The sequence below is a fragment of the Burkholderia crassaminum genome, assembly GCF_964265005.1.
GTDB lineage: Bacteria > Pseudomonadota > Gammaproteobacteria > Burkholderiales > Burkholderiaceae > Burkholderia.
This window is the reverse complement of sequence record NZ_OZ183800.1, coordinates 1537263-1591994: the sequence shown is the minus strand read 5'-3', so window position 1 is coordinate 1591994 and position 54732 is coordinate 1537263. Positions and strand designations below refer to the sequence as shown.

Sequence of the window (54732 nt, the reverse complement as noted above, 5' to 3'; positions counted from 1 at the left end):
AATTGCCCCGTGAAATTGGTCGCGCCGTCCGTGCCCGTCGTGGGTGCGCCGAATTCGGTGAGAACGATGGCCTTCGCGCCATCGCCTGCCGTATTCATCTGATCGCGCAAGCTCGTTCCGGTGTAACTCGAAAACGAGTTGCCGCTACTCGACGGCCACGCATACGACGGCGACGGGAAGTTATGCCACATCATGTTGAATGCATTCGAGTATTGCGGAAACGTGGTATTGAGCGTCGTGCTAGGGCATTGGTCCTGAGCCGATTGCCAGTCGTCGGAGTAACAGTACGGGTGATGAGCCAGCCCATCGAAATACCCATGTGCACCACTCGCGTACATTACGGCCAGCCAGTCGCGCGGATCCCACTGAGTAGGCGCGGGATAACTCGGATTGGTCGAATTGACGAGCCCGACCACACCGTTCGACGGCAGCGTGCCGTTCGTGTTGTTCGGATACGTCGTACATGCCGCGCTTCCTCCGGCATACACATAGGCTCCGGGATTCGCCTGCTTGATCGCCGGGTAGGCGCTTTTCAGGATTTGCGTATACAGCACCGGATCGTGAGGCATGAAATCGATGCCGCAGTTCGGCTCATTCCAGATTTCCCATGCATCGACCTGTCCACCGTAGCTGTCGCTACCGTAATGCTTGGCCGCGGCACGGGCAAAATTGGTGTAAAAGATTGGGTCCGGTGCGCACAGCCAGGACGAAACTCCATTCGCTTGCTGATAGCTGCTCGAGCACTTCGAACTGGCCGCCCACGGTGGAGTCAGTAATATCAGGCCCAGTACCCGCAGGCCATTGTTGCGGGCCGCTCGGATGATCGTGTCCGTCACTCCCCAGTTCAATCCGCTGCTGGTCCCGGGATTGGAGTCGTTGACGTCAATCGTGGTTTGCGACGGTTGAATCCGCGCCCAGTTGATATCGATCCGGACCCAGCGAGCGTTTGTCGCCGCGAGACCGGCCATGTAGTTGTTGATGGCTTGCGTCGGATCGTTGGCGTTCCGGTTGATGATGTCGTTGATTTCACTGCCCAGGTTGATTGCAGGCACCGGCGTATTGGTTTGGCCGATCGCGGGGTGGCCAGCCAACAGCGCCACGAAAAACACGGCCCACACCAATCCGGCCGAAGCCGAACTCGGGCGGTTACATCGGTACGCGGATAGTGCGCCACCTACCACATTCGAGAGGCGGCTAATTGCTTTGACGATCATTGAGGCACCCCATGCGTTTTCATCAAGGCGTCTGTTTGTTTGCCGCCGAGTTCACCGGCAAGAGAACGGAGCGCCCAATGCAATAGCCGCCCAAGTCATCGTTTCGACTGCGGCAATATCGATTGCGGCTCGATAAAACGATAATCCTGCCCCAACGAGCGCAACCTTTTTCGATTTTCCAGGATCGGTCGACGGCAACCGTGCGTTACCGCACTCATCCATACGGCGGGGGTTGCCGGAAAACATACTGCAACGCCGGCCGCACCGGACAAAGAAGGACGTGCATGGCGACAAGCGGACATGCAAAAAAACGTCCCGCCGCAGGCAATACATGCCGGCGGCGGGACGTCGGGGCGACTACGTCGATGCGGAGCGTCAGGCGCCGATGCGCTGCTCGATCTTCTTCATCGTGTCGGTCATCTCGGCCGGCAGGCGCAGTTTCAGCATGTCGAACAGCGCCGCATGCAGCTTCAGCTCCTCACGCCATTCGTCGGCGTTCATCGACGTTACCGCATCGAACTGCTCGCGCGAGAAATCGAGGCCGTCCCAGTGCAGGTCCTCATACGCCGGCGACACACCGAACGCATGCTCACCGCCACCACCCGTGCCTTCGAGGCGATCGAGCATCCACTTCAGCACGCGCATGTTCTCGCCGAAGCCCGGCCACACGAACTTGCCGTTCGCATCCTTGCGGAACCAGTTCACGCAGTAGATCTTCGGCAGTTTTGCGCCCGCGCCTTCGAGCTGCTTGCCGAGCTTCAGCCAGTGCGCGAAATAGTCGCTGACGTTGTAGCCGCAGAACGGCAGCATCGCGAACGGATCGCGGCGCACGATGCCCTGCTGGCCGACCGCCGCGGCGGTCGTCTCCGAGCCCATCGTCGCGGCCATGTACACGCCTTCGACCCAGTCGCGCGCCTCGGTCACGAGCGGCACGGTCGTCGAACGGCGGCCGCCGAAAATGAACGCATCGATCGGCACGCCGGCCGGGTTCTCCCAGTCACCATCGATCGACGGACACTGCGCGGCCGGCGCCGTGAAGCGCGAATTCGGATGCGCCGCCTTGCGGCCCGTCTCCTTCCCGATCTCCGGTGTCCACGGGTTGCCCTGCCAGTCGGTCAGCTTCGCGGGCGGCGTGTCGGTCAGCCCTTCCCACCACACGTCGCCGTCTTCCGTCAGCGCGACGTTCGTGAAGATCACGTTTTCGGTGAGCGTCGAAATGGCGTTCGGGTTGGTCTTCACGCCGGTGCCCGGTGCAACGCCGAAGAAGCCGGCTTCCGGGTTGATCGCATACAGTCGGCCGTCGCGGCCCGGCTTCAGCCACGCGATGTCGTCGCCGATCGTCGTGACCTTCCAGCCGTTGAAGCCCTGAGGCGGAATCAGCATCGCGAAGTTCGTCTTGCCGCACGCGGACGGGAATGCGGCAGCGACGTGATACTTCTTGCCGGCCGGCGACGTCACGCCGAGGATCAGCATGTGCTCGGCGAGCCAGCCCTGGTCGCGCCCCATCGTCGACGCGATACGCAGCGCGAAACACTTCTTGCCGAGCAGCGCGTTGCCGCCGTAACCCGAACCGAAGCTCCAGATCTCGCGCGTCTCGGGAAAGTGCACGATGTACTTGACCGGGTTGCACGGCCACGGCACGTCCTGCTGGCCGGCTTCGAGCGGATGGCCGACGCTGTGCACGCACGGCACGAATTCGCCGTCCTCGCCGAGCACGTCGTACACCTCGCGGCCCATGCGCGTCATGATCCGCATGTTCACGGCAACGTACGGGCTGTCGGACAGTTCGACGCCGACGTGCGCAATCGGCGAGCCGAGCGGGCCCATCGAAAACGGCACGACGTACAGCGTGCGGCCGCGCATCGAGCCGCGGAACAGGCCGTTGAGCGTCTCGCGCATTTCGGCGGGCGCGATCCAGTTGTTGGTCGGGCCGACGTCGTCGCGCGATGCCGCGCAGATGAACGTGCGATCCTCGACGCGCGCGACGTCGGACGGATCGGATTGCGCGAGATACGAGTTCGGGCGCTTCGCCGGGTTCAGGCGCTTGAGCGTGCCCTGGTCGACCATCGCCTGGCACAGCGCGTCGTTTTCTTCCTGCGAGCCGTCACACCACACGACGCGCTCGGGCTCCGTGAGCGCCGCGATACGCGACACCCAGTCGATCAGCTTGCGATGTTTGACGAAGGCCGGCGGAGCGATCAGCGGGCCGTGTGTGGCTTCGGCCAGATTGTTTTGCGACATGAAAATGTCTCCAGATTATTGGGCGGGGATGGGGAATGCGGGGTGAACCCGCCAGATGGGGAATGCGATCGGAGCGCAGGACGCAGCAACGCGCAGCGCGGTACACGCGAGCTGTGCGCGTGTCGATGCCGCGATGCGGGCGAGAGGATGTGATGTCTCGTTAGAAGATGCGAACGCGAGTTTCGCCATGCATGCAACCTGCCTTACAACTTCCATGCCGGCCAGCATACCATCGCCGATATTGCTCGGGCGTTGCGTTGCAACAAGAAACAACTGTGACGACGTGCAGGCACATGCGTTGCCGGCAAGTCATGTCGACGGCGTCGACGCGCCCGCTTTCGGGGGCGAAACGGCCGGAACGGCCGTCCGGCAATGGTTTCGGGGAAGCGGTCAATTCGGCTCGCCGGACGCACGCATGACGATCGCGCATGCGCATCCGGCGAATTCGTATTTTCGCTACTCAGGCAAACCCTGAATTAGGTTGCGTACACAAACATCCGACGAGAACGTGCGGCAAGCCCACCCGCTCAAAACGGCGCGCCCGGCAATCCGGGGTAATACGCGCCTGCCGCCATCCCACCGTCGACGGCCAGCTCGGCGCCGTTGCAGTACGACGCTTCGTCGCTCGCGAGGAACAGCGTCGCGCGTGCGATTTCGTCGGGCAGGCCCACGCGTTGCAGCGGCACGTTCGCGTAATGCTTGTTGATCTCCTCGAGCGGCGCACCGGTCGGGTTCGACATTGCGGTGTTCACGCCGCCCGGATGGATCGAATTCACACGCACGCCCTGATGGCCGAGCTCGAGCGCCGCGACCTTCGTCAGCCCGCGCACGCCCCACTTGCTCGACACGTACGCGGCCAGTGCGTTCACGCCGCGCAGCCCGTCCACCGACGAGATGTTGACGATCGACCCGCTCTTCTGCGCGATCATGTGCGGCGCGATCGTCCGGATCCCGACGAACGTGCCGACGAGGTTGATCGACACCGCGCGCTCGAAATCGCGTTTCGACAACTCGGTGATGCCGCCGAACGTCAGCACGGCCGCATTGTTGACCAGCACGTCGATACGGCCGAACTGCTCGATCGCCGCTTCGGTCACGCGCACCCAGCTCGCTTCGTCGGCGACGTCGAGCCGCATGAAGCGTGCCGCGTCGCCGAGCTCGCGCGCGAGCGCTTCGCCTTCCGCGTCGAGCACGTCGCCGATCACGACGCGCGCCCCTTCTGCGACGAACAGCCTGCACGTCGCCGCGCCCATGCCTCGCGCACCGCCCGTGACGATCGCTACCTTTCCTTCCAGTCGACCCATGTCGTCCTCTCTTCGATTCCGGTTTGCCGGTCAAAGCGCGCATGCGTGCGTGCGCTTGCCGGATCATGATCTGCGCGCGGCCAGCGCCGCGCGCCTCCCGCCATCACCCCCAGTAAGCCTGCCCGCCGTCGAGCGGCAGCGTCGCGCCCGTCAGATACGCCGCGTCGCGGCTCGCCAGAAATACGATCGCGCGCCCGATGTCCTGCTCGCAGTCGCCTACGCGGCCGAGCGGAATCGTGCGGAAGAACGCGGCGGCTTCCTGCGGATTCGCGTCGACCCAGCCTTTCAGGCCCGGCGACAACGCGTGCGGCGCGACCGCGTTCACGCGGATACCGTCCACGCCCCATTCACACGCAGCCGCGCGCGTGAGCGCACGAATCGCCTCCTTGGTCGCCGCGTACGCGCCGTAGCCGGACGCGTCCCAGCGCACCGCGGCCGACGAAGCGAAATTGACGATCACGCCGTCGCCCTTCAGATGCGGATGGCACGCGCGCATCATGCGCAGCGTCGCGATCGGCCCCGATTCGAGCCCCGCCAGGAAATCCGCATCGGTCACGTCGAGCAGGCGGCCGAGCGGCACGACCTGTGCGTTGTTGATCAGGATCTGCACACCGCCGAAGCGCGCAACGACGCTGTCGACGCACTGCTCGATCTGCGCGGCGTCCATCACGTCGCACACGAACGGCTCGGCCGCGCCGCCGCGCGCGCGGATCGCCTCGCAGGTCGCGAGCAGCTTGTCGCGGGTACGACCGACCACCGCGACGTGCGCGCCCTCCGCCGCGAGCGCATGCGCGACGCCCTGGCCCACGCCCTGCCCCGCGCCCGTCACGAGCGCGACCTTGCCCTTCAGGATGCCCATGCGCCCCCCTTAAGCGACGATCGCCGGATGCGCCTGCACGGGCCCGCCGAGCAGTTCGCGGTACGACGGCGGCTGCTTGCCGTCGAGATCGGCGATGCCGTACTGCAATGCGGCTTCCGCACCGACGAGCACCTGCCCCGACAGCGCCATGCGCTGCGGATCGCCATGGATCGCGTGAATCACGCGGCCCGTGAATTCGGGGCTTTCCGCAACGAGCGAGAATTCCTTGTACAGATCCGGGTGTTCGTCCCACACGCGCGTCGTGCGCTCGGTGCGCAGCGGGCCCATCCAGATCGACACGGCGGCGACGTCGAACGGCTTCAGGTCGACAGCCATGTCCTTCGCGAACTTGTCAACACCGGATTTCTGCGCGCCGTAGGCCGCGCCGTGCATGTAACAGCTCGCGCCGAACGACGACGTGAACGCGATCAGCCCGCTGCGACGCTTCGCCATCAGCGCCGCCGCGTGCCAGCTCGCGACATACGCCGAGCGCAGCCCGACATCGAGGATGTTGACGAGGTCGAGCGACTTCTCCCAGAACGGGCCCGGCAGGATCAGTTGATCGTGCAGGTAGGTCGCGTTGTTGACGAGAATGTCGAGCCGGCCGCTTTCGCGTTCGACGCGCTCGAACAGCGCCTTCACCTGCGCGTCGTCCGCGTGGTCGCACGCCACCGCGATCCCGCGGCCGCCGAGCGCGTCGATCTCGCGTGCGGTCTCGTGGATCGTGCCGGGCAGCGGCGCATCGCCTTCGTTCTGCGAGCGGCCCGTCACGTAGACGGTCATGCCGGCCGCGCCGAGCGCGCGCGCGATGCCCTTGCCCGCGCCGCGCGATGCGCCAGTCACGACGGCGACCGGCGCCTCGTGGTTCTGTGTCATGTTCGATGTCTCCTGTGGAATGTGCGCCACGTGCGTGGCGCTGGCGTGCGTCAGGCGGCCGGCGGCTGCGCACCGGCGAACAGCACGCCCGGCGCATCGCCTTCGTAACGGGCCGACAGCGTCGACGTGACGACGCAGCGCGTGCCCGCGATCTTCCATTCGCCGTCGACCTTCCGGTATTCGTCGTCGTAGTACGCGCCGAGCTGCGTGAGCGTTCGCGCGTTCGTGTCGATCATCTGGTAGTGCAGGCCCCACGTGCCGCGCGCATGCGTGTCGTCGAGCACGTCGATCTCGGGATTCACGCCGTGGTGCATCTCGACGATGTGCGGATGGCAGCCGAGTTGCGCGAATACGTCGACGAGCGCGTCGCGCGTGTCGAACGTGCCGATCCGGCCATAGTCGATGTGCACGTGGCCAGGCGCGAAGCAGTCGCGCATCCCTTGCGGATCCTTGCGGTCGCAGCACGTGAAGTAGCGCGCCTTCAGGCGGCGGATCGCGTCGGCGTCCTCGAGCCGGCGCACACGCGCCTCCAGCGATTCGATGAGGGTCATCCTGTCTCCTTGTTCGGTGCCGGCGCGGTTCGAAGGCCGCGTCGATGCCACGTTACCGCTGCGCGACGCATCGGCCATCACCCGTTCGGATTAAACCGGTGGTTCATGCATGAGGGTTTCGTCCGAACAGACGATGTGATGCAGGCGGCTTCGTTCCTACCATCGAACGACACCACCACGAGACCCGGCGATGGACGACACGACCCGCACGCTCCATGAATATGAGCAGATCCGACAGTTGAAGTACCGGTATTTCCGCGCGGTCGATACGCACGACTGGGCACTGCTCGCGGATTGCCTGACCGAAGACTGCGAGGCGCGGTTGTATGGCGGCCGCTATGCGTACGACGGCCGCGACGCGTTCGTGTCGAGCCTGCGCGAGCTGATCGGCAAGCCGACCTTCCTGACGATGCATCACGGCCATCACCCGGAACTCACGCTGGTGTCCGCCGATCACGCGTGCGGCGTGTGGTTTCTCGAGGACCATGCGATCAATCTCGAGGACAACTACCTGCTGCACGGCACTGCGTTCTACGACGACCAGTACGTGAAGCGCGACGGCGTGTGGCGCATTCACGCGACGCGCCACGAGCGGCTGTTCGAAACCGTCACGTCGCCGATCCCGCCGTCGTTCACGCTGACCGCGAACCGGTTCGCGCCGGACGCACACCAGGCAGCCGGATCGACTGAAACCGCTTCCTGAACCCCGGCGGCACCGCCGCCGATCCCGTCATTCCCCCTGGAGCCGGAGCAATGGAGAAAGTCATTTACGTATTGTGGCGCGACGCAAAAGCTGCGCCCGATCAGTGGAGCCGCACGGTGCGCGCGCAACTCGCCGACAAGCTGCTGTCGCTCGGTGCGCACGGCGTGCAGGTGAACGTTGCCGATGCGGATGTCGCGCCGGCCGCCGGCCTGAAGCAGACCAACACGCACCCAGGCATCGACGGGATCGTCGCAGTGTGGGTCGATAGCGCAAACGCGATGTTCCGCCAGCCGTTCGACGACGCGGTGCGCGCGGTCGTCCCGCACATGGCCGCGTATCTCGTCACCGAGTCGCAGCCGATTCCGAATACGCGCTTTCCGGCGCAGCCGGGCGAGCGCACCACGGGCTTCTCGCAACTCGCGTTCCTGAAGCGGCCGCCGCGCCTCACGCACGAGGCATGGCTCGACGTATGGCACGGGCATCACACGCGCGTCGCGATCGATACGCAGGACAACTTCCTGTACGTGCAGAACGTCGTCGTGCGCGCGCTCACGCATGCGGCGCCCGGTTATGACGCGATCGTCGAGGAATGCTTTCCCGCCGCGGCGATGACCGATCCGCATGCGTTTTTCGATGCGGTTGGCGATGATGAAAAATTCCAGCGCAACGTGGCCGAGATGATGGACAGCTGCGGACGCTTCATCGACTTCGACAAGATCGATGTGGTACCGACGAGTCAGTATGTGGTGAAGGCGGTGCGGGGGTAGGTTCGGGGGATCGCGTGGTGCGATCGCTTTTATCCGGAATGGCTGCTGAGCCGGTGGAGCGCAGATGCGCTTCGCCGGCTTGTTTGTTGCCGATTCGCGGATTTCCGTGGAGAGCATTGCTCAACCTGGAGCGGTCCTTGCGGGGCGCAAGGATATGTCATTCGGTATTGCTGCGCAGGCGTTCCCTGCCCCCGTCGACTCACTCGAACTTGCCGAAATCCACGTCTTCCTTGACGAACTTCCCCGTCGACAGGAGTGCGCTTTCGATGTCCGCGACGATGGACGAATTGTCGATCGTCGCCGTCACGAACAATCCCCAGATATCGTCGTCAATTTCATAGTGACCCCGAGCATAAGTCCAATAGCTGAAGTAGCGATCCTGGGACAAGGCGATCACGGGTTCATCAAGGCCATCCGGGTGCGGAACCCGGACAGCGTGGAGCGCATCCTGCAGGATCGCGGCGATGCTCGGGAAATCGACCGCGCGATGGTCATCAAGTATCTCGACCAGCCGATCACTGCCCTGAAATACCGGTCGAACACTGAATCGAATCAGGTTTGCCATGGCTCGTTTTCTGTTGTCGTGGTCCGGAATCGAATGACTGCCTGCCGCCGGTTACGAAGGCGGACACGCCGAGGGAGCATTGGTCGCGTCAATGTCAGCATACTTGCTGACGCTCAACGGCCGTTCACGACGACGCGTGATGTGTCAGCCGCGTGCGACCATTATCTTGTTTTCGTGCTGGATCCCGCCAAGCTCAAAGTACGTTATTCCTTCCTGCGTCATTCCCCGGGAATGGTAGAAAGAGATCGCCTTCGCATTTTGCGAGTTGACGCAGAGCCAGAATGAACGGTTTCCGGTTCTTTCCTCTGCAATGCCGCTCGCATGAGTCAGCAGTGCCGATCCGATTCCACGACCGGAAAAAGACGCCTGGACGTAGAGCGTTTCAATCTCGACGGGAACGTCTGCAAGCTGCGCGCCCAGGCGGATGACGATATATCCGGCAAGATTTCCGTCTGCCTCGGCAACCAGCAGAACGGTGTCAGGATCGTTCACCAGAGTCAGGATGCGTTCAGTCGTAAAGGTCGTCAGCACATACTGCGCAATGACCTCGGACACCCCCGCCGCTGCATAGGTATGCACCCACACGTGCGCGCCGAGCACGGCAATACGCGCGGCGTCTTCCTGCCTCGCGGTTCTGATCGACAACATTGCGTTCATCTCGTTCCTTGTGCGGAAAATTACCGAGCGCCGGGCCGGCGCCGATTTTCCGATTGGCCGTTCCTTATGGCAAAAGTCTTCATGTTCGATTTTCAACCTTTAACGGCGGTATCGGCTATACCGCGCCGGCCGGACAGGCGGATTCTTCATTGGCCGGTTTCAAGCTGACGAGCGGTAGCAGGCGTCGCGCGCGCTGTCGTTGCGGCCGTGCCGGACGGATGCTTATATCAAATCGAGCGTACGCGTGGATACCCGAGAATCTACACTGACAGCCCAGCTTCCACGATATGGATCATGCATGGAATCGCCCGCCCCCTTCAGTGGTTCAAAGATCGCACTCTTCAAGGACCGGGAAATCCTCGTCTATCGACGTGACGACAAACCCGACATACCGTTTCCGGGCCTGTGGGACCTGCCCGGCGGAGGCCGGGAAGGCAACGAGACGCCCGAAGCGTGCGTATTGCGTGAACTCCATGAGGAATTCGGACTGACGATACCGAGCAGCCGGATAGGTTGGTCCCGGGTCTATCCGTCGAACCGACCGGACCGCCTGCCACACTGGTTCTTCGCCAGTTGGCTGAGCGATGCGGAAATCGCCGTGATCCGTTTCGGCAACGAAGGCCAGGAATGGACACTGATGGATGTCGATGCGTATCTTCGACTCACCGACGCGATCACGCATTTGCAGGCGCGCGTGACGGATTATCTGAGTCGTTGACGGCGCACGATTTGCGGCGATTTGCGTTTGTCCGTCGAATGTCGCCTGCGGGTCAACTCCTGCTCGATGCGTTCGGCCGAAGCGGGTCGAAGCGACCATGCCCGTTTCCCGCAGCAAACGCTCGACGTCATCTGCCGATCTCCCGCCCCGTTACAGGCCGCCCGCATGGACGAACCGGACTCGACTACGACTAGCGCCGCCCCGCTGTCGCTGCGTACACGAACGCCGAAATTGCCTCCACCACACCGTCCGCCAGCGGCAGATCCGGGTTCGAATAAGCAGCGAGGTTTTCCTGCCGCGCCGGCGTGCGAACTGTCTTGAGCGCGTGATTGGCGTCGGCGATCAGCGCCATTTCGGCGCGCGGATTGGCCTGCTTCAGCAGTTCCGCGTCCCGTACGGCAACCTGGATATCCCGCGATCCCTGCACGATGAGCACGGGCTTCATGTAACCGGCCAGGAGCGCTGCCGGATCCAGGGTCAACTCGCTCATCAGGAAGCGCTGGACTTGCGGCCTGAACAACTGCATGAGTGCCGGGTCGATCCTGGCTGCATCTACACGCTCCCCGGCTTCCAGGGAATCGAGGATCGACATTGCATTGGCCAGGATCGGGGCATTTGCCGGGTTCGACTGCAGTTGTTGCCTCAATACGGGCCCTAGCGGGCGTCCCGCCGTCGATACCAGGATCAGGCCGTCGATGTCGGCCATTTGCCGTGCAGCCGACAACGCTACCAGTCCGCCCTCGCTATGCCCCAACAGCCATACCCGGGAAGCCCGCGTCCGCGCGCGGATAGCGGCGACCCACGAATGGACGTCGGCCGCGTACTCGTCGATCGTGACGTCATCGGCATCCGGTATCGCCGACGCACTGCCGTACATGCCGCGCTTGTCGATGCGAACCGACGCGATACCCGCATCGTGCAGCCCTTCCGCGAGCAATCGGTAGGTCGACGCCTGAAGCCAGTTGGGCGCGTTGCCATTCCTGTCGGTCGGGCCCGAGCCCGGCACGATCAACACCACCGGGGCATCGCCGGAAGCCGGAGACAACAGCGTGCCTTTCAACGGGCCGGCCGGGCCCGGCGCTTCGATTTCCGTCTGCATGGTTTGTAAGCACCTCTCGAATGAAGAACGAAAGCCATTGCGATGCTTGTGAACGTTGCTGTCGCCATCGGCCTCGGCAGTGCGTGAAACCCTCGACGTTATCGAGGGATGGCAACGACGTCCCGGCACCACGGCGATCTGCTGTCAGCGATGGAAGCGGCTCGTTCTAGCCGCTACACCTGGTCGACGCCTGCGCGATGGGGTTGGACGAGGCCGCCCCTGCCTTCCCGTCAGTCACCCGTGAATCGGCGCGGCTGATTCTACTGTCAGCGATGGAAGCGGCTCGTTCTAGCCGCTGCACCTGGTCGACGCCTGTCCGATGGGGTTGGCCGAGGCCGCGCCCTTCCTTCCCATCAGTCACCCGTGAATCGGCGCGGCTGATACGTCTTTCCGTTCCAGGTAAAGCGCGCGGATTTGCCCGACCCGGCCTTTCCCTTGGGGCGCACAAGGAGATCGTAGTGCCCGTTGGTCATGTGAGGACTGAACGACAGCACGTAATGGACCTCCGTCGTGTTTTCCGCATCGCAGGCATCCTGCCGTGCGTCCCCCGGATCTTTGCCTTTTCCTACCTTCTCCGCTACGCACTCCGCAGCCCCGTCCTTGTCATAGGTCGACCAATCGGTAGTTGCGGTGAAGATGGGCATCACGCGTGCATCGGCATAGCGATACAGGCTCAGTATCCCGGTCGAGTCGCTATGTGCAGTCGACGTGTAGTTATTGTTGAAGCGAACGCCAAAGGCGGTTTCCTGCGCGCTGACTCGGTAGGGAATGACGTCCATCGTCAGGAACACATTCCATAACATCGGTGACGTATCGACACGCTCGCTCCGATCACTCGCGAGCAGGTGGAACCCTTGCCCGTCGCGGGTCAGGACACCAGTCCACAACTCCGCGTCGACGTTATCGGTCGGGCGCTGGACCAAGGCGGCCACGACCCACAGCGGCCCTGAAGCCGATGGACCATGCGCCCATGGTGAAAGCGCGACACCCTTGACACTGTCTGCCGGGGCCGGAGCCGTGCCCATCAGCGTACGCAACGCAGCTTGCTGCTGATCGTTGTCGGTCACGTCGCTCGCGGCAAACGTGCAGTGTGCGACCAACGCCAGGACGAGCGCCAACACCGTTTGCACGTAAAAGTTGAGTTTCCTGCTTTTTCGGGCGCCTGAAGATCGTCGCCCAAAGGATGAACCTTCTCCGCGCTTTTCCTGCGTACCGATCAACATTGCCTGTGTTCTCCTCGTAGATCCTCTTTCCAGCCAGTTGCAAGCAAACCTCGTCGCGTCAACGTCTCTGCGCCTGATTCGATGGGCTTTGACCACTCGAGCACATGACGGATACGTCGAACCGCATCTCGGGGAACTGCGTGGGGCTACGCCGCACATCAACCAGCCTTGACGTGCAGCATTCCCCGCTTTCCGAAGCTACCCCGATCCAGGCTGACGCCAAGCCGCCGCAGCGATTCAGCTCATGGCGCCTTGGCCAAAGCCAGAATGGCCATCACCGCGTCGTCCTCGATTCCCTTGATATCCGACGGGAACCGGTTTCTTTGCGGTATCAACACGATGAGCCCCTCGATCTGTGCCGTAACCAGTGCGGCTCGCCTGGCGAGCGCCGCTTGTGACAGCGCCGGGTTCACGGCTTCGATGAATCCGGCGATCACGTTCCGTTGAAACCCGTATCCCTCTTCGAGCATTTTCCGCGCGAACTCCTGAGTCTGGGCCAGTGCCCAGAAGTTCACGAACAGGCTTTGCGTCTGAGGCTGCTTGCCGTCTTCAAGCAACATCCTGACCACTTTCTCCAGGCGGCCCTCGGGTGTCAGCGACGTGTCCGCGCGGACACTGTCGTATGTGTTGGCGTAGGCCTCCCTTGTCGCGGAAAGGATGGCCTCGAAGATGTCTTCGCGCGTGGGAAAGTAATGCTGCAGGTTCGACAGCGCCAGGCCCGCCTTTGCCGCGACCTTCCGCATGGTCAGCCCACCGTAGCCTTCGACGACGAAGATCTCGATCGCACTGGCCATGATTTTGTTCACCGTGTTCTTGCCGCGTTCGGTCAAGACGCGTTCGTTATCGAGAGCCGCCTTCTTCAAGAATTCCTCCTGCTGCCCGACGAGCGAATGCCCGGGCGATGGTGCCGACGACGCGTCAGCGCCGTTCATGCCCGGTCGAATACCGACCGCGCCGTGCCCGCCCGATACACGGCGAGCGGGGATATAGGTTGGTTGACCGGATTGTGCAAAGCATCGATACCTGACATTGGGTCGTGCCGGTCGACTCGAATCTGCCGTCGGCTTCCAGGCACCGGCTCCACCGTGGGCGCCGAAGTGCCGAACCTGACGGCGACATTCTACTCAGGTTTGGGAATCCGGGGAGACGAGACGGCGTCCATCGGCGGGCGTACACAGGACCTGTCCGGTGCCGGTCTGCAAGAGAAATCCTTGTTCATCTTCCACTTGCTTGAGCACCCCGCTGCAACACTTCCGCCGTGGCGACAAGCGCGCGCCTCATCTCTTTCACGAGACTGACGATCCACGACGCCGGCTGCTTGGCGGCTGAGCTCGATGGCCGCAACCGGGTTCCGCAGTCGACGTTGCGCGTTCATTGCCAAAGTTGCACAAATAGGTCACGTGACATATTATCGTCGATACGCACCGGCGACGGCATACGCGGGCGATTGCCCGGCGTGACTCGAGTCGAGCTCCAGCGGGTCGCTTTCCCCTCTGGAAGTCGCACGGAAGTTGACGAGTGCGGGACTGGCGGCATTTCCGGCGATTGAGTACGCAACCCATTGTTCCGACCGTTGACGTCTTCCAGACCTTGATTATTAGGATTACTTCGTGCTTGTTCGAATCGATCGACATGCCGGCAGGGCCGGGAACCGCTTTTTCCTGCCACACACTGGCCATACACGAGCGGAAAATTTTGATGCCGACTAATGCCTTTATCGATGGATTTCATCACGAGATCCAGAACCGCGCCTTCGCGTTGCGTGCCATTGGAAGACTTGCGGGGCGCCTCGACGGTGATCCCCGTCAGCGACTTTGGGCAGCCTATCTGAAACTGGAAGTGTTCAATGCGCAGATTTACCACGCTGCGGCAACTCGTTGGGGAGTGGATGCTTCGCCCAGGTTGACGACGCGGGTAAAGGCATGGGTCGTGAGTTCGGTCCCGAGGTGCCTGCTGAAACCTTTCCTGAAGTACGTGTGCGCGCAGACTATCGTCTACTGCGAAACGTTGCGGCGGCTTCGGGACATCGGCCCCTCCGATGCGCGCGCCTTTCTCGATTACATGGTCGATCAGGAGGCGTTCCAGATCGACATGATGAAGCGCTCATTGAACGGAGACGATGCCGTGCTGGCAAGCCGCATCGACGCGTTCATTCACCAGCACGAGATAATCGCTTCGGATACCGAAATCAATAACCAGCACCAGCGGGCGTAAGCCCTTGTAACCCGGGAAACCCGCCGCTGCCCCCTCGCAGTCATTCATCGAGCGGCGGCCGGATCTCCCCACCTGCGAGCATCGCCATGGCACTCGATCAAACACCCCTGCTTCAGGCCAGGTCGTTCTGGCAGCAAGCCTACGGAGACTATTCGCCCAATCCCTCGCTGACCGGGGATCTCAAGGTCGACGTCGCCATCATCGGGGGCGGCTTCACCGGGCTGAACACGGCGTTTCAATTCAAGAAGGACAATCCCAACGCTCGAGTCGTCGTGCTGGAGGCCGCCATCGTGGGATTCGGTGCCAGCGGCCGCAATGCCGGGTTCAGCACGAAGATGTTCGGCCTCGAGCCGGAAATGGTCCTGCTGCGCTGGGGCAAGCAAAAGACGATCGAGGCCCATCACTACCTGAAGCTCGCCGTGGCGCACACCCGGCACCTGATCGACGAACATGGTTTTCAGTCCGACTACTGCCATGGCGGCCTGGTTCGCGCGAGCTATACGAAGCAGCAATTGGGCCGAATGCAGAAGACGTTTGAATTGTTCCAGCAGCTGGGCATCGACGCGGACATGGTGTGGCGCAGCGCGCACCAGTTCCAGCAGGACTTCCATTCGGAACGTTTCGCCGGTGGCATCTACGAGTCGGACACCGGGTATCTGAACCCCTGCAAGCAGGTCCGGTCGCTGAAGGCCCTGGCGATGTCGAGCGGGGTCTCGATCTACGAGCTGACACCCGTCACGAATCTGGAACGAACGCCGTTGTCGGTACGCATCGCGACGCCGCACGGCCGGATCGAGGCAGACAGGATCGTCGTTGCGACGAATGCCTATTCTCGCCAGGTTCCCGGCTCGCCGAAGCTGAAAGCGCGTCAATATCCGCTCTGGACGTATCAGGTCGTCACCGAACCCCTGAGCGATGCGCAATGGGACAGCATCGGCTGGAAGGCGCGACAGTCGTTCGGGGACAATCGGCAGATGCTGCACTATTTCCGGCCGACGGCCGATGGCCGCATTCTCATGGGAGGCGGGGACGCGATCAGCTACACGACGGACGCCATGGAAGAGGTTCCCGCCCCCGCGGCCTGGCGGCATTGCGAGGAACACCTGAAATGGATCTACCCGCAGCTGCGGGACACGCGCATCGACTATCGATGGGGCGGCCCGGTTTCGGTGACGATGGACATGGTTCCAGAGATCGGTTTCATCGACGACGAACGCATCATCTACTCGGGCGGATGTTTCGGTCATGGCGTCGCCCTGACGCACCTCAACGGCCGGACGATCGCGGATCTGCTGAGCGGGAAGCAAACGACCTTGACCGACTTCTGGATCGTGAACCGGAAATCGATGTCGATGAAGAGCGACACCCTGTCGTTCCTGTTCGGCAGGGTGGCCCGTCAAGCGCTGAAGACCTGGGACCGGTGGGAAGAACGAGGGTTGACGAAGTAACGGCGGAGGGTTGCGCGTTCCCGTCGTAGCCGGCGCCGGGTTCACGTCGCGCTTCCCGCCCGCGCTAAAGGCTCCGTCGTCGGGCCGCGCACCGGCTATTCTCCCCGGCGCTCCGCACCATTGCGTAACGCAACTGTTTCTCGATCCCCCTTTCCACTCGCAGCGCCCTCCACTCCCCGGCTTCTCGCCCCTTTGCCACATACGTGACAAAACGTCTATAATTAGACAATTCATCGACCGGCACGCTGAAGCATGCGAACCCGAGCGCGCCTCGATTCCCCGGCCCCACCTGCCCGGAGCGACATGAGCGCCATGAGCGACTACCCCGTTTTCGACACGCTTTGCGATCTGCTGAACACGTCCGGCGCGCGGTTCCGCGTGCTGGCGCATCCGGCCGAAGGCAAATCCGACGCGATCGCCGCGCTGCGCGGCACACGCCCCGAACAGGGCGCGAAGGCGATGCTGTGCACGTTCAAGGATGGCGGCAACGCCACCGCGCTCGCGGTGATTCCCGGCCACCTGAAGATCGATTTCCGCAAAGTCGCCGACGCGGTCGGCCGCCGCAAGGCCACACTCGCATCGCCCGACCTCGCGGCCACCGTCACCCGCTGCGTGATGGGCGCCGTGCCGCCGTTCGTGTTCGACGCCAGCGTGACGCTCGTGGTCGATCCCGCCCTGGTCGAACGCAACACCGAGATCGCTTTCAACGCGGGCCGCCTCGACCGCTCCGTCGTGCTCGACGCGGCCGACTACGTGCGGATCGCGCAGCCGCTGCTCGCCGACATCACGCGGCCGCACGCGGCGGACGGCGAGTAACACGCCGGTTGCCTCTTTCCCGAAGCCGTCGCATCGATCCGAAACCTGAACGCGAAACCACCATGACCACCACCCGGAACAAGGCGCTGTCCGAGCAGGCCTCGCTGATCGAACAAGTGCAGCGCATTGCCGAAGGGCTCGGCGCGATGTTCGCGCCGTTCACCGAGGTCGTGGTCCACGACCTGCGCACGCCGAAGCACGCGATCCTCGCGATCCACAACAACCTGTCGGGGCGCGCAGTCGGCGATCCCGCGACCGAGCTCGGCCTCGCCCGCATCGCGGACGACGATTTCCCGCAAGTGCTCGCGAACTACCCGAACCGTTTCGCCGACGGCCGTACCGCGAAGAGCACGTCGATCGGCATCAAGGATTCGACCGGCCGCTACGTGGCCGCGCTGTGCCTGAACGCCGACGTCACGTTGTTCCGCGGCTTCCAGGGCATGCTGAACCAGTTCTGCAGCACGGACGGCGAAGCCGTCGCGGAAACGCTCGACCCGGCCGGCGCGGACGCGATCCGGCAGCGCATCGACGCATTCGCGATGCGCCTCGCGACGACGCCGCGCGAGCTGAAGACCGACCAGCGCCGTGAGCTGATGCAGACGCTGAAGGCCGACGGCTTTCTCGAAGTGCGCCGCGCGATGGAAATCGTGTCGCAGCATCTCGGCGTCTCGCGCGCGACCGTCTACAACGATGCGAAATGATTCCGGATTCCGGCGCGCCGTGCGCGCTGCTTCCCTGTTGACTGACCTTTCCGACCCCGAGCGATCATGAACTCTCCGACTCTCCCCACGTACGACGACGTTGCCGCCGCCGCGGCCCGGCTCGAAGGCCATGCGCACCGCACACCGGTGATGACGTCGCGGACGATCGACGAAGCGCTCGGCGCGCAGGTGTTCTTCAAGTGCGAGAACCTGCAGCGCATGGGTGCATTCAAGTTCCGCGGCGCGTTCAACGCGCTGTCGCGCTTCGACGCGGAGCAGCGCCGCCACGGCGTCGTCGCGTTCTCGTCCGGCAATCATGCGCAGGCGATCGCGCTGTCGGCGCGCATGCTCGGCATTCCCGCGACGATCGTGATGCCGCAGGATGCGCCGGCCGCGAAAATGGCCGCGACGCGCGGCTACGGCGGCAAGGTCGTGACCTACGACCGCTACACCGAGGATCGCGAGCAGATCGGGCGCGATCTCGCAGCGCAGCACGGGCTCACGCTGATCCCGCCCTACGACCACCCGGACGTGATCGCCGGCCAGGGCACGGCGGCCAAGGAACTGTTCGACGAAGTCGGCCCGCTCGACGCGGTATTCACGCCGCTCGGTGGCGGCGGGTTGCTGTCGGGCACCGCGCTCGCCACGCGCGCGCTGTCGCCGCACGCGACGCTGTACGGCGTCGAGCCGGAAGCCGGCAACGACGGCCAGCAATCGTTCCGTTCCGGCGCGATCGTGCATATCGACACGCCGCGCACGATCGCCGACGGCGCGCAGACGCAGCACCTCGGCAACCTGACGTTCCCGATCATCCGCAGCGACGTCGACGACATCCTCACCGCGACGGACGCGGAACTGGTCGACTGCATGCGTTTCTTCGCGACGCGTATGAAGATTGTGGTCGAGCCGACCGGCTGTCTGTCGCTCGCCGCCGTGCGACGGATGAAGGATGCGCTGCAGGGCAAGCGCGTGGGCGTGGTGATCAGCGGCGGCAACGTCGATCTCGAGAACTTCTGCGCACTGGTGTCGGCGCCGGAATGAACGCCGCGGCGCGCGTGAACTTTCCGTCATCCGCGCCGCCTTCACGCCTTCACGCCTTCACGCCTTCACGCCTTCACGCCTACACACCTTCACGCCGCGTTAAGTTTCGCGCCCTAGACTGATTAGGTTGTCCCGCAGTCAGTCGCACAGCCAGTCGTGAAGGAGCCACCATGAAAACGCACGCGATCGCCGCCGCCGCCCTGGCGGCTGCATCCCTTTCGGCGTTCGCTCAACCGGGCGTGACGTCATCCGGTTTTCCCGCCGCGTCGCCGCACGACGCGATCGCGCAAGCGGTGCACCGCTCGCCCGCCGCGTTGCCGCACGCCGGCTTCGTGCTCGCGAAGATCGATCAGAACAATACGCCACCCGATCGCGGCGGCGACCCGAGCGGCCGCACGCACTCCGGCACGCACATGTGACGGCGTGCCGCCGGGCGCTGCTGCCGCGCCCGGCCCTCAGAATGCCGGCAACGACGGATCGCGTGCAGCGAGAATGTCGTCGGTGCGCCGCTGCAGCGCGCCGTCGATCGTCTCCGGTTGCGGAATCAGCCAGTAGCGCCCGGCATGGATGCCGTCGAACACCCGCTCGGCGAATGCGTCGGGCGTGAGCCCGTGCGCGTTCAGCATCGAGCGCATCGTGTCGACGAAACCGCGCACCTCGGGCCGGTCGTGCGCCGCGCCGAACGGGTCGTTGAAGATGCCCGAGTGCACGGGGCCCGGCGCAAGCAACGACACGCCGACCGGCGCGCCGAGCATCTTCAGTTCTCCGTACAGCGATTCGGTCAGCGCGACCACCGCGAATTTCGTCGCCGAATAAGGCGACATCAGCGGGCTCGGCAGGAACCCGCCGACCGACGCGGTATTCACGATGCGCGCCGGCACGTTGCGTTCGAGCATCCGCGGCACGAAGCTGCGAATCCCGTTCAGCACGCCGTGCACGTTGATCGCGAAGCTGCGCTCGAAGCGTTCCGGCGTGATTTCCCAGCTGAAGCCGGTCGCCATCACACCCGCGTTGTTGAACAGCAGGTCGACGCCGCCGAAGCGCTGCCAGGCGGCTTCCGCCAGTGCGTCGACGGCTTCCGGCCGGCTGACGTCGGTCGGCACGCACAGGACTTCGGTGTCGAGCGTCGCGGCGAATGCGTCGAGCTTCGCCGGGTCGAGATCGGCCAGCACGACGCGCATGCCGAGCCCGGCAGCATGGCGTGCGAGCCCGCTGCCGATGCCGCTGGCTGCGCCGGTGATCACGGCGGTGCCGCCGTCGAAGCGAATCGAATTCGTCATATCAATCAAAGTCCTGTCGGGTCGATGTGGGGATGCGCATACGCGGGAATCACCGGCGGCGGCAGCACCGTGCGGCCGTCGAGCGAACGCACCGCGAGCTGCTGCGCGAGCGGGAAATGCAGGCTGTGCGTGACGAGGCCCGTGCGTTCGCGTGCCGGCAGGCTGCACAGCGCGAGCGCGGTTTCGGCGAGATACGCGACATCCTCGGTCGGATAGCCTTCGGGGATGTAGCGCGCGGCGCCCGGCGTGCGGATCGCCGTGCTCGGCGCGACGAGATTCACTGCGATGCCGTCGGCTTCGAGCTCGGCCGCGAGCCCTTGCGTGAAGCGCGACAATGCCGCCTTCACCGCCGCATAGACGGTCGCGCCGCCCGCACGCGAGAAATCGTCGAACGGCCGCAGCGGCGGCAGCGCCGTCACCGAACCGACGTTCACGATCCAGCCCGCGCCGCGCGCACGCATCAGCGGGATCGCGGCCTGCGCCAGCGCGAACGGAATCCGCAGATAGTGCTCGATCGTCGTGTCGAACATCGTCATCGGCATCGCGTCGACGCACGCATAGTCGGCCACGCCCGCGTTGTTGACGAGGATGTCGAGGCCGCCGGCCGCCTGCGCCGCGCGCCCGACGAGCGCATCGCGCTCGGCCGCGTTCGACAGGTCGGCCGCGAGCGCGATCGCGCGGCCGCCGGCCTGCTCGATCAGCGCGACCGTTTCGGCGAGCGTGCCGGCAGTCGCGGCCGATTGCGTGAGGCTGCGTGCCGTCACGACGACGGTCGCGCCTTCGGATGCCAGGCGCTGCGCAATCGCACGGCCAATGCCGCGGCTTGCGCCCGTTACGAGCGCGCACTTGCCGGCGAGCACGCCGGTTCGGGTATCGGTCATCGTTGTCTCCTGTGATGGGCGTGCGGGCGGCTCAGTCGGCGATATCCGCAACATGAAGCACCAGCTTCGTTTTCGCCTCGCCCGTTTGAACGAGATCGAGTGCGCGGGCCGCCTGTTCGAGCGGAAAACGGTCGAAACGCGGTACGCGCAAGGCGCGCCGCTCGAGTTGCGCCGCGATCCGGCCGAGCGTGCCGCCGCTCGGCATCCGGCTGTAGGTCATCGCGGTGCGCAGGCCGCGCCGGGCGGCTTCGGCGGCCGTCGCGGCCAGCCGCTGCGCATCGCCGGGCGCGAGCGTCATGATGTTCACCAGCGTGCCGCCCGGTGCCAGCAGGTCGAGCGCGTCGGGCAGCGTGTCGCCGCCGACCGCGTCGAGCACGAGGTCGACCCCGCCGGGCGCCCACGCGTGCAGCGCCGCGGCGATGTCCTGCGCGCGATAGTCGATGCTTGCAGCCGCGCCCAGCGATTCGACCGTCGCGCGGTTGCGCGCCGAACACGTCGCCGCGACGCGCGCGCCGGCCTGCACCGCGAGCTGGATCGCGAACGTGCCGACCGCGCCCGCGCCGCCGTGCACCAGCACGGTCTGGCCGGCCCGCAGCCCGCCGTCGTCGAACAGGCCGGCCCACGCGGCGAGCGCAGGCGTCGGCACGGTGGCGGCTTCCGCCAGGCTCACCGCATCGGGCACGCGCACGACCGAGTCGTGGCGCACCGCCACGTATTCCGCATACGCACCCCAGCGCCCCGCGCCGACGTCGGTCTGCGCGAACACGCGCATGCCGGGCGCGAAACCGTCGACGCCGTCGCCGACGGCTTCGACCACGCCCGCCGCATCGAAGCCGATCACGAACGGAAACGTGTATTGCATGAATGCGCCAAGGTAGCCTTCGCGGCATTTCCAGTCGGCGGGATTGATGCCCGCAAAGGCAACGCGGATCAGCACGTCGCCGGGGCCCGGCGTCGGTGCCGGCACGTCGGCCATCCGTAAAGCGTCGGAATGACCGGCGCGGTCGATCAACAGGGCTCGCATCTTCGTGTCTCCAGGGGGGTTGTCAGCTTGATGGGCGCGACGCGTCACGCCGCCGTATCGGCCAGCAGGCTCGACGCGAGCGGACAGAACGCATGCGAGATCGCATCGACCGTCCAGTCGGGGCTTTCGGCATCGAACCGGCGATCGACCCAGCCCCAGTGATACGGATGCATCAGGTATTCGCCGAGCAGATCGCCGACGTGCGCGAATTCCTGCTGCCACACGTGCGTCCATGCGCCGGGCGTCGCGATCCGGCTCAGGCGCCAGTTGCGGATGCCGGGCATGAACGCGGGCATGCGCAGCAGTTCGCGTTCGAGCGCGGCGACCTGCGCTGCGCCGGCCTGCGGCCGCACGCGCAGCATCAGCGTGCGCCACACGCCGTCGCGCAGTGTCGGTTCGCGCAGGCCGCCGCCGATCGCGCGGCACACGGCGCCGTCGATGCGCGCGATGCCCGGCAGTTGCGCGAGCGCGGCGAAATCCGCCGCGCCGTCGGCCGCCGGATCGTCGCGCAGCACGTCGAGCGTGTAGTCGCCCGCCCCCCAGCTGCCGTCCAGATTGCGCGCCAGCGCCACGCGTTTCGCACCGGCCAGCGCGTGCGCGGCCTCGTGCAACGCGCGTTCGATTCCACCTGCGTCGCGATCCGCCGATACGAACACCTGCGCCGTGTCATGCCGCATGATCGACCTCCGTCAGCGCGGGCAACGGCGCATCGGCGTCCGTCATCACATGGCGGCGGCGCACGTCGCACAGCGCGTCGACAGCCATCCAGAAACCGACCACGTCGGCATCCGTCAGCGCACGCATCCGGTAGTAGGCCGGCGCATCCGCCACGTGCCAGGTCAGCCACAGCGTGCTCGGCTGCCCCGGCACCGCGACGGGCGGCGACACCCAGCGGCCTGCCGCCCTCAGCCCGCGCGCCGCGTGGCCCGGCAGGTAACGGTCGCGCAGCAGCGCAAGCACGTCGGGAATGCGCTCGGGCGCGAGCGTGATTTCGTCTACGATCTGGATCATTCGCGTGTCGTCCGTGGTCGTTCGTGACAGGGATGCGCGGCCGGCCTACGCCGTTCCGGCGAGGCCGCGGGCGGCCGGTGTGGGTAGCATTGTTGTGCGGCGACGGTCCGCAGACCCCTACCGGCCCGCTCACCTGCCCCTGTCGCAACGATCAGATCGGGAAACTCATGAAACAGCGCGCCATGCCGGCCCGCGGCCGCATCCTGCCGGGTCTCGGCGCGCGCCTGCTGAGCGAACTCACGCGCAGCGGCGCGCCGCCGGCCGACCGCGATGCGCCGCCACCTCTACCCGCGACGACGCCGGGCGATTTCGTCGCGCTGTACCGCGACGCGATCGAGCGGCTCGAGGCGCAGGTCGCGCGCGGCGACGGCCACCCGCCGATGCGCAAGCGCGAAGTCGACCTGATGTGCCGCTGCCTGCTGAGCTGTGCGACGCTCGCCGACGCGATCCGCTGTGCGGCCGAGTTCTGCGAAATGCTCCAGCCGCGCGCCGGGCACCTGACGCTCGCGGTGCGCGACGGGCGCGCGCTGTTCCGGATGGATTCGCTGCGGCGTGCGCGCAGCCCGGCCGCGTGCCTCGTCGACCTGACGGGGCTGTTCTGCTACCTGCAGCTGTTCGGCTGGCTGATCGGGCAGCCGTTGCGGCCGGCCGACGTGTGGCTCGGCCATCCACGCCGCGACGACGCGATGCCGCTGCTCGGGCTGTTCAATGCGCCGGTCGAAGTCGGCCGCAAGACCTACGGCTTCGCATTCGATGCAACGCAGCTCGCGTGCCGCGTGATCCGGCAGCCGGCCGAGCTCGACGCGTTTCTCGTCGATTTTCCGTTTCGCCTGATCGATGCGGCACCGGCCGTGGTGTCGTGGACGCAGCAGGTGCGCGGTTTCCTCGATGCGGCGCTTGCGCACGAACAGACGTTGCCGGCGCTCGCCGAGCTGGCCGCGTGGCTCGGTGTCAGCGAGGCGACGTTGCGGCGGCGGCTGGCGGCCGAGCACACCGGTTATCACGTGCTGCGGGAGCAGTGTCTCGCCGAAGCCGCGCAACGCTGCCTGTGCGAGACGGACTGGCCGGTCGCGCGGATTGCCACGCATCTCGGGTTCGGCGGCGAGGAGGCGTTTCGCCGCGCGTTCGTGCGGTGGACGGGTGTCGCGCCGAGCCGGTTCAGGCGCGATCGCAAAGTTGCAAACCACCCCGTTTCGTCAGATATGAAATGCAGCACCGATGCATGAAAGAAAGGATTTAGAAAGTTTTCACCCGGTAATGACGTTTTTTCGCATCCCTGCGCGACCGGACAATTGACGCGCCGAAGCGCACGCCATTACCCTTGCGCGCTGATGGTTCCCGGAGACGGGATCAAAAGGGAACGCAGGAGAGGCCGTGCCTCGAATCTGCGGCTGCCCCCGCAACTGTGAGCGGCGAATCCGTGCCACTGCATGCCACTGGGAAACCGGGAAGGCCGGCACGAATGACGACCCGCGAGCCAGGAGACCTGCCATCGACCCGAGGTCCAAGCAGCCGCACCGGGCGGGGTGTCCCGGAGCGCCAAGCACCGCCGTTGGCGGTCGCCCGTTGCATGGACGGCCCGACCTCAGGATCCGCCCGATGTCCACTGTTACCGCATCCGCTTCCGCACCGGAAGCGTCGCGCCGGCACGCCGCCGGCCTGCACGGCCCGCCCGCTCGCGCGTGCCGTTCCCTATCGATGGCGTCCGCCGGCATGCGCCGCGCCGACGCCCGCGACAACGGCCTGCACGGCCCGCTCGCGCGATAACCCGATCACCGATAACAAGACCGGTGCTGCCCGCCGCCCGCTCACGATCGACGCATGCGCAGCCCGATGACAACGACAGCCTCATGAAGATTCGACACCTCCTTGCCACGTCCGCCGCGACCGCGCTCCTCTCGCCCCTCGCCCACGCCGCCGGCGACACCGCGATTTCGCAACCGGCCCCGTCCGCCGAAGGCGCCGACCTGCCGACGATCAACGTGACCGACACGCGGCGGCTGCCCGAGTCGTTCGACCAGCGCTACGCGACGACCCAGGTGCTCACGCGCACCGATCTCGACCGGCTGTCGCCGAGCGAGCCGAGCATCACGCAGGCGCTTGCGACGCTGCCCGGCGTGACCGTCTCGCAGAACGGTGGCCCCGGTTCGTCCGCGTCGGTCAGCATCCGGGGCTCATCGGCCAGCCAGGTCGCGGTGTTCATCGACGGCATCCGGATCGGCTCGCCGACCACCGGCATCGCGCCGTGGGCCGACCTGCCGACCGAAGCGTTCGAACGTGTGGAAGTGATTTCGGGGCCGGCCGCCGCGTCGTTCGGCGCCAATGCGATGGGCGGCGTCGTGCAGCTCTTCACGCGCCGCGCCGCCAACCAGCCGAACCAGACGACCGTGTCGTTCGGCGGCGGGTCGAACAAGACGTTCGACACGCAGCTCCGCACGTCGGGCACGGTGCCGTCGACCGGGCCGCTCGCCGCGCTCGGCGGGCTCACCTACTCGCTCGGCCTGCACTCGTACAACACGGACGGCATCGACTCGACGCGTCCCGTGCTGCCGTACCATGAGGCCGGCCGCAACCCGTACCACGCGCAGGATCTCGATGCGCGCCTCGGCTACGCGCGCGACAACTGGTCGATCTCGACGTTCGCGCTGTATCACCGTTCCGATCTGTCCTACGACAACAGCGGCTATGCGAACCGCCAGCTCGATCATCAACTGACGACCGGCATCGCGTTCCACCTCGACATCACGCCCGACACACAGTTCGACCAGTCGTTCGGTTATGCGAACGATCGCCAGTTCCTCTATGCGAGCGATCCGACCATCCCGACCGACCAGATCAATTCGCAGCGCATCAGCACGTCGACGTCGTTGACGCATCAGGAGCGCGGGTTCCATCTGTTCGGGCTGCCGCTGTCGGGCGAGACCAAGCTCGCGTACGACTTCACGCGTGAGCAGGCATTCCTGCCGGTCGATATTCCCGGTGGCGTACCGACGCGCAACGATTCCGCGTTCTCGCTGCATCAGTCGGCGACGCTCGGCAGCGTGACGATGTTCCTCGCGGGGCGCCATGAAATCATCGCCGGGCAGTCGGTGAATACGGGTAACGCGGCGCTGTCCTGGGCGATCACGCCGGTCTACACGGCACGCGTTTCGTACGGCAATGCGTTCCGGCTGCCTACCTTCAACGACCTGTACTACCCCGGCTACGGCAACCCGAATCTCAACCCCGAACGCAACACGTCGGTCGAGGCCGCGGTCGATGCGAACACGTCGTACGGAACGTTTACGGCCGCGATCTACGATACGCGGGTCACGAACCTGATCGCGTACAACCCGGCGACCTTCTCGCCGATGAACATCGGTCGCGCGCATATTCGCGGCATCGACCTGTCGTACAAGGGGACGATCGGCCGCTCGACGCCGGTGAGCCTCGCGATCGGGATCCTGAATCCGCAGGACGAGACCAACGATTCCTGGCTCAACCGCCGGCCGCGCCAGACGGTCAGCCTCAACATCGATCACACGTGGGATGAGCTGCACCTGCATGCGTTGAGCACGGGGGCGTCGCTGCTTTATGGCGGCACGACGTTCGATGATCCGGCCAACTCGACCTATCTGCCTTCGTACCTGACGGTGGGGCTGCGTGCTTCGTACCGGATCAATTCGCATCTGACCGTGTCGGCTACGGTGTCGAATCTGTTCGATCGGCAATACATGACCGCGTATGGGTACAACACGCTTGGGCGGACGGCGTTCGGGAAGGTGAGTTATACGTTCTGACGGGTGGATGGAGAGGCCTTGGCGCGTCGGGCCGCGAGGTCTCTCGTTGAGAAGCAGTGTTCGATGCGTCCGTCGCCGGGTATTGGAAACGGGGATTCCGCCACAAACCGGTCGACGGGCCGGGACTACGAATCGGCCGGTCTTCTGGTCGCACCACGGACATTGATGTCCGTATCAACACTGTTAGACTGCGGACGCCTTCCCCGCACATGGACTCAACCATTCAGGACAGTGACATGACCGAATGCGCCCTGACATTTACCAGTCAGATCGAATGGGAAAGCTGGCTAGGGCAAAACGGCAGCACTTCGACCGGCGCATGGCTGCGTCTGGCGAGAAAAGGCACCGAGGAGCGAACCGTCACCTACGAACAGGCGTTGGAAAGCGCCCTCTGCTACGGCTGGATCGATGGTCAAAAGCGGGCTGAGAACGAGCAATACTGGTTACAACGCTTCACGCCACGCTCCGCAAGAAGCATCTGGTCCAAACTCAACACCGACAGGGCCGAAGCGCTGATCGCCGCAGGCAGAATGCGCCCGCGCGGCATGGGCGAAATCGAAAAGGCCAGGCAGGACGGCCGCTGGAAGGCGGCTTATACGTCGGCCGCCAATTCGATCGTGCCGGACGACCTACAGGCAGCTTTGGACGCAAATCCGGGAGCCAGGAAGTTTTTCGCGACACTGAACAGCCGGAACCGCTATGCCATCCTGTTTCGGGTACAGAACGCAAAAAAACCGGAAACAAGGGCGCGTAAAATCGGGGAATTCATCGACATGCTGAACCGTGGCGAAACCTTCCATCCATAGATTTTTCGCTGACGGAGATTTTCCCAAACTGGGTTAATTGCCCGTCATGGCCGCTTCGGCTCGGCATCGGTCAAACGCGAGACACGTCCGAAGGGCTCTTGCTGGCCGATGCGAATCAATCGAAGTGCGCGTCAAACAAGACCAATCGTGACAACCGTTCTCCGGCAGATTTCGAACCTTCGCCGAACGCAACCACGCCATCCGCCCCGACCCACCGCGTGTCGTCCATCGACCGTACGGCTGTGACCTCTCCACGCCCATACCCGTTCCCGGGATTATGATGACCCGATCGGCAGCCACGAGGCTGCCCGCCAACGCTTCCCCGATGCCTTTACCGTAACGCAATGCGCATTCCCGAGCGCAGCGACTGGGGTGAACCATGGATCAAGCCGGAGACTTCATCGTGCGCACCATGTCGGCCGACGAGGTGGCCATGTCGGTCGAATGGGCGGCTGCAGAAGGCTGGAACCCCGGCCTGCATGATCCGTCCTGTTTCAGGGAAGCAGACCCCGCCGGGTTCTTCATCGGCGTCTGGCGCGGCGAGCCGGTCGCGTGCCTCTCCGCTGTCGCCTACGACGAACACTTTGGCTTCATCGGCCTCTACATCGTGAAACCCGGGTTTCGCGGCAAAGGCTTCGGCATCCGAATCTGGCAGCACGGCATGCGTTACCTCGGAGACCGCAACATCGGGCTCGATGGTGTCCTGGCCCAGCAGGCGAACTACCGGAAGTCCGGATTCGCGCTCGCGTACCGCAACATCCGCTATCAGGGGCGCGTGGACGGCATCGGTTGCGCGCACGTGGTGGCAGCCGCCGACGTGCCGTTCGAGCAGTTGCTTGCCTACGACCGCCAGTGCTTTCCCACGGCGCGCGAGCGTTTCGTCTCCGCCTGGATCGCGCAGCCGGATGCCGTCGCGCTCGCGACGCTCGACGGCGGCCGTGTCGCCGGATACGGTGTCGTGCGCCGCTGCAAGGCGGGCTGCAAGATCGGCCCGCTGTTCGCCGACGATGCAGGCGTTGCCACCGGGCTGTTTCGCGCGCTGGCGGCGCGCATGCCCGGCGAGGTCATCGTGCTCGACGTGCCGGAAACGAACCCCGCGGCCGTCGCGCTGGCGGAACGGCACGGCATGACGAGCGTCTTCGAAACCGCACGGATGTACACGAAAGACGCGCCGGCGATTGCAATCGATCGCGTGTTCGGGGTGACGTCGTTCGAGCTGGGGTGATCGTCACGGGCCGGGCAGATGCAGATCTGCCGCGACAGCCAGGTCGGCATGGCAGACAGCTCGAGCATGTTTCTCTCCGCTTCCTGGTGCGCAACACTCAGCCATGGCAACTGTTCCCGATCACATGAAGGCATGGCGCTTCGAAGCACCGGAACACGTCACCCCAATGACGCATCGGCAGCACCGGCACGCACGGGGAATTGACACCACCCCAAAACCTAATACAATTAGTTTTTTGACTAATCTGAGTAGCATACGTCATGCCACGCGCGGGCCTCACCCTGGACAAACTCGTCGAAGCCGGCGCACAGCTCGCCGATGAAACCGGCTTCGAGCACCTGACCGGCGCCGCGCTCGCACGTCACTTCGACGTCAAGCTTGCCAGCCTGTACTCCCACGTCCCGAGTTTCGACGACCTCAAGAGCCGGATCGCCCTATTCGCGCTGAATGAACTCGCCGATCGCGCGACCGAAGCATTGGCCGGCCGCACCGCCAAGGACGCGCTCACCGCACTCGCCAACGTCTATCGCGACTACGCACGCGAACACCCCGGCCGTTTTGCGGCCGCGCGCCACCCGGTGAGCGCCGAGCGCGCCGCCGAAAGCGCCGGCGGCCGGCTCGTCCGGATGACCTCGGCCGTGCTGCGCAGCTACGACATGCCGGAAGCCGAACAGGCGCATGCGATCCGCCTGCTCGGCGGCTTCTTCATGGGCTACGTCACGCTCGAACGCGCGGGCGGTTTCTCGCACAGCGCACCGGCCTCCGATGCGTCGTGGTCGCGCAGCCTCGATGCGCTGGACGTGATGCTGCGCCACTGGCCTTCTGCCGCATGACTCGCCCAACGTCCAACGGAACCGAATCGATGAAAGACCAACCCGACGGCGTCGTCCTGCCGAGCCGTGTCGTCCCCTTCCCGGCGTCGATCAGTGAAGAAGCGCGAACCGCGTTGCGACGACTGGTCGGCAGCGACGGCATGCCGCTGAACGCGCGGCACGTGATGCCGGCCCCGGACGATTTCGACGCATGGATGCGCGTGAAGGCGGCCGCGGACGCGCACTACGCGGCGGCCATCGAGCAGCTCGGCGGCTATCTGCGTTCGAGCGTGGAGACGATCCGGGCCGGCGCCGCGGACGTGCACGTCGCCACGCCCGAAGCATCGGCTTCCGACGAATGCGCATACATCGACCTGCATGGCGGCGCACTGGTGCTCGGCGGCGGCGCCGCATGCCGCGCCGGCGCGCAGATGCAGGCCGACCGGCTCGGCATTCGCTGCTACGGCGTCGACTATCGCCTGCCGCCCGAGCATCCGTATCCGGCCGCGCTCGACGATTGCATCGCGGCATATGCGTACGTGCTGGAGCGCTACGCACCGGAAAACGTCGTCATCGGCGGCCGCTCGGCGGGCGGCAACCTCGCCGCCGCGATGGTGCTGCGCGCCCGCGACGAAGGGTTGCCGCTGCCGGCCGCGCTGGTGCTGCTGTCGCCGGAAGTCGACCTGACCGAATCCGGCGACAGCTTCGAAACCAATCGCCTCGTCGATGTCGTGTTGCCGACGTCGCTGATGCCGAACAACCTGCTCTACGCGAACGGCGCCGATCTCGCGCATCCGTACCTGTCGCCGCTGTTCGGCGATTTCGCGGCCGGTTTCCCGCCGACCTTCATCCAGAGCGGCACGCGCGACCTGTTCCTGTCGAACGCGGTCCGCCTGCATCGCGCATTGCGGCGCGCGCAGGTGCCGACCGAGCTTCACCTGTTCGAAGGGATGCCGCATGGCGGGTTCATGGGCGCGCCCGAAGACATGGAACTGGGCCAGGAAATCGCGCGCTTCGTGCGTGCGCATTTGCGGGCATTGAATTGAATCCGTCGAGCGTCAGACGATGAACGGGAAACCCCACAAGGACGACATCGGCATCGGCCCGGATCGCTGGATCGAATTCGGCGATCTGTCGGGCGGGCAGGCGCAGGCGGTCGCGATCGATCCCTGTCTCGCCGCGGTCATGCCGTTGATCGATGCACTGGAGACAGACTGTGTCGCCGCGTGCTGCGGCATCGACGCGTTCGTTTTCTGGCCGGACGAGATCGCGGTTGCCGTAGGCGCGCGGGATCGCGATGCGCTGGCGCGACTCGCCGACGATCTGCTGTCGGTTCAGCGTTCGATCGACGCGTTGCCGTCCGATCTCGTCGTCAGCACGCGGATGAACCAGTATTTTCGGAAGGCGGTGGTACTCGAGTTGCTCGCGCATATCCGGACAACGATCGACGCGATCCGGTCGCAACGCGATACGCGCGACGCATCGACCTAGATGACGCCGCGCACGCCCGCGACCACCTGGATCACGCCGAACACCGCGATAACCGCGGCCGACCCGCGCGACAGCCCGTGCATGAACGCGAACGACATCCGCGTGCGCAGCGCGGCGGTCGTACCGCTCAGGCACAGCCACCACGTTGCGGAGCCGATGAACACACCGGCGACCATCAGCGCCACGGCCGGCCACATCGCGCCTTCCCGCGCGCCCGACAGCGGGCCGAGCGCCGCGAAGATGCCGACGAACGACAGGATCGTCATCGGGTTCGACAGCGTCAGGCCGAACGTCGTCAGGAAATCGCGCAGGACGGTCGTGCGCGGCAGGTCGCGTTGTGCCGTCGACGCGGCCGGCGCCTGGCGCGCGATGGTCCACGCCAGCCACACGAGGAACGCGCCGCCACCGATTTTCAACCCGACGGTCAGCATCGGGAATGCCGAGACGATACCCGCGATGCCGAGTGCGCCGAGCAGGCCGTAGATCGCATCGGCGCACGCGGCGCCGACGCCCGTCGCGAATCCCGCCTGAAAGCCGCGGCTCAGGCTGCGCTGAATGCACAGCATGCCGATCGGGCCGACCGGCACAGCAATCGACAGCCCCATCACGACGGACTTGATGAACAACATCGCCTGCTCCTTGCGACATGCAACGGGTGGAACAGACATCGTAGGGAAAGTCCCGTCATCGCTGAATGCGGTTTTTAAGGAAAAATGACCCCTCCACCTTAAAAATCCCGCCGCAATGGACGATCTGGACTGGAAGGTACTGGCGCTGTTGCAGGCCAACGGCCGCATCAGCTACACGGAGCTGGCGCGCCAGGTGCACCTGTCGGTGCCGGCGGTGACGGAGCGCGTGAAGCGCCTTGAAGCGGCCGGCGTGGTCGAGGGCTACACGGCCCGGATCAATCCTGCCGCGGCCGGCTATCCGGTCAGCGCGCTGATCGGCATCACGGTGCCGCAACCGGCGAAAGCCAAATTCCTCCGGTTGCTGGAGACGATTCCCGAAGTCGTCGAGTGTCATCACGTGACGGGCGCGGACTCGTATGTTATGCGACTCGTCGCGATCGGCATGACCCATCTCGAACAACTGATCGAACGCATCAACCTGTACGGCGAAACGCGTACGTCGATCGTGATGTCGACGCCGCTGCCGGCGCGCGGGCTGGCGCGGCCACCGTCGAAGCTCGACGGTGGCCGCAAGTAGCTGGCCGACGCCTCGCCGACCGGCAGGTCCTGGTCCGAACCTCAGGCGACCGGTGCCAGCCGGTCACCTGAACGATGGATTCAAAAAGGCCCCATGGGGCGGTTAACTTTCGACGCGAGCTGCTGACCTCATGCATCTGAACGACCGGGACCGAGGAGACGCGCAAGCCGAGGTCGTGGGAGATGGCAAGGTTGACGTCCCCTATTCACGGCCATAAGCTGGCCCTCGTTCCAATCGTGAAAAAGGCGCAAACCTTGAGAAAGCTCAACCAGGCAGTTTTTGCCGCGCTCGTCATCGGGTTTGCAACGAGTTTCGCGCACGCGCAGCAGCCGGCAGCGAGTGGCTCGGACACCGCGCCGGCCATACCGGTCATGTACGTGCGGCCTTTCCAGGTCGTTCAGGAAAACAACGGCTCGGGGCGCTTGCTGTCCCGCACGCGCGCGACCATTCACGCGAGGTCGGCTAGCCAGAATGCAGGTGCGTTGGCGAAGGCCATCGTCCAGCAGCTCGGCAACGCGGGCGTCACCGCGCGTTATCTCGCGCCCGGCGAACCATTGCCGATGGTCGCGTCGGGCTGGCTGATCGGCGGCGTTTTCTATTCACGCGCCCCGAGCGGCCGCATTCAGTCGCTGCTGCAAGGCGGCTCGGGCGGCGACAGCCCGAACACGGAAGTCTCGGTGACGATCGCCGACGCGGCCAAGGATGCCAACGTGCCGTTTGCGGTCATCGGCGTGGAGGATGCGATCAAGGCGCAGGGTACAGTGGCGCGCTGGAATCCGTACGTCGTTGCGGCGAAGTTCGTCGTCAAGAAAGTCGAGGGGACGACCGCGGTTGATTCGTTGGCGAAGGATATCGCCAATCAGATCATCGGGCACCTGGATGCGTTGCAGCAGCATGCCGCGGCACCGCCGCATTGAGGTGAAGCCAGGAGACGGCTTGCGCAAAAGTTGACAGTCGCCATGCAACTTTTTTGAAGCCGTCTCCCGGGTCATTGGGCACCACTGCCTGTGCGACGTTCGGCGCCGATCGGTTATTTGCCGGCCACGCCGCCGAGCAGGCCGCCCACCAGCGACGTCACCGGCGCGAGCGGATTGCCGAGCGCGCCCAACGGGTTGCCGCCGCCCGTACCGGTCGCGGAGCCGCCGTGTACGGTCGCCGGAATACCGCCGACCACGCTCGTCACCAGGCCCGCAACCGGCACCGCGCCGTTCGCACCGCTCGGGTTCACGAGCCCGCCCACGTTGGTCACCGTATTGCCGACCGCACGGACGAGTTCACCGACACCGCTCACGACCGGCTGCGGCGACGCCGATGTCACCTTCCATCCGGCCGACGTGATTGCCCCGCCGATTTGCCCGAGCAGGCCGGCGACCGGCTGGCCGAGGCCGGTTGCGGTGCCGACCTGTTGTGTGAGCTGGCCGGCCGTCGTCACGAGCGGCGTGATCGCCGTGCTGAGTGCCTGCGTCGCCTGCTGGACCGGGCCCGACGACAGCGACGAGCCGAGCATCGTGCCGCCCGACTTCAGACCGCCGGCCACCGTGTCGAGCAGGCCGCCGACCGGCGTCGTGAGCGGCGCCAGCGGCGACAGCGGGCCGGAGCCGAGCGCCTTCACCGTGTCGGCGAGACCGCTGACCGGATTACCGGTCGAGCCGACGATCGTGCCGAGGCCGGCGACTGTCGCGCCGACCGGGTTCGTCGTGAAGCCCATCTGACCGATGCCGTTGCTCACCGCGTTCGACGTATCGCGGATGAGCGTGCCGGCGCCGGTGACCGTGTTGGCAAGCCCGGTGGTCACGCCCTTGGTTCCGCCCGGAGGGCTTGCGCCGGCGATCGTGACGCCCACATCGGTGACGACCGAGCCGACCGAGCTGATGATGCCGTTCGTGCCGGGGGTGCCGCTGGTTCCGCTTGTGCCGCCGGTTCCGCTCGTGCCACTGGTTCCACTTGTGCCACTGGTTCCGCTTGTGCCACTGGTCCCGCTCGTGCCACTGGTTCCGCTCGTGCCACTGGTTCCACTTGTGCCACTGGTTCCGCTGGTGCCACTGGTCCCGCTGGTTCCGCTGGTTCCGCTGGTTCCGCTGGTTCCGCTGGTTCCGCTGGTTCCGCTGGTTCCGCTGGTTCCGCTGGTTCCGCTGGTTCCGCTGGTTCCGCTGGTTCCGCTGGTTCCGCTGGTTCCGCTGGTTCCGCTGGTTCCGCTGGTTCCGCTGGTTCCGCTGGTTCCGCTGGTTCCGCTGGTTCCGCTGGTTCCGCTGGTTCCGCTGGTTCCGCTTGTGCCACTGGTTCCACTTGTGCCACTGGTTCCGCTCGTGCCGCTCGTGCCGCTGGTCCCACTCGTACTCGTTCCGATGTTGTTACCACTCGGCGTCGGCGCCGTAACATCGCTGCCGCCGCACGCGGCCAGCGCGCAAGCCGCGGCAATGGCGGCCAGTGCAACGTTCGCCTTGATGAAATGATTCTGCATGGAAGCCCCCGTTCGCTTTTTAGCTCGATCATCCCGACAAGCATCTATCGTGCCATTGCGATCGGCATCAACGTCGACTTCACACACTCCCCGGACTGCAGCCTCTCAACGGCCGCCCAGGGCGCGACGCGTGGCATCCGTACCCAACCTTACAGCCGCGCTCAAGCCGCGCGTCCCGGGTAACGCGTGCGTAACGCGGCCCCTGCGTTACGTAGCATCGCCCGGCGAAAGAGGCGGCCCTGCCCCTGTCGCCATCATTCAAGCGAGCGTAACGATGCTTTCGCCGACACCCGCCCCCATAATTCACACTCGCGGTACCACTGGCGCCCCGATTCCCGGAAAGGAGAGACGATGAACACCCCGCGTGAAGTGCTGAAAGCCGCCGACATCGCAGCGATGGAAGCGGAACATTCGGTCCATCCGTTGAACGAGAATGCCGTCCGCCTGAAGCGCTCGCTTGGCGACGCAACCGGGCTGACGCAACTCGGCGTCCATCTGATGACCTTGATGCCCGGACACGAATCCACCGAATACCACCGGCATCTCTACGCGGAAGAATGCGTCTACGTCCTTTCGGGAACCGGCGAAGCAATCGTCGATGGCCATACATATGCAATCGGCCCGGGCGACTTCATGGGATTTCCGCGCGGCGGTACCGCGCACACGATGCTGAACACCGGCGATCTGCCGCTGGTCTATCTCGTGGCGGGCGACCGGCCGGAGCACGACGTATGCGACTATCCGAAGCTCGGCAAGCGGCTGTACAAGGCGGGGGCCAACAAGGTCTTCGTGGATCTCGGCACCACCCCAGCGTGATGCACGCTTCGCTCGACGCAAGGTCGGTCAAGACCGGACATCACCCGGCACACGGCGATCCCGCTCGCGCTGCCGGCGCGTCGATAAAGGCTGCTTCACGCGCTTCAAGGTCGGGAGCAAGCATTGACGCCCCCCCCCCCCGAACCCCGATCTCGTCGTCCACATGAAAGGGCCGAATCACGGCTGCGTCGGCGACCTTGAACACCAACGTTCAAGTACACGGCACCGGGGAAATGAAAACCGCCATGACGGCCCGAATCGACGCATGAAAATCGTGCTTCAAGCGCTCATCCAGGACGCTTCGACACGCGCCCACAGAGCCGCACCGGCGAGCGCCCGTTCACCCGCATCCCGCACGAACCTCACGCGAACAGCGACGCGACGATCGCGCACCACACCGCGCCTGCGCCGCACAGAAACACGCGTCGCGCGACGAACATCCGCGACTCGTCGTCGGGTGCTTTCATCGGCGATGTCGCGAGAAACGGCACGCTGGCAAGGCACGCGAAGCCGGCCAGTGCCGGCACGATCACGACGTAGTCGCCGAACCGCCACGGCAGCGGCTCGTGCAATCCCCAGTAGCCGAGAAACAGCATGCCCATCGAAAACATCGTCGCGGCGGCCGAACTGAGCGCGACCACCGATCCCGTCGGAAATTGCATGGGAGCCTCCCCTCGCGCAGCGTGCGCGACGCCGGATCATTATCCCGGGCAGGAAAAGGCACAACGTCGGCCGCAGCCCCGTCAGCCGCTCGTCTCGCCGCGGATCGTCATGATCCCCCCGGCCAGCACTACATGCCCGTCGATCGCGGACGACGCAGCGCGCGACGGCGCCGTACCGATGATCGTTGTCACGGATTGACAGCGACCGGTTTCGCGTGAAAAAAGCGCCAACAGTCAACCGGGCTTCTTCGCGGCCTGCACGACGGAAATCCAGCCCACCACCGCCGCCGCGACCCAGCAACAGGCGATCATCAGATCGAGATCCATCCAGCCTTCGAAATTCGTGCTGTTTTCGAAACTGCAGCGCTGATGGCCCCTGACCCACACACAGCCACTGATGAACTGCTGGATGTGCATATAAACGCTGCAGACGGCAAAAACCGACGCAATGACTGTGAGCCGAAAACGGACGTTCTTTTTCATGTGACGCGGATGCCGGTGGGAAAGCCTGCGACGATCTTACGGCAACGGCAACCTGCCCGGCAATCCGTCCCATCCCGGTTCGCCCGAATGCCCGCTGCTCACCCGTCGATCCGCCTGATCGTCCTCAGGCAATCCGCCGCCAGTTGCTGATAAATCCGCGTGCCGTTCGCCTTCGCGTCGATCTCCGCGTCGCTCAGCCGCCGCACGACGCGCCCCGGCATGCCCGCGAGCAGCACGCCACGCGGCACGTCGTAGCCGGCCTTCACGAACGCGCACGCGGCGACGATCGTCGTGGCGCCGATGGTCGCGCCGTCCATCACGACCGCATTCATCCCGATCATCGTGTCGGGTTCGAGTGTCGCGCCATGCACGATCGCGCCGTGGCCGACGTGGCTGTTGACGCCGAGCCGGCACGTCTCGCCGATCCCGACGTGAAGCACGCAGCCGTCCTGCACGTTGCTGCCGTCTTCGACGACGATCGCGCCGAAGTCGCCGCGCAGGCTCGCATGCGGACCGATGTAGCAGCGCGCGCCGATCGTCACGTCGCCGATCACGACCGCGCTCGGGTCGACGTACGCGGATGGATCGACGCGCGGCCGCATACCGTTGAATTCGAACAGCGGCATCGTCAGAGCGCCGCGACCGCTTCCGGCACGAGCGTGAACAGATCGCCGACGACACCGTAGTCGGCCACGCTGAAGATCGGCGCCTCCGGATCCTTGTTGATCGCGACGATCACCTTCGAATCCTTCATGCCGGCCAAGTGCTGGATCGCGCCCGAGATGCCGACCGCGATGTACAGCTGCGGTGCGACGATTTTGCCGGTCTGGCCGACCTGGTAGTCGTTCGGCACGTAGCCGGCATCGACTGCCGCACGTGAGGCGCCGAGCGCCGCGCTCAGCTTGTCGGCCAGCGGCTCCAGCACCTTCGTATAGTTCTCGCCGCTGCCCAGGCCACGACCGCCCGACACGATGATGTTCGCGCTCGTGAGTTCCGGACGATCCAGCTTCGTCACTTCACGGCTCACGAACCGCGACTTGCCGGCATCGGCCGCCGCCTCGATCTTCTCGACCGATGCGCTGCCGCCAACGGCGGCCACCGGATCGAAACCCGTCGCACGCACCGTGATGACCTTGACCGGGTCGCTCGACTGCACCGTCGCGATCGCGTTGCCCGCGTAGATCGGGCGCTCGAACGTATCGGCCGACACCACCGCCGTGATCTCGGAGATCTGCGCGACGTCCAGCTTCGCGGCGATACGCGGTGCGATGTTCTTGCCGTAGGCCGTGGCCGGCGCAACGATGTGCGAGTAGCCGTTCGCAATGCTCATCACCGTCGCTTCGACGTTCTCGGCAAGACCGTCAGCGAGCTGGGGTGCGTCGGCCAGCAGCACTTTCGACACCCCGGCGATCTTCGCCGCGGCATCGGCCGCCGCTTGCGCGCCGTGCCCCGCGACGAGCACATGAACGTCGCCGCCGCCCGCAGCATTGAGCGCCTGTGCGGCAGCGACGGCACTCAGCGTCGCGGCCTTGATCGACGCGCCGCCCCCCAAGGGGGCTTCCTTCGGGGCGTCGTACTCCGCAATCACCAGAATCGTCATTTCCTTGCGCTCCCTGTTACAGCACCTTGGCTTCGTTCTTCAGCTTCCCGACCAGCGCTTGCACGTCCGGCACCTTCACGCCGGCCGCGCGCTTCGGCGGCTCGTTCACCTTGAGCACCTTCACGCGCGGCGTCACGTCCACGCCGAGATCTTCCGGCTTCGCGATTTCGAGCGGCTTCTTCTTCGCCTTCATGATGTTCGGCAGCGTCACGTAGCGCGGCTCGTTCAGGCGCAGGTCCGTCGTCACGACGGCGGGCAGTTGAAGCGACAGCGTTTCCGCGCCACCGTCGACTTCGCGCGCGACCGTCGCACGGCCGTCGGCAATCGCCACCTTCGACGCGAACGTCGCCTGCGGCAAACCCGCCAGCGCAGCCAGCATCTGCCCGGTCTGGTTCGAATCGTCGTCGATCGCCTGCTTGCCGAGGATCACGAGCGACGGTTGCTCCTTGTCGACCAGCGCCTTCAACACCTTCGCGACACCCAGCGGCTCGACACCGTCGTTCGATTCCACGAGGATCGCGCGGTCCGCACCGATCGCCAGCGCCGTGCGCAGCGTTTCCTGCGCCTGCGCGACGCCGACCGACACGGCGACCACTTCGGTCACGACGCCGGCCTCCTTCAACCGCACGGCCTCTTCCACCGCGATCTCGTCGAACGGGTTCATCGACATCTTCACGTTCGCGATGTCGACGCCGGTCCGGTCGGATTTCACGCCGACCTTCACGTTCGCGTCGACCACGCGTTTCACTGCCACGAGCACTTTCAACTGCGCGTCTCCCTTGTGGTGCGAAAGCCGCGTCAGCGCGCGGTATAACCGCCGTCGATCACGAGCTCGGCGCCCGTCACGTAACGGCCTGCCGGCGACACGAGATACAGGATGCCGGCCGCGATGTCGCGCGGGCTGCCGATCTTCGCCATCGGCACGTGCGTCTGCAGATAGCCGAAGACATTGTCGGGGTCCTGCCCCATCTGGCGGAACGCTTCCTCGAGCATCGGCGTGCGGATATAGCCGGGATGCACCGAGTTCGCACGGATGTTCTTCGCCGCGTACAGCATCGCGTCGACCTTCGCCATCATCCGTACCGCGGCCTTCGACGCGTGATACGCGGGCACGTCCGGCCCGCCGACGATCCCGTACATCGACGACAGGTTCACGATCGAGCCGCCGCCGGCCGCGTCGATATACGGAATCGCGGCACGCGTGCACAGGAACACGCCGTTCACGTTCACGTCCTGCACGCGCTGCCATTGCGCGAGCGTCAGCTCGTGCGTCGGCACGTTGTGGCCTTCGATGCCCGCGTTGTTCACGAGCACGTCGAGGCGCCCGAAGTGCGCGACGATCTCGCCGAACACGCGCGACACGTCGGCTTCCTGCGTCACGTCGAGCGACCAGAATGCAGCCTGGCCGCCTTGCGCGCGAATTTCCTCGACCAGCGCTTCCGCCGGTTGCGACAGCACGTCGAGAATCGCGACGCTCGCGCCCGCTGCAGCCAGCGTACGTGCCGTCTCCGCGCCGATGCCGCGCGCGCCGCCGGTGATCGCAGCCACCTTGCCGCGCAGGTCGAACAGGTCTTCGATGAGTTTCATGGTGTCTCCATGTATGTGTTCAGACAGGCCGCCCGCATCGGGGCAGGCCGTCAAGGGCATCCGGCGTTATCGCGTATTCCGCGTCGCAAGAAAATCGAGGCATTCCCGATTGAAATAGTCGGCGTGTTCCACCATCACCCAGTGGCCGCACCGGTTCATCAGCACGAAGCGCGCGTCACGACAGTGTTCGAGGAATTTCAGCGCGCCACCGACCGGATTGAAGCGATCGTCCGTGCCCCAGAAACCGAGCACCGGGCTGCGCAGGTCGCCGAGCGCGTCGGTCAGGTTCGGCACGCTCATCGTCGCGAGCACTTCGGTCGGCTGTTCGACGCACACCTTCATCCGCTCGGCGACCAGCGCGTCGGTGACGATCGCCGGATCGTGCACGAGCAACGTCAGCAGTTCGCGCATCGTGTCGTCATTCATCTGGCGATTGGTGAACAGCTTCACCATCCGCTGGATGCCTTCCATCCGGAAATAGGTGTCGCGATCCTCCACACCGCCCGGCGCCATCATGATCAGCCCGTCGACCTCGTCCGGGTAGTCGAGCGCGTACTTGAGTGCGATCGCACCGCCGAGTGAATTGCCGAGCAGCACGGCCGGCCCGATCCCGAGCGCGTTCAGTTGCGCATGCAGCGCGCCGACGAAGAAATCGAGCGTATAGGCGACGTCGGACGGCTTCGACGACTGCCCGTAGCCGGGCAGGTCGACGACGATCGCGCGATAGCCGGCCGCCGCGAATGCGGGCACGTTGTGCTTGAAATTGCTGAAACCGCTGGCGCCCGGGCCGCTGCCGTGGATGAACACCACCGGCCGGCCTTCGCCCGCCTCGTAATGGTGCAGGCGCAGGCCGCCCGGCACGTCGGTAAAGATGCCGACTGGCGGCGTCATGGGGATCGTCATCGCGGGTTGTCTCCTTCGTCGTTCGATGGATGCCTGGCCACGATGATTGCGCCGCCGGCGCCGGACGGCATCATCCTTTCAGACTACGAAGCCGCGCGCGCTTCTTCCTATCATCGGCCCACCGAAACGGAGGCTGACGATGAACGGATTCGACTACAGCGGCAAGACGGTGCTCGTGACGGGCGGCACCAAAGGCATCGGGCGGCGCATCGCCGAACGGTTTCTCGCGGCGGGGGCGCGCGTGTTTGTCTGCGGACGCAGCGCGCCCGACACGCCGCCCTCGGCCGGCGGCCGCACGGCGGCGTTCGTCGCGGCCGACCTGCGCGACATCGAACAGGTCGACGCGATGCTCGCGGCGATCCGCGATACGGCCGGCGGCCTCGACGTGCTCGTCAACAACGCGGGCGGCTCGCCGTTTGCGCTCGCAGCCGATGCGTCGCCGCGCTTCACCGAATCGATCGTGCGGCTGAACCTGATCGCGCCGCTGCAGCTCGCGCAGCGCGTGAACGCGATCATGCAGCCACAGCCGCAAGGCGGCGTGATGCTGTTCATCGCGAGCGTCAGCGCGTCACGCCCGTCGCCCGGCACGGCCGCGTACGGTGCCGCGAAAGCCGGCCTCGTCAACGCGGTCACATCGCTCGCGGTCGAGTGGGCGCCGCGTGTGCGCGTGTGCGCGATCAGCCCGAGCCTCGTGCAGACCGAATCGGCCACCGAAGGCCACTACGGCAGCGACGACGCGCTCGACGCCATCCGCGCGACGATTCCCGCCGGACGGCTCGCGACGCCCGACGACGTCGCGTCCGCGTGCCTGTTCCTCGCCTCGCCCGACGCGTCGTACACGTCGGGTGCGAACCTGCGGCTCGACGGCGGCGGCGAGCGGCCGGCGTTCCTGAATGCCGCGCAGGCAGTCGCGCGCTGATGCACGCTGATACACGCATGGCAATCGGTGCGGCACGAATCGTTGCCAGTCCTAGGGAAGTCATCTAGTTCATTTTGACGATTCCCTGCTACCGCGATCTCCCTACTCTGCCTCTCACGACAACGCACATAGACGACCGTCGTCGATACCCCCAAGAGGAGACACCATGCATCAACGGATTTCGCGCCGTACCGACAAGCGGGCAACCGCCACGCTGTCGACGCTGGCCGCCGCGTTGCTGACGTGCGCCGTTCCCAGCGCGCACGCCGGCAGCACGATCGAGCTGGGCGCCGACACGACGCTGGACTACACGTTCACGCTCAGTTACGGCCTCGGCATGCGCACCCGCGCACCGAGCGGCAATCTCCTCACGCCGGCGAACATCAACGGCGACGACGGCGACCGCAACTTCGCGAAGAACAAGCTGATCGAGAACCAGGTCAGCCTGCTCGGCGAAGTGAACCTGAAGCACGACGACTGGGGCGTGTTCGTGCGCGCCGACACGTTCTACGACCAGGCGTACCACCGTCCGAACTACAACGACGCACCGGGCACCGTGAACCAGTCGGGCCAGTACAACAATTTCACGAGCGACGCACGCTACTGGTCGGGCGGCCACACGACGCTGCTCGCCGCGTATGCGTACAACACGTTCCACATCGGCTCGACGAGCCTGAACGTGAAGGTCGGCGACCAGGTCGTCGCGTGGGGCGAAAGCCTGTTCTTCCCGAACATCGCGGGCGCGCAGGGGCCGTCCGACGCGACCAAGTCGTACATGGCCGGCGCCGAGGTGAAAGACATCCTGCTGCCGGTGCCGCAGATCTCGACGCAGTGGCAGATCACGCCGCGCTTCAGCCTGCTCGGCTACTACCAGTTCTCGTACCAGCAGAACCGCCTGACCGCACCCGGCACGTACTGGAGCTACTCGGACGTCACGGGCCCCGGTGCGCAATACATCATCGGCCCGGGCGGGATGATCATTCCGCGCGGCCCCGACGAGAAGCCGAGCGCACGCAACCAGTGGGGTATCGGCGCGCGCTTCCGCGTACTCGGCGACACCGAGCTCGGCCTGTACTACCTGCACTACAACGACATGAACCCGAGCGTCGTCACGACCTACTTCCCGACGCTCCAGTACCAGCAGACCTACTTCGACAACATCAAGCTGACCGGCGCGAGCTTCTCGACGCAGGTCGGCCCGGTAAACGTCGCGGGCGAAGTGTCGTACCGCCAGGGCGCGGCCGTGCTCGTCAATACCGCGACGGGCCCGCAGTCGACGCGCGCGAACGTGCTGCAGACCAACCTGTCCGGCATCTACTCGATCGGGCCGAGCTTCCTCGCGAACTCGCAGTCGCTGATCGGCGAACTCACGTACGTACACGCGGGCAGCATCTCGGAGCTCGACGGGTCGACCACGCTCGCGAATTCGCGCAATGCGCTAGCGCTCGAGATCGCGTGGACGCTCAGCTACAAGAACGTGTTCAACGGCTGGGATCTCGACGTGCCGCTGACCTACACGCACGACCTGACCGGCACGTCGCCGCTGGCCGGCGCGCTCGGCTCGCTGACGGGCCAGGGCGACCACCGCGTGACCGCCGGCGTGACCTTCACGCGCCTGAGCAACCTGTCGCTGTCGCTCGTCTACGCCAAGTTCCTCGGTTCGCCGAACCCGGTCACGCGCCCGCTCGCCGATCGCGACTACGTGCTGGCCACGGCGACCTACCACTTCTGAGCGGCCCGGCCGCTCGTCACTCAGCAAGAAGAGGATTAGTCATGAAGCGAATTCATCTCCCCCTCCTGCGCGCGTCGGTGATCGCCGCGTGCGCACTCGCCGCGACGGCGTCGTACCCGAAGGTCACGACGGACGACCTGAAGGCGCTCGACGGCCAGTTGACCCCGATGGGTGCGGTGCGCGCCGCGAGCAAGGACAGCAGCGTGCCCGAGTGGTCGGGCAAGTGGCTCGGCGCGCCGTCCGACGTGCAGTACAAGCGCGGCAGCCGCTACCCCGATCCGTTCGCGAACGAGAAGCCGGTCGCGACGATCACCGCGGAAAACATGGCGCAGTACGCGGAGCACCTGACCGACGGCCAGAAAGCGATGTTCAAGCGCTACCCGGCCACCTTCAAGATCATCGTCTACCCGAGCCACCGCGACTTCCGCTACCCGGATGCCGTCTACAAGGACATCCGCACGTACGCGCCCGATTCGACAATGACGTCCGACGCGAACGGCCTCACGAACGCGCCGCCGACGGTGCCCTACCCGATTCCGAAGACCGCCGCCGAACTGCTGTGGAACCAGCGTTTCTCGTCGTCGATCGGCACCGAGCAGGCCACCTACGACCAGGCGGTCGTGTACTCCGACGGCAACATCGCGTGGGGCAAGGTGCGCTACGACATCTACTCGCCGCGCAACGTCGGCAAGTACGACGTCAAGAGCGACCTGAACAACCGCACGTATTACCGCAACGCGACGGAGCTGCCGCTGTCCGACCGCGGCTCGTTGATCGTCGGTTTCACGAACTGGGACAAGGCCGGCGCGGACAACTCGTCGCGCACGTGGATGTACAACCCCGGCACGCGGCGCGTGCGCCAGGCGCCCGAATACGGCTATGACCAGCCGCAGGGCCCGGGCGGCTTCCGCACCGTCGACGACGACCGCCTGTACAACGGCCCCGGCGACCGCTACGACTGGAAGATCGTCGGCAAGCGCGAGATCTACGTGCCGTACGACAACTACAAGGTGATGGACAGCGCGGTGAAGTACGGCGACCTGCTGACCAAGGGTCACGAGAACCCGGCGTACATCCGCTACGAGCTGCATCGCGTGTGGGTGCTGCAGGCGACGCTGAAGAGCGGCTATCGCCACCAGTACGCGAAGCGCGTGCTGTACATCGACGAGGATTCGTGGCAATCGCTGCTCGCCGACAACTACGACGCGCGCGGCCAGCTCTGGCGCACCAACGTCGCGACGTCGCTGTACGCGTTCGACGCGAAGGTGTTCTACCCGAGCGCGGTGTTCTTCCACGACCTGATCTCGGGCGCGTACATGGCCGACCGCCTGACGAACGAAGGCCCGATGCCGAAGCTCGACAACAGCCCGCAGTTCAACGAGGCGTACTTCTCGCCGGACGCGATCCGCAGTTCGGGTAACTAATCAACCTGTTGACGCGGCACGCCCGCGACCCACGCGCCGGGGCCCCGCTCCGGCGCCCGACGCCGCCCGCGACGGCGGCCTTTTCCATTCGAGAATCGAGGGCCCTTTCATGTCTTCCCGCCTGCATACGACGCTCGGCGACGAGCTGTACGCCGCGTGGCACGCGCGCGCGCCGGTCGCGCCGCTGTCGAGCCGAGCGCGCCGCCTGTCGCTCGACGACGCCTACCGCATCCAGCAGCGCTTCATCGAACGCCGCGTCGAACACGGCGAGGCAGTGGTCGGCAAGAAGATCGGCGTGACGAGCCAGGCCGTGCAGGACATGCTGAACGTGCGCCAGCCCGATTTCGGCATCCTGCTGTCGGGCATGCACTACGCGGCCGGCGAGGCGATCGCCGCCGACTCGCTGATCGCGCCGCGCGCCGAGGGCGAGATCGCGTTCATCCTCGCGCGCGACCTGCGCGGCCCCGGCATCGACCGCACCGACGTGATCGCCGCGACGGCCGCCGTCGCGCCCTGCTTCGAGATCGTCGACTCGCGCATCCGCGACTGGGCGATCCGCATCGAGGACACCGTCGCCGACAACGCGTCGTGCGGCGTGTACGTGCTCGGCGACGCGCGCGTCGACCCGCGCACGCTCGATCTCGCCGCGTGCGAGATGACGATCGAGAAGAACGGCGAGCCCGTCGCGCAAGGGCGCGGCGATGCGGCACTCGGCCATCCCGCCGACGCGGTCGCGTGGCTCGCGAACACGCTCGCCGCGTACGACGTGCCGCTGCTCGCCGGCGAGATCGTACTGTCCGGCTCCCTCGCGAAACTGATTCCGGTCACCGCCGGCGACGCACTGTCGATGCACATCTCCGGCATCGGCAGCTGCGACGTCCGCTTTATCTAAAGGAAAATTCCTGATGAAGAAAATCAAATGCGCACTGATCGGGCCCGGCAACATCGGCACCGACCTGTTGTACAAGCTGCGCCGCTCGACGGTGCTCGAACCCGTGTGGATGGTCGGCGTCGATCCGGCGTCCGACGGCCTGGCCCGCGCGCGCGAGTTCGGCCTGAAGACCACCGACAAGGGCGTCGACGGGTTGCTTCCGCACGTGGCCGCCGACGACATCCGCATCGCGTTCGACGCGACGTCGGCCTACGTGCACCGTGACAACTCCGACAAGCTCACCGCGCTCGGCGTGAAGATGATCGACCTGACGCCCGCCGCGATCGGGCCGTACTGCGTGCCGCCGGTCAACCTCGACGCCCATCTCGACAGCGCGCAGGCGAACGTGAACATGGTGACCTGCGGCGGCCAGGCGACGATCCCGATGGTGTACGCGGTGTCGCGCGTGCAACCGGTCGCGTACGGCGAGATCGTCGCGACGGTATCGTCGAAGTCGGTCGGCCCCGGCACGCGCAAGAACATCGACGAATTCACGCGCACGACGTCCGGCGCGATCGAACAGGTCGGCGGCGCGCGCAAGGGCAAGGCGATCATCGTGATCAACCCGGCCGAGCCGCCGCTGATCATGCGCGACACGATCCACTGCCTGACCGACGGGCCGCCCGACGTCGATGCGATCACCGCGTCCGTGCATGCGATGGTCAAGGAGGTGCAGCGTTACGTGCCCGGTTACACGCTGAAGAACGGCCCGGTGTTCGACGGCAATCGCGTGTCGGTGTTCATGGAAGTCGAAGGGCTCGGCGATTACCTGCCGAAGTACGCGGGCAACCTCGACATCATGACCGCCGCCGCGGCCGCGACGGCCGAGCGTTTCGCCGAACAGATGCTGGCCGCGACGGCCGCTACCGCTTGAGTCGAGGAGTCACACGATGTCACTTGCAGGCAAGAAGATCACCGTCCACGACATGTCGCTGCGCGACGGGATGCACCCGAAGCGCCACCAGATCTCGCTCGACCAGATGCGCAACATCGCGCGCGGGCTCGACGCAGCCGGCGTGCCTCTGATCGAGGTTACGCACGGCGACGGCCTCGGCGGCGCATCGGTCAACTACGGGTTCCCCGCTCACACCGACGAGGCGTACCTGAGCGCCGTGATTCCGGAGCTGAAACAGGCGAAGGTGTCGGCGCTGCTGCTGCCCGGCATCGGCACCGTCGAGCACCTGCGCATGGCGCACGAACTCGGCGTCGGCACGATCCGCGTCGCGACGCACTGTACCGAGGCCGACGTGTCGGAACAGCACATTGGCCTCGCGCGCACGCTCGGGCTCGACACGGTCGGGTTCCTGATGATGGCGCACATGTCGACGCCAGAGCAGTTGGTCGTGCAGGCGAAGCTGATGGAGTCGTACGGCGCGAACTGCATCTACATCACCGATTCGGCCGGGTACATGCTGCCCGACGACGTCACCGCACGGATCGGCCAGGTACGCGACGCGCTGAAGCCGGAGACGGAACTCGGCTTCCACGGCCACCACAACCTCGCGATGGGCGTCGCGAACTCGGTCGCGGCCGTTGCCGCCGGCGCGAACCGGATCGACGCAGCCGCGGCCGGCCTCGGCGCCGGCGCGGGCAACACGCCGATGGAAGTGTTCGTCGCGGTGTGCGACCGGATGGGGATCGAGACGGGCGTTGACGTGTTCGCGATCTCGGACGTCGCCGAGGATCTCGTCGTGCCGATCATGGATGCACCGATTCGCCTCGACCGCGATGCGCTGACGCTCGGTTATGCGGGCGTCTACTCGTCGTTCCTGCTGTTCGCGAAGCGCGCGGAAGCGAAGTACGGGATTCCCGCGCGCGACATCCTCGTCGAACTGGGCCGGCAGCGGCTCGTCGGCGGGCAGGAGGACATGATCGAGGATGCGGCGCTGACGATGGTGCGGGCGCGGGAGGTGGCGGCCTGAGTGAACGACACCATGTGAGGGCACGTGACGAAACGGGGCGCAAGCCCCGTTTTGCATTTCGGTGCGCCGTCAGACTGACGCCATTCGCCATACAATTCCGCGTCACACTGCGCTGCTCCCGGTACGAATATCGGTGAAGTGCCGTCCCCTGACCCTCTTCGATCAATCTACCTGCCGATGGCGCATATCACTCGTATCGCATTTTGCGGTCTACGCCGGCTCAATGCCTTTCGCAGCTTCGGCGACGATCCTTTTCTGGACTGGATTCGATCACGGGAGCCCTGCTGGTTCGCAAGCGTCAACATCCTGATCGGCGGCAACGGTGGCGGAAAATCGACATTGATCGATCTGATCGATTCGATCCGCAGTCCCGATCGACTGACGAGTCTGCCCAGAGAAAACCTGATTGGTAACGCCGTATCGGCGTTCGAAATCGTATTCAGCGACGACAGCGCGTATTACGGCCGCGCCATTTCCACCCGGATTGCAGACGCAGAGAATGCGGACGATATCCTCGTCAACGGCCGTGACGAACTTGATATCCAGTGCCTGGAACTGCTCTATCGCAAACCTGACCAGCGAAGCACCTTCATCAAAAGGAACGTCAGCAAAGTCGGCCTCGACGATGCATCGCGGGATCGGATTCGCGCGCTCACGTCGACGATTCGGTGCAACATCCGTTACTGGCGTGAATCCGTCGAGCCAAATCTGGAATCGGTTTGCAAGATCCTCAACCGGGCCGCCGAACATCTGCCGGGCATTCTGTCTTCGTCCACCGTCGTCCGCAGCGATGAAGAACACATCTTCAAGTCGACCCTGTCCTACACGCGGGTCAATCCCTTCGGCCTGCATCGCGACGGCAGGCTGGATATCTGGCTGTCGGATGATGTCCGTCAAAGCAACCACGTCCATTTTCATTCGCTGCCGGCCGGCTGGAGGCGACTCGTATCGATCGTCGACTGGCTGGAGCAGGCGGATAGCGGATCGGTCTGCCTGATCGAAGAACCCGAAACCCACCTGCACCCGACATTGCAGCGACACCTTGCGCACGAGATCGATCGCGTCGTGCGCGACAGGAATCTGCAACTGTTCATCGCGACACACTCGCCGGTCTTCCAGCAAGTGAACGTCTGGAAAAGTACGGCCAAGGTATTCGCCGCGGTGTCGGAAGAAATCGTCGAATACTCGGACTCGATCGGGATGCTCGATCAGCTCGGCATCAAGGCGTCGGACATCTCGCAAAGCAACGGCATAGTCTGGGTAGAGGGCGCATCCGACCGCCTGTACATCAAACACTGGCTGGCGCTGTGGTGCAAAGCAAATGGCAAGGTCATGCCGATCGAGAACGTCGACTATTCGTTCTCCCTCTACGGCGGGGCATCCCTTGCGCATTTCAGCGGAAAGGACACCGGCGAATTCATCGCGATGCTCCGGATGAACCGGCATTGCGCAATCGTCATTGATCGCGATCTAAACTTCGAGACCGACACGGACGACCGATTGCGATGCAGCCGTGCCGCCAGCGCGAAAGGTCGTGTCATCGACGAACTCCTCAATCGTCCGGGCACCGCAGTCTGGGTGACCGAAAAGTACACGATCGAAGGCTACCTCCCCAGGCCGTTCTTCGATCGGTATTTTTCGATCGACGAGCGAGGCGTGATCTCGACAACCCGGCAAAAAGTATCTCTCGCGCAGAAATATATTCGAACCTCCAGCACGCTCGACGACTGCGTTGTCGGCACGGACTTGCTTGCGCAACTGGAGCGCCTGTATTCCGTCATTGAGGGGTGGTCGCGCTAGTCCTCGGAGATCGGGCTTGCTGGCGATCAACCCGATACTCATTGCACATCAGGCGCCCCCACCACGCACCGCCATACCCGTCATCGATGCTTCCCGCCATGCCTGCGCCGCCGATGCGCTTCGCGCGCCTGCAGCAGCGACGGCATCAGCTCCTCGATGTACTGCCGCGCCTGCCCGCGCGTCACGATCTCGCTGAAGCGTTGATGGGCCTTGTCATGGCCGACCAGCGCCGCATGCGCTTTCTTCAGGATGTGCAGGAACGCGATCAGGCTCGTGCCGTCGCGCACGGGCAGCGCATCGCGCGGGTCGGGGGCCGGTGTCGTACTCATGATCCGATCCTTTGCGGGCAGTCGCTGCGGCACGTCGGGGTGACGAGCGCCAGCAGGTCGTTGGCGAGACGGTCGCGGTCGGTCAGCGGCGCCATGCCGAACAGCCGCTCGAGCGTCGCGGCGACCGACGCGTGATCGTACGGCGTATGGTCGACCTGCCCGGCCGCGACCCACGGCGAAATCACGATCGCCGGCACCCGCACGCCGTACACGTCGAACCCGAAGCCGCTCGCGTTCAGCGTCGCCGCCGCGCCGTCGTTCGGCCGCGGCGCGGCGCCCGGCCGGACCGAATCGTAGAAGCCGCCGTGTTCGTCGTAGCAGATCACGAGCAGGCTGCTGTTCCACACCGGCGAATTGCGGATCGCGTTGTACACACGCGCGGCGAGCTGGTCGCCGCCCGCGAGGCCATCCATCGGATGTTGCGAGCTGCCGTTCTCGTAGGTGCCGTGCACGATGTCGCCGTAACCGGGCTCGATGAACGTATAGCGCGCCGTATAGCCGGCCGCGAGATCGGCCTCGAAATGCGCGAGGTCGTCGATGTCGAAGAAGCTGATGCCCTTCAGCGACGCGACCTGCGGCACCTGGCCGAGCGGATTGCCCGTCTGGTCCTGGTAGATGCGCCAGTTGTCGTCGCCGAGCGCGGCGAAGATCGAACCCTTCGGGTAGGGAAAGCCGTCGAACGCGTCCCACCCGCCCATTTCTTCCTTGGTCGGCGAATGGTCGAGCCCGGCCGACGACGCACCGTGCAGGAAGAAGCGATTCGGCCAGGTCGGCCCGGGCATCGACGCATGCCACGCGTCGCACAGCACGAACGCATTCGCGAGCGCATACAGCGACGGCGCCTGCGTCGCGATGTCGACGCCCTGCATGATCTTGCCCGCATCGGCCGGCTGCGGCGGCGTGCCTTCGGAATGCGACGTCGCGTAGTTCGACACGAACCCGGTATTGCCGACTGGCGGATAGGCCTGCCCTGTCACGAACGGCACGCCCGCGCCGCAGAGCTGCTCGAGCACGTCGGTGAATTCGTGGCACGGATCGGTCGGCATCTGGTCAGGCGCGCCGCCGCCGAACGGATAGACCGCGCCGCCATACGCGTTGCTGTTACCCGGCGAGGCGGCGACGATGTCGGGGTAGCCCGACAGCGCGAACAGGTGATCGAAGGAACGGTTCTCGAGCATCAGCACGAACACGTGCTGGATGCGCGCCTGAACCGACGGGGCTGCGGGGGCTGCGTCTGCACTCATGGCGCCTCCTGGCGTCGCGCGACGAAAGTCCTGCTGGCACGGTCGTTGGCCCGCTGAAAGCCACTGAAGGGATTGAAAGCCACCCACGCGGGCCGCGAATTGCCGACGAGTGTACGACCGCGCCACCCCGCGCGTAAAGCGTCATACGAAACGCGTCGGCGCATGCCGGTTCAGCCGTCGGCCGATGCGGTTTTCAGCGTGACGACATCGCGCCGCGGCGGCGCACCGAACATCCGCGCGTATTCGCGGCTGAACTGCGACGCGCTTTCGTAGCCGACGCGATACGCGGCCGTTTCCGCGTTCGCCACGCCCGTCACCATCAGGTGCCGCGCTTCCAGCAGGCGCAACTGCTTCTGATACTGCAGCGGCGTCATCGACGTGAGCGCCTTGAATTGGCGGTGAAACGCCGACGGGCTCATCTGCGCGACGGCGGCGAGCTCCTCGACGCGGATCGCCTCGGCAAACTGGCCGCGCAGCGCATGGATCGCCGCGACGACACGCTGTGCATGGCCGTTGGCGAACACGACGCGCGAGACTTCGCCGCCGTGCGGGCCGGCGAGCAGCCAGTAGCAGATTTCCCGCATCACGAGCGGCGCGACAACCGGAATCGCCGCCGGCGTATCGAGCAGCCGCATCATCCGCAGCACGCAATCGGCGAGCGGCCCGCCGAAATCGGTCACGCACACGCCATGGCCGATCGTGCCGGCCGGTTGCGGCGGCGGCGCGTCGAGACGCTCGAGCACGTCGCGCATCATCGCGAGATCGAATTCGAGCACGATGCCGAGGAACGGTTCGGTTTCGCTCGCCTTGACGACACGGCTCGTCGCCGGCATCTCGACGCTGACGACGAGCGCGCGGCCAGGCCCGTAGTCGTAGCGCCGCCCGCCGAACGTCGTCCACTTCGCGCCCTGCACGACGACGCACAGCGCCGGTTTCATGATCAGCGGCGCGGGCAGTTTCTCGCGATTGGCGCGCAGCAGGATCAGCCCGTCGATCGCCGTCGCGAACGGGCTGTCTTCGCCCTGCACGCCCGTCAGGCGTGCGACACGCTCGACCAGTTCGTCCGACATGCAGCCCCCCTCCGTATCCCGATGCCCGGATGGTACACGCGGCGCGGCGCCTCCCGGGGCGGCCGGGCAGGATCAGGCAAGAACCCGGCCGGTTCCGGCATTCAGCCGCCGCGGCGGCCGCCGTACGCTTGCCGCTGTCCGTCACCGACTTCAATCAGGAGCCCAGCATGACAGCAGCACACTCTCCCCGTTCAACCCCGAAAATCGCCGTCGTCACCGGCGGCAGCCGCGGGCTTGGCCGCAATACGGTGCTTCATCTCGCGCAGCGCGGCGTGCGCTCGATCTTCACGTATCACTCGAACCGCGCCGAGGCCGATCACGTGGTCGCGTTGACCACCGAAGCCGGGCAGGCAGCGATCGCGCTGCCGCTCGACGCCGGCGACAGCACCACGTTCACTCCCTTTGCCGCACAGCTCCGCGAAGCGCTTTCAGGCTGGGGCGCCGACCGGTTCGACTTCCTCGTCAACAACGCGGGCACCTCGCATCACGCGCCGATCGCCGAAACGACCGAAGCGGATCTCGACGCGCTCTATCGCGTGCACTTCAAGGGCGTGTTCTTCCTCACCCAGGCGCTGCTGCCGCTGATCCGCGACGGCGGCCGCATCGTGAACGTGTCGTCGGGCCTCACGCGCGTCGCCGTGCCGGGCAGCGCGGCGTACGGGTCGATGAAGGGGGCGGTCGAGGTGCTGACGCGCTATCTGGCCAAGGAGCTCGGCCCGCGCCGCATTGCGGTGAACGTCGTCGCGCCGGGCGCGGTGGCAACCGATTTCAGCGGCGGGATGGTGCGCGACAACCCGGAGGTCAATCGGCGCGTCGCGGAATGGACGGCGCTCGGCCGAGTGGGCGAGCCCGACGACATCGGCGCGATGATCGCGGCGCTGCTGTCGGACGACAACCGCTGGGTCAACGGGCAGCGCATCGAGGTGTCGGGCGGGATGGCGCTCTGAGCGTTGACTTTCGCCGATCCGTTCGATACGATCGATGCACTTTCAAGACGCCCTCCCGGTCCGCCGGGAGGGCGTTTCGTTTTGGTTCCCCAACCAAAAGGAAACCCCTTGAAATGAACCGTATCGACACCCTCGCCTCCGGCCCGAACAGCGGCCTCAGCTACCTGCAGCACGGCACGGGCCCCGAATGCGTGATGGTCATGCACGACTGGCTCGGCGACCATACGAACTACACGGCGCTGCTGCCGTATCTCGACGAAGCGGCATTCACGTACGTGTTCGTCGACCTGCGCGGCTACGGCGAATCCATCCATCTGGGCGGCGCCTGTACCGTCGACGAGATCTCGGCCGACTGTCTGGCGCTCGCGGATCGTCTCGGCTGGCAGCGCTTTCACGTGATCGGCCATTCGATGACCGGCATGGCGACACAACGGCTCGCCGCCGACGCGCCCTCCCGCATCAAGAGCGCGATCGCCGTGTGCCCGGTGTCGGCGGCCGGCAACCGCCTGAACGACGACGCGCGTGCGTTCTTCGCGAGCACGACCGTCGACGACGATGCGTTTCGCCGGCTGGTGCGATTCGTGACGGGTGGATTGTCGGCGCGCTGGGCCGACCTGAAATTGCAGCAGAACCGCGAGCGCGTGGCACCGGGCTGCCGGCTCGCGTATCTCGACATGCTGACCGGAACGGAGTTCGTCGATGATATCCGCGGGCTCGACACGCGCTTCCTGGTGATCGTCGGCGACAAGGATCCGGGGCTCGACGAAGCGGCGATGCAGACGACGTTCCTGTCGTGGCACCCGAACGCAAGGCTCGCGGTGATACCGAACTGCGGGCATTACCCGATGCAGGAGAGCCCGCCGTATTTCGCGATGATCGTCGAGGATTTCCTGCGGGACGCGGCTGCCTGAGCGTTACACACGCGCGGCGGCCGGTGAAGGCGGTGTGGGCCGCTGCGGCATGACGAAGCCGCCGGCGGCCGGTGAACGGCACGCAGCGGGTCGTCCATCCGGTTCGTCCGGCCGCGTGGGCCGGACGGGAGTCGATCGGCGCACGCGGTTGTGCGCCGATCCTTGCCGCTTAACGGCGCGGCCCGCCGGTGCGCTGCGGACGCGGCGAATTCGCGTCCTTGTGCCGGAAGTTGATACGGCCCTTGGTCAGGTCGTACATCGACAGTTCCAGCGTCACGCGGTCACCCGCGAGAATGCGGATGTGGTTCTTGCGCATGCGGCCCGACGCGTACGCGCCCACCACCACGCCGTTTTCCAGCGTGACGCGATATTTGCTGTCCGGCAGCACTTCGTCGACGATCCCGTCGAGTTCCAGCAGTTCTTCTTTTGCCAAACCAATTCCTCCAGACAAGGTGATAGACCGCGGCCGCGGCGATCTT

General features: G+C 65.5%; 59 protein-coding genes and 1 riboswitch (1 of these 60 cut by a window edge). Of the genes, 30 read left to right on the top strand and 29 right to left on the bottom strand.

The features are described from left to right. The 6 genes from ACPTTF_RS24230 to ACPTTF_RS24205 form a co-directional block, all read right to left on the bottom strand. Positions 1-1214: the 5' portion of a cellulase gene (locus tag ACPTTF_RS24230; protein WP_423368532.1), read on the bottom strand. The gene continues 412 nt to the left of window position 1, outside the view; only the first 1214 of its 1626 coding nucleotides appear in the window; the start codon lies at positions 1212-1214; the stop codon falls past the left edge of the window. Positions 1215-1589: 375 nt separating this feature from the next. Then, on the bottom strand, positions 1590-3455 hold the full coding sequence (locus ACPTTF_RS24225; protein WP_423368531.1) for a phosphoenolpyruvate carboxykinase (GTP): 1866 nt from the start codon (positions 3453-3455) through the stop codon (positions 1590-1592). A gap of 527 nt (positions 3456-3982) precedes the next feature. Then, complete coding sequence (locus tag ACPTTF_RS24220; protein ID WP_423368530.1) at positions 3983-4759, bottom strand: glucose 1-dehydrogenase; 777 nt, start codon at positions 4757-4759, stop codon at positions 3983-3985. A 103-nt stretch (positions 4760-4862) separates the two neighbouring features. Beyond that, the gene (locus ACPTTF_RS24215) at positions 4863-5618 is read right to left on the bottom strand and encodes an SDR family NAD(P)-dependent oxidoreductase (protein ID WP_423368529.1); all 756 of its coding nucleotides are present in this window, start codon (positions 5616-5618) and stop codon (positions 4863-4865) included. A 9-nt stretch (positions 5619-5627) separates the two neighbouring features. Further along, positions 5628-6494 carry an SDR family NAD(P)-dependent oxidoreductase gene (locus ACPTTF_RS24210; RefSeq protein ID WP_423368528.1) on the bottom strand — a complete coding sequence of 289 codons (867 nt, stop codon included), beginning with the start codon at positions 6492-6494 and terminating at the stop codon, positions 5628-5630. Between the two features lie 50 nt (positions 6495-6544). Further along, positions 6545-7045, bottom strand: a complete 501-nt coding sequence (locus tag ACPTTF_RS24205) for a nuclear transport factor 2 family protein (protein WP_166952362.1) — start codon at positions 7043-7045, stop codon at positions 6545-6547. Between the two features lie 190 nt (positions 7046-7235). Here ACPTTF_RS24205 and ACPTTF_RS24200 point away from each other — a divergent pair, with 190 nt between their 5' ends. Then, the gene (locus ACPTTF_RS24200) at positions 7236-7748 is read left to right on the top strand and encodes a nuclear transport factor 2 family protein (RefSeq protein ID WP_423368527.1); all 513 of its coding nucleotides are present in this window, start codon (positions 7236-7238) and stop codon (positions 7746-7748) included. Between the two features lie 50 nt (positions 7749-7798). Next, complete coding sequence (locus tag ACPTTF_RS24195) at positions 7799-8515, top strand: EthD domain-containing protein (protein ID WP_423368526.1); 717 nt, start codon at positions 7799-7801, stop codon at positions 8513-8515. A gap of 199 nt (positions 8516-8714) precedes the next feature. Here the strand turns inward: ACPTTF_RS24195 and ACPTTF_RS24190 are convergent, their stop codons facing one another. Together ACPTTF_RS24190 and ACPTTF_RS24185 are read right to left on the bottom strand one after the other, a co-directional pair. Then, positions 8715-9080 (bottom strand): hypothetical protein, encoded by a 366-nt coding sequence (locus ACPTTF_RS24190; protein ID WP_423368525.1) that lies wholly within the window; start codon positions 9078-9080, stop codon positions 8715-8717. Between the two features lie 144 nt (positions 9081-9224). Further along, a complete protein-coding gene (locus tag ACPTTF_RS24185; RefSeq protein WP_423368524.1) occupies positions 9225-9728 on the bottom strand; it encodes a GNAT family N-acetyltransferase in 504 nt (167 codons plus the stop codon). Positions 9729-10035: 307 nt separating this feature from the next. Between ACPTTF_RS24185 and ACPTTF_RS24180 the strand changes: the two genes are divergently transcribed. Beyond that, positions 10036-10455 carry an NUDIX hydrolase gene (locus tag ACPTTF_RS24180; protein ID WP_423368523.1) on the top strand — a complete coding sequence of 140 codons (420 nt, stop codon included), beginning with the start codon at positions 10036-10038 and terminating at the stop codon, positions 10453-10455. Positions 10456-10645: 190 nt separating this feature from the next. Here ACPTTF_RS24180 and ACPTTF_RS24175 read toward each other — a convergent pair whose 3' ends face one another. From ACPTTF_RS24175 to ACPTTF_RS24165, 3 genes are all read right to left on the bottom strand, one after another. After that, entirely contained in the window at positions 10646-11554 is a 909-nt protein-coding gene (locus ACPTTF_RS24175; protein WP_423368522.1) for an alpha/beta hydrolase, read from the bottom strand. 353 nt (positions 11555-11907) lie between these two features. Further along, positions 11908-12777: a hypothetical protein gene (locus ACPTTF_RS24170; RefSeq protein ID WP_423368521.1), complete on the bottom strand. Its 870-nt coding sequence runs from the start codon at positions 12775-12777 to the stop codon at positions 11908-11910. A 242-nt stretch (positions 12778-13019) separates the two neighbouring features. Continuing rightward, positions 13020-13709, bottom strand: a complete 690-nt coding sequence (locus ACPTTF_RS24165; RefSeq protein ID WP_423368520.1) for a TetR/AcrR family transcriptional regulator — start codon at positions 13707-13709, stop codon at positions 13020-13022. A gap of 682 nt (positions 13710-14391) precedes the next feature. Here ACPTTF_RS24165 and ACPTTF_RS24160 point away from each other — a divergent pair. The 6 genes from ACPTTF_RS24160 to ACPTTF_RS24135 all read left to right on the top strand — a co-directional run bounded on the left by ACPTTF_RS24160 (position 14392) and on the right by ACPTTF_RS24135 (position 19416). After that, positions 14392-14991, top strand: coding sequence for a hypothetical protein (locus tag ACPTTF_RS24160; RefSeq protein ID WP_423368519.1), 600 nt, complete (start codon positions 14392-14394; stop codon positions 14989-14991). A gap of 86 nt (positions 14992-15077) precedes the next feature. Further along, positions 15078-16439 carry an NAD(P)/FAD-dependent oxidoreductase gene (locus tag ACPTTF_RS24155; protein WP_423368518.1) on the top strand — a complete coding sequence of 454 codons (1362 nt, stop codon included), beginning with the start codon at positions 15078-15080 and terminating at the stop codon, positions 16437-16439. 312 nt (positions 16440-16751) lie between these two features. Further along, positions 16752-17255, top strand: coding sequence for a YbaK/prolyl-tRNA synthetase associated domain-containing protein (locus ACPTTF_RS24150; protein ID WP_423369866.1), 504 nt, complete (start codon positions 16752-16754; stop codon positions 17253-17255). Positions 17256-17317: 62 nt separating this feature from the next. Further along, positions 17318-17956 carry a helix-turn-helix transcriptional regulator gene (locus tag ACPTTF_RS24145; RefSeq protein ID WP_166952332.1) on the top strand — a complete coding sequence of 213 codons (639 nt, stop codon included), beginning with the start codon at positions 17318-17320 and terminating at the stop codon, positions 17954-17956. A 66-nt stretch (positions 17957-18022) separates the two neighbouring features. After that, on the top strand, positions 18023-18997 hold the full coding sequence (locus ACPTTF_RS24140) for a threo-3-hydroxy-L-aspartate ammonia-lyase (RefSeq protein ID WP_423368517.1): 975 nt from the start codon (positions 18023-18025) through the stop codon (positions 18995-18997). Between the two features lie 170 nt (positions 18998-19167). Next, positions 19168-19416, top strand: coding sequence for a hypothetical protein (locus tag ACPTTF_RS24135; protein WP_423368516.1), 249 nt, complete (start codon positions 19168-19170; stop codon positions 19414-19416). A gap of 36 nt (positions 19417-19452) precedes the next feature. Here ACPTTF_RS24135 and ACPTTF_RS24130 read toward each other — a convergent pair whose 3' ends face one another. From ACPTTF_RS24130 to ACPTTF_RS24110, 5 genes are read right to left on the bottom strand one after another with little or no spacing between them, the layout of a single operon-like run. Continuing rightward, the gene (locus ACPTTF_RS24130; RefSeq protein WP_423368515.1) at positions 19453-20277 is read right to left on the bottom strand and encodes an SDR family NAD(P)-dependent oxidoreductase; all 825 of its coding nucleotides are present in this window, start codon (positions 20275-20277) and stop codon (positions 19453-19455) included. 5 nt (positions 20278-20282) lie between these two features. Next, positions 20283-21158, bottom strand: a complete 876-nt coding sequence (locus tag ACPTTF_RS24125; protein WP_166952321.1) for an SDR family NAD(P)-dependent oxidoreductase — start codon at positions 21156-21158, stop codon at positions 20283-20285. A 31-nt stretch (positions 21159-21189) separates the two neighbouring features. Then, entirely contained in the window at positions 21190-22182 is a 993-nt protein-coding gene (locus ACPTTF_RS24120; RefSeq protein ID WP_423368514.1) for an NADP-dependent oxidoreductase, read from the bottom strand. A 44-nt stretch (positions 22183-22226) separates the two neighbouring features. Then, positions 22227-22859 (bottom strand): Dabb family protein, encoded by a 633-nt coding sequence (locus ACPTTF_RS24115; protein WP_423368513.1) that lies wholly within the window; start codon positions 22857-22859, stop codon positions 22227-22229. Further along, positions 22849-23193, bottom strand: coding sequence for a hypothetical protein (locus ACPTTF_RS24110; protein WP_423368512.1), 345 nt, complete (start codon positions 23191-23193; stop codon positions 22849-22851). Before ACPTTF_RS24110 ends, ACPTTF_RS24115 begins: the two co-directional genes overlap by 11 nt. Positions 23194-23360: 167 nt before the next feature. Between ACPTTF_RS24110 and ACPTTF_RS24105 the strand changes: the two genes are divergently transcribed. From ACPTTF_RS24105 to ACPTTF_RS24070, 8 genes are all read left to right on the top strand, one after another. Further along, positions 23361-24419, top strand: coding sequence for a helix-turn-helix domain-containing protein (locus ACPTTF_RS24105; RefSeq protein ID WP_423368511.1), 1059 nt, complete (start codon positions 23361-23363; stop codon positions 24417-24419). 89 nt (positions 24420-24508) lie between these two features. Continuing rightward, positions 24509-24701, top strand: a riboswitch (cobalamin riboswitch). 91 nt (positions 24702-24792) lie between these two features. Next, positions 24793-24960: a hypothetical protein gene (locus ACPTTF_RS24100; RefSeq protein ID WP_423368510.1), complete on the top strand. Its 168-nt coding sequence runs from the start codon at positions 24793-24795 to the stop codon at positions 24958-24960. Positions 24961-25043: 83 nt separating this feature from the next. Next, entirely contained in the window at positions 25044-26972 is a 1929-nt protein-coding gene (locus ACPTTF_RS24095) for a TonB-dependent receptor domain-containing protein (RefSeq protein ID WP_423368509.1), read from the top strand. 236 nt (positions 26973-27208) lie between these two features. Further along, entirely contained in the window at positions 27209-27778 is a 570-nt protein-coding gene (locus ACPTTF_RS24090) for a YdeI/OmpD-associated family protein (RefSeq protein ID WP_423368508.1), read from the top strand. Positions 27779-28157: 379 nt separating this feature from the next. Further along, complete coding sequence (locus ACPTTF_RS24085) at positions 28158-29003, top strand: GNAT family N-acetyltransferase (RefSeq protein ID WP_423368507.1); 846 nt, start codon at positions 28158-28160, stop codon at positions 29001-29003. A gap of 260 nt (positions 29004-29263) precedes the next feature. After that, positions 29264-29836: a TetR/AcrR family transcriptional regulator gene (locus ACPTTF_RS24080; RefSeq protein WP_423368506.1), complete on the top strand. Its 573-nt coding sequence runs from the start codon at positions 29264-29266 to the stop codon at positions 29834-29836. A gap of 29 nt (positions 29837-29865) precedes the next feature. Further along, the gene (locus ACPTTF_RS24075) at positions 29866-30861 is read left to right on the top strand and encodes an alpha/beta hydrolase (RefSeq protein WP_423368505.1); all 996 of its coding nucleotides are present in this window, start codon (positions 29866-29868) and stop codon (positions 30859-30861) included. A gap of 19 nt (positions 30862-30880) precedes the next feature. Beyond that, positions 30881-31306, top strand: coding sequence for a DUF6331 family protein (locus ACPTTF_RS24070; protein WP_423368504.1), 426 nt, complete (start codon positions 30881-30883; stop codon positions 31304-31306). Here ACPTTF_RS24070 and ACPTTF_RS24065 read toward each other — a convergent pair. After that, positions 31303-31935 carry a LysE family translocator gene (locus tag ACPTTF_RS24065; protein WP_166952285.1) on the bottom strand — a complete coding sequence of 211 codons (633 nt, stop codon included), beginning with the start codon at positions 31933-31935 and terminating at the stop codon, positions 31303-31305. The genes ACPTTF_RS24070 and ACPTTF_RS24065 overlap by 4 nt on opposite strands. A 115-nt stretch (positions 31936-32050) precedes the next feature. Here ACPTTF_RS24065 and ACPTTF_RS24060 point away from each other — a divergent pair, with 115 nt between their 5' ends. Beyond that, positions 32051-32512, top strand: coding sequence for an Lrp/AsnC family transcriptional regulator (locus ACPTTF_RS24060; protein WP_423368503.1), 462 nt, complete (start codon positions 32051-32053; stop codon positions 32510-32512). A gap of 236 nt (positions 32513-32748) precedes the next feature. Next, a complete protein-coding gene (locus ACPTTF_RS24055) occupies positions 32749-33429 on the top strand; it encodes a hypothetical protein (protein WP_423391181.1) in 681 nt (226 codons plus the stop codon). Between the two features lie 113 nt (positions 33430-33542). On the opposite strand, the gene ACPTTF_RS24050 is transcribed toward ACPTTF_RS24055, so the two are convergent. Continuing rightward, the gene (locus ACPTTF_RS24050; RefSeq protein ID WP_423391180.1) at positions 33543-34973 is read right to left on the bottom strand and encodes a collagen-like triple helix repeat-containing protein; all 1431 of its coding nucleotides are present in this window, start codon (positions 34971-34973) and stop codon (positions 33543-33545) included. Positions 34974-35324: 351 nt separating this feature from the next. Here ACPTTF_RS24050 and ACPTTF_RS24045 point away from each other — a divergent pair, with 351 nt between their 5' ends. After that, the gene (locus tag ACPTTF_RS24045; protein ID WP_423368500.1) at positions 35325-35789 is read left to right on the top strand and encodes a cupin domain-containing protein; all 465 of its coding nucleotides are present in this window, start codon (positions 35325-35327) and stop codon (positions 35787-35789) included. 362 nt (positions 35790-36151) lie between these two features. On the opposite strand, the gene ACPTTF_RS24040 is transcribed toward ACPTTF_RS24045, so the two are convergent. Continuing rightward, entirely contained in the window at positions 36152-36451 is a 300-nt protein-coding gene (locus ACPTTF_RS24040) for a hypothetical protein (RefSeq protein ID WP_423368499.1), read from the bottom strand. On the opposite strand from ACPTTF_RS24040, the gene ACPTTF_RS24035 reads away from it, so the two are divergent. Beyond that, positions 36384-36650 (top strand): hypothetical protein, encoded by a 267-nt coding sequence (locus ACPTTF_RS24035; protein WP_423368498.1) that lies wholly within the window; start codon positions 36384-36386, stop codon positions 36648-36650. The two genes, ACPTTF_RS24040 and ACPTTF_RS24035, sit on opposite strands and share 68 nt — an antisense overlap. 35 nt (positions 36651-36685) lie before the next feature. Here the strand turns inward: ACPTTF_RS24035 and ACPTTF_RS24030 are convergent, their stop codons facing one another. From ACPTTF_RS24030 to ACPTTF_RS24005, 6 genes are all read right to left on the bottom strand, one after another. After that, positions 36686-36934, bottom strand: a complete 249-nt coding sequence (locus ACPTTF_RS24030; RefSeq protein WP_423368497.1) for a hypothetical protein — start codon at positions 36932-36934, stop codon at positions 36686-36688. Positions 36935-37032: 98 nt separating this feature from the next. After that, a complete protein-coding gene (locus ACPTTF_RS24025) occupies positions 37033-37560 on the bottom strand; it encodes a transferase hexapeptide repeat family protein (protein WP_423368496.1) in 528 nt (175 codons plus the stop codon). 2 nt (positions 37561-37562) lie between these two features. Then, positions 37563-38534, bottom strand: a complete 972-nt coding sequence (locus ACPTTF_RS24020) for an electron transfer flavoprotein subunit alpha/FixB family protein (protein WP_423368495.1) — start codon at positions 38532-38534, stop codon at positions 37563-37565. Positions 38535-38550: 16 nt separating this feature from the next. Then, entirely contained in the window at positions 38551-39300 is a 750-nt protein-coding gene (locus tag ACPTTF_RS24015) for an electron transfer flavoprotein subunit beta/FixA family protein (protein WP_423368494.1), read from the bottom strand. A gap of 32 nt (positions 39301-39332) precedes the next feature. Beyond that, positions 39333-40121 (bottom strand): SDR family NAD(P)-dependent oxidoreductase, encoded by a 789-nt coding sequence (locus ACPTTF_RS24010; RefSeq protein WP_423368493.1) that lies wholly within the window; start codon positions 40119-40121, stop codon positions 39333-39335. A gap of 66 nt (positions 40122-40187) precedes the next feature. Then, positions 40188-41024, bottom strand: a complete 837-nt coding sequence (locus ACPTTF_RS24005; protein ID WP_423368492.1) for an alpha/beta fold hydrolase — start codon at positions 41022-41024, stop codon at positions 40188-40190. A gap of 139 nt (positions 41025-41163) precedes the next feature. Between ACPTTF_RS24005 and ACPTTF_RS24000 the strand changes: the two genes are divergently transcribed. From ACPTTF_RS24000 to ACPTTF_RS23970, 7 genes are all read left to right on the top strand, one after another. Continuing rightward, on the top strand, positions 41164-41943 hold the full coding sequence (locus ACPTTF_RS24000) for an SDR family oxidoreductase (protein ID WP_423368491.1): 780 nt from the start codon (positions 41164-41166) through the stop codon (positions 41941-41943). Positions 41944-42109: 166 nt separating this feature from the next. Next, positions 42110-43675 carry a DUF1302 domain-containing protein gene (locus ACPTTF_RS23995; RefSeq protein ID WP_166952249.1) on the top strand — a complete coding sequence of 522 codons (1566 nt, stop codon included), beginning with the start codon at positions 42110-42112 and terminating at the stop codon, positions 43673-43675. Positions 43676-43716: 41 nt separating this feature from the next. Then, the gene (locus ACPTTF_RS23990) at positions 43717-45099 is read left to right on the top strand and encodes a DUF1329 domain-containing protein (RefSeq protein ID WP_166952246.1); all 1383 of its coding nucleotides are present in this window, start codon (positions 43717-43719) and stop codon (positions 45097-45099) included. A 109-nt stretch (positions 45100-45208) separates the two neighbouring features. Continuing rightward, the gene (gene dmpE, locus ACPTTF_RS23985; protein WP_166952243.1) at positions 45209-45991 is read left to right on the top strand and encodes a 2-oxopent-4-enoate hydratase; all 783 of its coding nucleotides are present in this window, start codon (positions 45209-45211) and stop codon (positions 45989-45991) included. Positions 45992-46004: 13 nt separating this feature from the next. Next, positions 46005-46904, top strand: coding sequence for an acetaldehyde dehydrogenase (acetylating) (locus tag ACPTTF_RS23980; protein WP_166952240.1), 900 nt, complete (start codon positions 46005-46007; stop codon positions 46902-46904). Between the two features lie 16 nt (positions 46905-46920). Further along, positions 46921-47952: a 4-hydroxy-2-oxovalerate aldolase gene (gene dmpG, locus ACPTTF_RS23975; protein ID WP_423368490.1), complete on the top strand. Its 1032-nt coding sequence runs from the start codon at positions 46921-46923 to the stop codon at positions 47950-47952. Positions 47953-48129: 177 nt separating this feature from the next. After that, on the top strand, positions 48130-49752 hold the full coding sequence (locus tag ACPTTF_RS23970; protein WP_423368489.1) for an AAA family ATPase: 1623 nt from the start codon (positions 48130-48132) through the stop codon (positions 49750-49752). Between the two features lie 80 nt (positions 49753-49832). On the opposite strand, the gene ACPTTF_RS23965 is transcribed toward ACPTTF_RS23970, so the two are convergent. The 3 genes from ACPTTF_RS23965 to ACPTTF_RS23955 all read right to left on the bottom strand — a co-directional run bounded on the left by ACPTTF_RS23965 (position 49833) and on the right by ACPTTF_RS23955 (position 52395). Further along, a complete protein-coding gene (locus ACPTTF_RS23965) occupies positions 49833-50081 on the bottom strand; it encodes a hypothetical protein (RefSeq protein ID WP_166952234.1) in 249 nt (82 codons plus the stop codon). After that, entirely contained in the window at positions 50078-51325 is a 1248-nt protein-coding gene (locus ACPTTF_RS23960; RefSeq protein WP_423368488.1) for an alkaline phosphatase family protein, read from the bottom strand. The genes ACPTTF_RS23965 and ACPTTF_RS23960 overlap by 4 nt, the downstream gene beginning before the upstream one ends. A 170-nt stretch (positions 51326-51495) precedes the next feature. After that, on the bottom strand, positions 51496-52395 hold the full coding sequence (locus ACPTTF_RS23955; protein WP_423368487.1) for an AraC family transcriptional regulator N-terminal domain-containing protein: 900 nt from the start codon (positions 52393-52395) through the stop codon (positions 51496-51498). A gap of 167 nt (positions 52396-52562) precedes the next feature. Between ACPTTF_RS23955 and ACPTTF_RS23950 the strand changes: the two genes are divergently transcribed. Both ACPTTF_RS23950 and ACPTTF_RS23945 read left to right on the top strand, forming a co-directional pair. Then, positions 52563-53342 (top strand): SDR family NAD(P)-dependent oxidoreductase, encoded by a 780-nt coding sequence (locus ACPTTF_RS23950; RefSeq protein WP_423368486.1) that lies wholly within the window; start codon positions 52563-52565, stop codon positions 53340-53342. A gap of 113 nt (positions 53343-53455) precedes the next feature. Continuing rightward, positions 53456-54253: an alpha/beta fold hydrolase gene (locus ACPTTF_RS23945; RefSeq protein WP_423368485.1), complete on the top strand. Its 798-nt coding sequence runs from the start codon at positions 53456-53458 to the stop codon at positions 54251-54253. Positions 54254-54422: 169 nt separating this feature from the next. Here ACPTTF_RS23945 and infA read toward each other — a convergent pair whose 3' ends face one another. Continuing rightward, positions 54423-54686 (bottom strand): translation initiation factor IF-1, encoded by a 264-nt coding sequence (gene infA / locus ACPTTF_RS23940; RefSeq protein ID WP_166952219.1) that lies wholly within the window; start codon positions 54684-54686, stop codon positions 54423-54425. Between the last annotated feature and the right edge of the window lie 46 nt (positions 54687-54732).

What these genes read in the sequence shown, in the direction of transcription:
- ACPTTF_RS23945 (WP_423368485.1), top strand. Translation starts at nt 53,456, where the DNA reads ATGAACCGTATCGACACCCTCGCCTCCGGCCCGAACAGCGGCCTCAGC.
- ACPTTF_RS24190 (WP_423368525.1), bottom strand. Translation starts at nt 9,080, where the DNA reads ATGGCAAACCTGATTCGATTCAGTGTTCGACCGGTATTTCAGGGCAGT.
- ACPTTF_RS24220 (WP_423368530.1), bottom strand. Translation starts at nt 4,759, where the DNA reads ATGGGTCGACTGGAAGGAAAGGTAGCGATCGTCACGGGCGGTGCGCGA.
- ACPTTF_RS24120 (WP_423368514.1), bottom strand. Translation starts at nt 22,182, where the DNA reads ATGCGAGCCCTGTTGATCGACCGCGCCGGTCATTCCGACGCTTTACGG.
- ACPTTF_RS23995 (WP_166952249.1), top strand. Translation starts at nt 42,110, where the DNA reads ATGCATCAACGGATTTCGCGCCGTACCGACAAGCGGGCAACCGCCACG.
- ACPTTF_RS23970 (WP_423368489.1), top strand. Translation starts at nt 48,130, where the DNA reads ATGGCGCATATCACTCGTATCGCATTTTGCGGTCTACGCCGGCTCAAT.
- ACPTTF_RS24140 (WP_423368517.1), top strand. Translation starts at nt 18,023, where the DNA reads ATGAACTCTCCGACTCTCCCCACGTACGACGACGTTGCCGCCGCCGCG.
- ACPTTF_RS24095 (WP_423368509.1), top strand. Translation starts at nt 25,044, where the DNA reads ATGAAGATTCGACACCTCCTTGCCACGTCCGCCGCGACCGCGCTCCTC.
- ACPTTF_RS24025 (WP_423368496.1), bottom strand. Translation starts at nt 37,560, where the DNA reads ATGCCGCTGTTCGAATTCAACGGTATGCGGCCGCGCGTCGATCCATCC.
- ACPTTF_RS24080 (WP_423368506.1), top strand. Translation starts at nt 29,264, where the DNA reads ATGCCACGCGCGGGCCTCACCCTGGACAAACTCGTCGAAGCCGGCGCA.
- ACPTTF_RS24170 (WP_423368521.1), bottom strand. Translation starts at nt 12,777, where the DNA reads ATGTTGATCGGTACGCAGGAAAAGCGCGGAGAAGGTTCATCCTTTGGG.
- ACPTTF_RS24205 (WP_166952362.1), bottom strand. Translation starts at nt 7,045, where the DNA reads ATGACCCTCATCGAATCGCTGGAGGCGCGTGTGCGCCGGCTCGAGGAC.
- ACPTTF_RS24100 (WP_423368510.1), top strand. Translation starts at nt 24,793, where the DNA reads ATGTCCACTGTTACCGCATCCGCTTCCGCACCGGAAGCGTCGCGCCGG.
- ACPTTF_RS24075 (WP_423368505.1), top strand. Translation starts at nt 29,866, where the DNA reads ATGAAAGACCAACCCGACGGCGTCGTCCTGCCGAGCCGTGTCGTCCCC.
- ACPTTF_RS24130 (WP_423368515.1), bottom strand. Translation starts at nt 20,277, where the DNA reads ATGACGAATTCGATTCGCTTCGACGGCGGCACCGCCGTGATCACCGGC.
- ACPTTF_RS24065 (WP_166952285.1), bottom strand. Translation starts at nt 31,935, where the DNA reads ATGTTGTTCATCAAGTCCGTCGTGATGGGGCTGTCGATTGCTGTGCCG.
- ACPTTF_RS23965 (WP_166952234.1), bottom strand. Translation starts at nt 50,081, where the DNA reads ATGAGTACGACACCGGCCCCCGACCCGCGCGATGCGCTGCCCGTGCGC.
- ACPTTF_RS24200 (WP_423368527.1), top strand. Translation starts at nt 7,236, where the DNA reads ATGGACGACACGACCCGCACGCTCCATGAATATGAGCAGATCCGACAG.
- ACPTTF_RS24110 (WP_423368512.1), bottom strand. Translation starts at nt 23,193, where the DNA reads ATGATCCAGATCGTAGACGAAATCACGCTCGCGCCCGAGCGCATTCCC.
- ACPTTF_RS24145 (WP_166952332.1), top strand. Translation starts at nt 17,318, where the DNA reads ATGACCACCACCCGGAACAAGGCGCTGTCCGAGCAGGCCTCGCTGATC.
- ACPTTF_RS23950 (WP_423368486.1), top strand. Translation starts at nt 52,563, where the DNA reads ATGACAGCAGCACACTCTCCCCGTTCAACCCCGAAAATCGCCGTCGTC.
- dmpE (WP_166952243.1), top strand. Translation starts at nt 45,209, where the DNA reads ATGTCTTCCCGCCTGCATACGACGCTCGGCGACGAGCTGTACGCCGCG.
- ACPTTF_RS24175 (WP_423368522.1), bottom strand. Translation starts at nt 11,554, where the DNA reads ATGCAGACGGAAATCGAAGCGCCGGGCCCGGCCGGCCCGTTGAAAGGC.
- ACPTTF_RS24035 (WP_423368498.1), top strand. Translation starts at nt 36,384, where the DNA reads ATGCCCATCGAAAACATCGTCGCGGCGGCCGAACTGAGCGCGACCACC.
- ACPTTF_RS24165 (WP_423368520.1), bottom strand. Translation starts at nt 13,709, where the DNA reads ATGAACGGCGCTGACGCGTCGTCGGCACCATCGCCCGGGCATTCGCTC.
- ACPTTF_RS24210 (WP_423368528.1), bottom strand. Translation starts at nt 6,494, where the DNA reads ATGACACAGAACCACGAGGCGCCGGTCGCCGTCGTGACTGGCGCATCG.
- ACPTTF_RS24050 (WP_423391180.1), bottom strand. Translation starts at nt 34,973, where the DNA reads ATGCAGAATCATTTCATCAAGGCGAACGTTGCACTGGCCGCCATTGCC.
- ACPTTF_RS24070 (WP_423368504.1), top strand. Translation starts at nt 30,881, where the DNA reads ATGAACGGGAAACCCCACAAGGACGACATCGGCATCGGCCCGGATCGC.
- ACPTTF_RS24030 (WP_423368497.1), bottom strand. Translation starts at nt 36,934, where the DNA reads ATGAAAAAGAACGTCCGTTTTCGGCTCACAGTCATTGCGTCGGTTTTT.
- ACPTTF_RS24105 (WP_423368511.1), top strand. Translation starts at nt 23,361, where the DNA reads ATGAAACAGCGCGCCATGCCGGCCCGCGGCCGCATCCTGCCGGGTCTC.
- ACPTTF_RS24000 (WP_423368491.1), top strand. Translation starts at nt 41,164, where the DNA reads ATGAACGGATTCGACTACAGCGGCAAGACGGTGCTCGTGACGGGCGGC.
- ACPTTF_RS24020 (WP_423368495.1), bottom strand. Translation starts at nt 38,534, where the DNA reads ATGACGATTCTGGTGATTGCGGAGTACGACGCCCCGAAGGAAGCCCCC.
- ACPTTF_RS23990 (WP_166952246.1), top strand. Translation starts at nt 43,717, where the DNA reads ATGAAGCGAATTCATCTCCCCCTCCTGCGCGCGTCGGTGATCGCCGCG.
- ACPTTF_RS23955 (WP_423368487.1), bottom strand. Translation starts at nt 52,395, where the DNA reads ATGTCGGACGAACTGGTCGAGCGTGTCGCACGCCTGACGGGCGTGCAG.
- ACPTTF_RS24155 (WP_423368518.1), top strand. Translation starts at nt 15,078, where the DNA reads ATGGCACTCGATCAAACACCCCTGCTTCAGGCCAGGTCGTTCTGGCAG.
- ACPTTF_RS24115 (WP_423368513.1), bottom strand. Translation starts at nt 22,859, where the DNA reads ATGCGGCATGACACGGCGCAGGTGTTCGTATCGGCGGATCGCGACGCA.
- ACPTTF_RS24010 (WP_423368493.1), bottom strand. Translation starts at nt 40,121, where the DNA reads ATGAAACTCATCGAAGACCTGTTCGACCTGCGCGGCAAGGTGGCTGCG.
- ACPTTF_RS24040 (WP_423368499.1), bottom strand. Translation starts at nt 36,451, where the DNA reads ATGCAATTTCCGACGGGATCGGTGGTCGCGCTCAGTTCGGCCGCCGCG.
- ACPTTF_RS23980 (WP_166952240.1), top strand. Translation starts at nt 46,005, where the DNA reads ATGAAGAAAATCAAATGCGCACTGATCGGGCCCGGCAACATCGGCACC.
- dmpG (WP_423368490.1), top strand. Translation starts at nt 46,921, where the DNA reads ATGTCACTTGCAGGCAAGAAGATCACCGTCCACGACATGTCGCTGCGC.
- ACPTTF_RS24045 (WP_423368500.1), top strand. Translation starts at nt 35,325, where the DNA reads ATGAACACCCCGCGTGAAGTGCTGAAAGCCGCCGACATCGCAGCGATG.
- ACPTTF_RS24005 (WP_423368492.1), bottom strand. Translation starts at nt 41,024, where the DNA reads ATGACGATCCCCATGACGCCGCCAGTCGGCATCTTTACCGACGTGCCG.
- ACPTTF_RS24135 (WP_423368516.1), top strand. Translation starts at nt 19,168, where the DNA reads ATGAAAACGCACGCGATCGCCGCCGCCGCCCTGGCGGCTGCATCCCTT.
- ACPTTF_RS24225 (WP_423368531.1), bottom strand. Translation starts at nt 3,455, where the DNA reads ATGTCGCAAAACAATCTGGCCGAAGCCACACACGGCCCGCTGATCGCT.
- ACPTTF_RS24060 (WP_423368503.1), top strand. Translation starts at nt 32,051, where the DNA reads ATGGACGATCTGGACTGGAAGGTACTGGCGCTGTTGCAGGCCAACGGC.
- ACPTTF_RS24185 (WP_423368524.1), bottom strand. Translation starts at nt 9,728, where the DNA reads ATGTTGTCGATCAGAACCGCGAGGCAGGAAGACGCCGCGCGTATTGCC.
- ACPTTF_RS24195 (WP_423368526.1), top strand. Translation starts at nt 7,799, where the DNA reads ATGGAGAAAGTCATTTACGTATTGTGGCGCGACGCAAAAGCTGCGCCC.
- ACPTTF_RS24125 (WP_166952321.1), bottom strand. Translation starts at nt 21,158, where the DNA reads ATGACCGATACCCGAACCGGCGTGCTCGCCGGCAAGTGCGCGCTCGTA.
- ACPTTF_RS24215 (WP_423368529.1), bottom strand. Translation starts at nt 5,618, where the DNA reads ATGGGCATCCTGAAGGGCAAGGTCGCGCTCGTGACGGGCGCGGGGCAG.
- ACPTTF_RS24180 (WP_423368523.1), top strand. Translation starts at nt 10,036, where the DNA reads ATGGAATCGCCCGCCCCCTTCAGTGGTTCAAAGATCGCACTCTTCAAG.
- ACPTTF_RS24090 (WP_423368508.1), top strand. Translation starts at nt 27,209, where the DNA reads ATGACCGAATGCGCCCTGACATTTACCAGTCAGATCGAATGGGAAAGC.
- ACPTTF_RS23960 (WP_423368488.1), bottom strand. Translation starts at nt 51,325, where the DNA reads ATGAGTGCAGACGCAGCCCCCGCAGCCCCGTCGGTTCAGGCGCGCATC.
- ACPTTF_RS24150 (WP_423369866.1), top strand. Translation starts at nt 16,752, where the DNA reads ATGAGCGACTACCCCGTTTTCGACACGCTTTGCGATCTGCTGAACACG.
- ACPTTF_RS24085 (WP_423368507.1), top strand. Translation starts at nt 28,158, where the DNA reads ATGGATCAAGCCGGAGACTTCATCGTGCGCACCATGTCGGCCGACGAG.